The sequence below is a fragment of the Streptomyces niveiscabiei genome (assembly GCF_033794345.1).
GTDB lineage: Bacteria > Actinomycetota > Actinomycetes > Streptomycetales > Streptomycetaceae > Streptomyces > Streptomyces niveiscabiei.
In genome coordinates this window covers 1-50,804 of the sequence record NZ_JARAYJ010000040.1, presented here as the reverse complement: position 1 = coordinate 50,804, position 50,804 = coordinate 1, and the positions used below count along the sequence as shown (strand labels likewise).

At 72.1% G+C, this 50,804-nt stretch carries 45 protein-coding genes; 19 read left to right on the top strand and 26 right to left on the bottom strand.

Annotated elements, in window-relative coordinates; all coding sequences use genetic code 11:
* Positions 1-811: sensor histidine kinase (locus PV682_RS36700; RefSeq protein WP_319736071.1), on the top strand; the 811-nt coding region annotated here is incomplete at its 5' end.
* Positions 812-1,205: 394 nt separating this feature from the next.
* On the opposite strand, the gene PV682_RS36695 is transcribed toward PV682_RS36700, so the two are convergent.
* Complete coding sequence (locus tag PV682_RS36695) at positions 1,206-2,834, bottom strand: MDR family MFS transporter (protein WP_319736070.1); 1,629 nt, start codon at positions 2,832-2,834, stop codon at positions 1,206-1,208.
* Positions 2,835-3,007: 173 nt separating this feature from the next.
* Here PV682_RS36695 and PV682_RS36690 point away from each other — a divergent pair, with 173 nt between their 5' ends.
* Positions 3,008-3,601, top strand: coding sequence for a TetR/AcrR family transcriptional regulator (locus PV682_RS36690; RefSeq protein ID WP_319736069.1), 594 nt, complete (start codon positions 3,008-3,010; stop codon positions 3,599-3,601).
* 39 nt (positions 3,602-3,640) lie between these two features.
* Here PV682_RS36690 and PV682_RS36685 read toward each other — a convergent pair whose 3' ends face one another.
* Positions 3,641-4,186: a M23 family metallopeptidase gene (locus tag PV682_RS36685; protein ID WP_319736068.1), complete on the bottom strand. Its 546-nt coding sequence runs from the start codon at positions 4,184-4,186 to the stop codon at positions 3,641-3,643.
* A gap of 408 nt (positions 4,187-4,594) precedes the next feature.
* On the opposite strand from PV682_RS36685, the gene PV682_RS36680 reads away from it, so the two are divergent.
* Positions 4,595-5,224, top strand: coding sequence for an HAD family acid phosphatase (locus tag PV682_RS36680; protein WP_319736067.1), 630 nt, complete (start codon positions 4,595-4,597; stop codon positions 5,222-5,224).
* Between the two features lie 65 nt (positions 5,225-5,289).
* Here the strand turns inward: PV682_RS36680 and PV682_RS36675 are convergent, their stop codons facing one another.
* Positions 5,290-7,818: an ATP-dependent Clp protease ATP-binding subunit gene (locus PV682_RS36675; RefSeq protein WP_319736066.1), complete on the bottom strand. Its 2,529-nt coding sequence runs from the start codon at positions 7,816-7,818 to the stop codon at positions 5,290-5,292.
* Between the two features lie 460 nt (positions 7,819-8,278).
* Between PV682_RS36675 and PV682_RS36670 the strand changes: the two genes are divergently transcribed.
* Positions 8,279-9,100, top strand: a complete 822-nt coding sequence (locus PV682_RS36670; RefSeq protein WP_407705803.1) for an SCO3374 family protein — start codon at positions 8,279-8,281, stop codon at positions 9,098-9,100.
* Here the strand turns inward: PV682_RS36670 and PV682_RS36665 are convergent.
* The 10 genes from PV682_RS36665 to PV682_RS36620 form a co-directional block, all read right to left on the bottom strand.
* Entirely contained in the window at positions 9,079-9,414 is a 336-nt protein-coding gene (locus tag PV682_RS36665; RefSeq protein WP_010351472.1) for a histone-like nucleoid-structuring protein Lsr2, read from the bottom strand. The genes PV682_RS36670 and PV682_RS36665 overlap by 22 nt on opposite strands.
* Before the next feature lie 201 nt (positions 9,415-9,615).
* Positions 9,616-10,158, bottom strand: coding sequence for an amino-acid N-acetyltransferase (locus PV682_RS36660; protein WP_055723106.1), 543 nt, complete (start codon positions 10,156-10,158; stop codon positions 9,616-9,618).
* Positions 10,159-10,168: 10 nt separating this feature from the next.
* Positions 10,169-10,567 (bottom strand): BlaI/MecI/CopY family transcriptional regulator, encoded by a 399-nt coding sequence (locus PV682_RS36655; RefSeq protein WP_319736092.1) that lies wholly within the window; start codon positions 10,565-10,567, stop codon positions 10,169-10,171.
* A gap of 108 nt (positions 10,568-10,675) precedes the next feature.
* On the bottom strand, positions 10,676-10,858 hold the full coding sequence (locus PV682_RS36650) for a hypothetical protein (RefSeq protein WP_319736064.1): 183 nt from the start codon (positions 10,856-10,858) through the stop codon (positions 10,676-10,678).
* A 1,135-nt stretch (positions 10,859-11,993) separates the two neighbouring features.
* Entirely contained in the window at positions 11,994-12,668 is a 675-nt protein-coding gene (locus tag PV682_RS36645) for a hypothetical protein (RefSeq protein WP_319736091.1), read from the bottom strand.
* 234 nt (positions 12,669-12,902) lie between these two features.
* Positions 12,903-13,700, bottom strand: coding sequence for a type III pantothenate kinase (locus tag PV682_RS36640; RefSeq protein ID WP_187747992.1), 798 nt, complete (start codon positions 13,698-13,700; stop codon positions 12,903-12,905).
* A gap of 4 nt (positions 13,701-13,704) precedes the next feature.
* A complete protein-coding gene (gene nadC / locus PV682_RS36635) occupies positions 13,705-14,721 on the bottom strand; it encodes a carboxylating nicotinate-nucleotide diphosphorylase (protein ID WP_319736063.1) in 1,017 nt (338 codons plus the stop codon).
* Between the two features lie 5 nt (positions 14,722-14,726).
* Positions 14,727-16,469, bottom strand: a complete 1,743-nt coding sequence (locus tag PV682_RS36630; RefSeq protein WP_319736062.1) for an L-aspartate oxidase — start codon at positions 16,467-16,469, stop codon at positions 14,727-14,729.
* Positions 16,466-17,488: a pantoate--beta-alanine ligase gene (gene panC, locus PV682_RS36625; RefSeq protein WP_319736061.1), complete on the bottom strand. Its 1,023-nt coding sequence runs from the start codon at positions 17,486-17,488 to the stop codon at positions 16,466-16,468. The genes PV682_RS36630 and panC overlap by 4 nt, the downstream gene beginning before the upstream one ends.
* Positions 17,485-18,432 (bottom strand): Rossmann-like and DUF2520 domain-containing protein, encoded by a 948-nt coding sequence (locus tag PV682_RS36620; RefSeq protein WP_319736060.1) that lies wholly within the window; start codon positions 18,430-18,432, stop codon positions 17,485-17,487. The genes panC and PV682_RS36620 overlap by 4 nt, the downstream gene beginning before the upstream one ends.
* A 148-nt stretch (positions 18,433-18,580) precedes the next feature.
* Between PV682_RS36620 and PV682_RS36615 the strand changes: the two genes are divergently transcribed.
* Positions 18,581-19,756, top strand: a complete 1,176-nt coding sequence (locus PV682_RS36615; RefSeq protein ID WP_319736059.1) for a threonine aldolase family protein — start codon at positions 18,581-18,583, stop codon at positions 19,754-19,756.
* A 54-nt stretch (positions 19,757-19,810) separates the two neighbouring features.
* Positions 19,811-20,908: a DUF5937 family protein gene (locus PV682_RS36610; protein WP_319736058.1), complete on the top strand. Its 1,098-nt coding sequence runs from the start codon at positions 19,811-19,813 to the stop codon at positions 20,906-20,908.
* Between the two features lie 11 nt (positions 20,909-20,919).
* Here PV682_RS36610 and PV682_RS36605 read toward each other — a convergent pair whose 3' ends face one another.
* Positions 20,920-21,594, bottom strand: coding sequence for a response regulator (locus PV682_RS36605; protein WP_055720992.1), 675 nt, complete (start codon positions 21,592-21,594; stop codon positions 20,920-20,922).
* An 83-nt stretch (positions 21,595-21,677) separates the two neighbouring features.
* The gene (locus PV682_RS36600) at positions 21,678-22,877 is read right to left on the bottom strand and encodes a sensor histidine kinase (protein WP_319736057.1); all 1,200 of its coding nucleotides are present in this window, start codon (positions 22,875-22,877) and stop codon (positions 21,678-21,680) included.
* 139 nt (positions 22,878-23,016) lie between these two features.
* On the opposite strand from PV682_RS36600, the gene PV682_RS36595 reads away from it, so the two are divergent.
* The gene (locus PV682_RS36595; RefSeq protein ID WP_319736056.1) at positions 23,017-24,009 is read left to right on the top strand and encodes an SAM-dependent methyltransferase; all 993 of its coding nucleotides are present in this window, start codon (positions 23,017-23,019) and stop codon (positions 24,007-24,009) included.
* A gap of 16 nt (positions 24,010-24,025) precedes the next feature.
* On the opposite strand, the gene PV682_RS36590 is transcribed toward PV682_RS36595, so the two are convergent.
* A complete protein-coding gene (locus PV682_RS36590) occupies positions 24,026-25,177 on the bottom strand; it encodes an NADH-quinone oxidoreductase subunit D (RefSeq protein ID WP_319736055.1) in 1,152 nt (383 codons plus the stop codon).
* A gap of 31 nt (positions 25,178-25,208) precedes the next feature.
* Here PV682_RS36590 and PV682_RS36585 point away from each other — a divergent pair, with 31 nt between their 5' ends.
* Positions 25,209-25,712, top strand: a complete 504-nt coding sequence (locus PV682_RS36585; RefSeq protein WP_112483971.1) for a PH domain-containing protein — start codon at positions 25,209-25,211, stop codon at positions 25,710-25,712.
* Positions 25,709-27,055: a PH domain-containing protein gene (locus PV682_RS36580; protein ID WP_407705802.1), complete on the top strand. Its 1,347-nt coding sequence runs from the start codon at positions 25,709-25,711 to the stop codon at positions 27,053-27,055. Before PV682_RS36585 ends, PV682_RS36580 begins: the two co-directional genes overlap by 4 nt.
* 95 nt (positions 27,056-27,150) lie before the next feature.
* Here the strand turns inward: PV682_RS36580 and PV682_RS36575 are convergent, their stop codons facing one another.
* Positions 27,151-28,845, bottom strand: a complete 1,695-nt coding sequence (locus PV682_RS36575) for a hypothetical protein (protein WP_319736054.1) — start codon at positions 28,843-28,845, stop codon at positions 27,151-27,153.
* 209 nt (positions 28,846-29,054) lie between these two features.
* Positions 29,055-30,167: an alpha/beta hydrolase gene (locus PV682_RS36570; RefSeq protein WP_319736053.1), complete on the bottom strand. Its 1,113-nt coding sequence runs from the start codon at positions 30,165-30,167 to the stop codon at positions 29,055-29,057.
* A 237-nt stretch (positions 30,168-30,404) separates the two neighbouring features.
* Here PV682_RS36570 and PV682_RS36565 point away from each other — a divergent pair, with 237 nt between their 5' ends.
* The 6 genes from PV682_RS36565 (at position 30,405) to PV682_RS36540 (ending at position 35,634) form a co-directional block, all read left to right on the top strand.
* Positions 30,405-32,213, top strand: coding sequence for a phosphatidylglycerol lysyltransferase domain-containing protein (locus tag PV682_RS36565; RefSeq protein WP_319736052.1), 1,809 nt, complete (start codon positions 30,405-30,407; stop codon positions 32,211-32,213).
* Between the two features lie 166 nt (positions 32,214-32,379).
* Positions 32,380-33,330: a dihydropteroate synthase gene (gene folP, locus PV682_RS36560; RefSeq protein ID WP_319736051.1), complete on the top strand. Its 951-nt coding sequence runs from the start codon at positions 32,380-32,382 to the stop codon at positions 33,328-33,330.
* Positions 33,327-33,836 carry a nuclear transport factor 2 family protein gene (locus tag PV682_RS36555; RefSeq protein WP_055724794.1) on the top strand — a complete coding sequence of 170 codons (510 nt, stop codon included), beginning with the start codon at positions 33,327-33,329 and terminating at the stop codon, positions 33,834-33,836. Before folP ends, PV682_RS36555 begins: the two co-directional genes overlap by 4 nt.
* Positions 33,837-34,117: 281 nt before the next feature.
* Positions 34,118-34,477, top strand: coding sequence for a dihydroneopterin aldolase (gene folB / locus PV682_RS36550; protein WP_010351447.1), 360 nt, complete (start codon positions 34,118-34,120; stop codon positions 34,475-34,477).
* Complete coding sequence (gene folK / locus PV682_RS36545) at positions 34,474-35,070, top strand: 2-amino-4-hydroxy-6-hydroxymethyldihydropteridine diphosphokinase (RefSeq protein WP_319736050.1); 597 nt, start codon at positions 34,474-34,476, stop codon at positions 35,068-35,070. Before folB ends, folK begins: the two co-directional genes overlap by 4 nt.
* Before the next feature lie 72 nt (positions 35,071-35,142).
* Positions 35,143-35,634: a DUF3180 domain-containing protein gene (locus PV682_RS36540; protein ID WP_319736049.1), complete on the top strand. Its 492-nt coding sequence runs from the start codon at positions 35,143-35,145 to the stop codon at positions 35,632-35,634.
* 19 nt (positions 35,635-35,653) lie between these two features.
* Here the strand turns inward: PV682_RS36540 and folE are convergent, their stop codons facing one another.
* The 6 genes from folE to dacB form a co-directional block, all read right to left on the bottom strand.
* Positions 35,654-36,259 (bottom strand): GTP cyclohydrolase I FolE, encoded by a 606-nt coding sequence (folE, locus tag PV682_RS36535; RefSeq protein WP_319736048.1) that lies wholly within the window; start codon positions 36,257-36,259, stop codon positions 35,654-35,656.
* A 136-nt stretch (positions 36,260-36,395) separates the two neighbouring features.
* On the bottom strand, positions 36,396-38,432 hold the full coding sequence (gene ftsH / locus PV682_RS36530; RefSeq protein ID WP_319736089.1) for an ATP-dependent zinc metalloprotease FtsH: 2,037 nt from the start codon (positions 38,430-38,432) through the stop codon (positions 36,396-36,398).
* Positions 38,433-38,651: 219 nt separating this feature from the next.
* Complete coding sequence (hpt, locus tag PV682_RS36525) at positions 38,652-39,212, bottom strand: hypoxanthine phosphoribosyltransferase (protein WP_055724789.1); 561 nt, start codon at positions 39,210-39,212, stop codon at positions 38,652-38,654.
* A gap of 51 nt (positions 39,213-39,263) precedes the next feature.
* Positions 39,264-40,274 carry a tRNA lysidine(34) synthetase TilS gene (gene tilS / locus PV682_RS36520; protein ID WP_319736047.1) on the bottom strand — a complete coding sequence of 337 codons (1,011 nt, stop codon included), beginning with the start codon at positions 40,272-40,274 and terminating at the stop codon, positions 39,264-39,266.
* Positions 40,275-40,438: 164 nt separating this feature from the next.
* Complete coding sequence (locus PV682_RS36515; RefSeq protein ID WP_079056863.1) at positions 40,439-41,566, bottom strand: zinc-dependent metalloprotease; 1,128 nt, start codon at positions 41,564-41,566, stop codon at positions 40,439-40,441.
* 108 nt (positions 41,567-41,674) lie between these two features.
* Positions 41,675-43,252: a D-alanyl-D-alanine carboxypeptidase/D-alanyl-D-alanine endopeptidase gene (dacB, locus tag PV682_RS36510; RefSeq protein WP_319736088.1), complete on the bottom strand. Its 1,578-nt coding sequence runs from the start codon at positions 43,250-43,252 to the stop codon at positions 41,675-41,677.
* Between the two features lie 1,453 nt (positions 43,253-44,705).
* Here dacB and PV682_RS36505 point away from each other — a divergent pair.
* Both PV682_RS36505 and PV682_RS36500 read left to right on the top strand, forming a co-directional pair.
* Positions 44,706-45,197: an inorganic diphosphatase gene (locus tag PV682_RS36505; RefSeq protein ID WP_109363348.1), complete on the top strand. Its 492-nt coding sequence runs from the start codon at positions 44,706-44,708 to the stop codon at positions 45,195-45,197.
* Between the two features lie 118 nt (positions 45,198-45,315).
* Positions 45,316-46,971 (top strand): threonine/serine exporter family protein, encoded by a 1,656-nt coding sequence (locus PV682_RS36500; protein ID WP_319736046.1) that lies wholly within the window; start codon positions 45,316-45,318, stop codon positions 46,969-46,971.
* Positions 46,972-46,981: 10 nt separating this feature from the next.
* Here PV682_RS36500 and PV682_RS36495 read toward each other — a convergent pair whose 3' ends face one another.
* Positions 46,982-47,884, bottom strand: coding sequence for a DedA family protein (locus PV682_RS36495; protein WP_319736045.1), 903 nt, complete (start codon positions 47,882-47,884; stop codon positions 46,982-46,984).
* 148 nt (positions 47,885-48,032) lie between these two features.
* Between PV682_RS36495 and PV682_RS36490 the strand changes: the two genes are divergently transcribed.
* The gene (locus PV682_RS36490; protein WP_112473148.1) at positions 48,033-48,398 is read left to right on the top strand and encodes a YbjQ family protein; all 366 of its coding nucleotides are present in this window, start codon (positions 48,033-48,035) and stop codon (positions 48,396-48,398) included.
* Positions 48,399-48,407: 9 nt separating this feature from the next.
* Here PV682_RS36490 and PV682_RS36485 read toward each other — a convergent pair whose 3' ends face one another.
* Complete coding sequence (locus tag PV682_RS36485) at positions 48,408-49,169, bottom strand: MerR family transcriptional regulator (protein ID WP_319736044.1); 762 nt, start codon at positions 49,167-49,169, stop codon at positions 48,408-48,410.
* A 131-nt stretch (positions 49,170-49,300) separates the two neighbouring features.
* On the opposite strand from PV682_RS36485, the gene PV682_RS36480 reads away from it, so the two are divergent.
* The gene (locus PV682_RS36480; protein ID WP_319736043.1) at positions 49,301-50,710 is read left to right on the top strand and encodes a glutamate decarboxylase; all 1,410 of its coding nucleotides are present in this window, start codon (positions 49,301-49,303) and stop codon (positions 50,708-50,710) included.
* Positions 50,711-50,804: the final 94 nt, after the last annotated feature.

Here is a 50,804-nt window from a genome sequence, read left to right as displayed (position 1 = left end):
GGCCGCCGCCGCCGCGAACCAGGTGGCCAAGGGCGAGTCGGAGGTCCGCGTGCGGGACGCGATCGGCGGAGTCGTCCGGGACGAGACCGACGACCTCGCGAGCGCGGTGGACGCCATGGCGGACGCGCTCCAGCAGCGGCTGGAGGCCGAGCGCCGGGTGACCGCGGACATCGCGCACGAGCTGCGGACGCCGGTGACCGGACTGCTGACGGCGGCCGAGCTCCTGCCGCCCGGGCGGCCCACCGAGCTGGTCCTGGACCGCGCGAAGGCGATGCGGACACTCGTCGAGGACGTGCTGGAGGTGGCCCGGCTCGACGGCGCCTCCGAGCGGGCGGAGCTCCAGGACATCCTGCTGGGCGAGTTCGTCACCCGGCGGGTGGCCGCGAAGGACCCCGCGGTGCGGGTCAGGGTGGTGCACGAGTCGGAGGTCACGACCGACCCCCGGCGCCTGGAGCGCGTCCTGTTCAACCTCCTGGCGAACGCCGCGCGGCACGGCAAGCCGCCCATCGAGGTCACCGTCGAGGGCCGGGTCATCCGCGTCCGCGACCACGGCCCCGGCTTCCCCGAGGCGCTCCTCGCCGACGGCCCGAGCCGCTTCCGCACCGGCAGCACCGACCGCTCCGTCCAGGGCCACGGCCTCGGCCTCACGATCGCCGCGGGCCAGTCCCGCGTCCTGGGCGCCCGCCTCACCTTCCGCAACGTCCGCCCCCCGGCCGCCCCCGACCACATCCCCGCCGAGGGCGCCGTAGCCGTCCTCTGGCTCCCGGAACACGCCCCGACGAACACGGGCAGCTACCCGATGCTGCCGTGACACCACCGCGGGGGCGCCGGCACCGACGCCGCCGTCAGAGCACGGGCGGTACCCCCAGGGCGCGTCGGACGTACCGGCGCCGCACAGACCGGGGACGAGGACGGCCCCCCAGCCCCCGCCCCCGAGCCGGTGCGCGCTCGGACCAACCCCGTCCGCGTCCCCTCGCCCCGCAGCACCCACGTACCTGCCGCACAGACCGCGGGGCCCCACGACCGCCACCACCCGCACCCCCGGTCCCCGCCCACGCGAAAGGCCTCCCGGCGGCGGACACCAACCGGAAGGCCCTCGCTCACCACCACGTCACACCGCGAACGGCGCGGCACCACCCCGCGTCACACCGCGCCCCGCCCCACGCCACCCCGCGCCACCCCGACCGGCGCGAAACGGTCCCGCCTCACACCGCCTCCGCCACCGGCGCCGCAGGCTTCCCCGGCCCGTCCTCCGGAGCCGGCCCCCCGGCCCCCCGCAGCGGAACCTCCTTCACGAAGACCGCGGCGACCAGCGCGATCACGGCGATCACGGCGCCGAGCAGGAACGCGGAGTGGCTGCCGGCGGAGACGGCGTACTGGTACGCCTCCCGGGCCGCGGCCGGCAGCTTCGCGAGGCTCGCCGCGTCCAGCTGCGCGGACGCCTCGGTGACCTTGGACCCCAGCGCACCCGCGCGCTCGGACATGACGTCCTGGACCCGGTTGTTGAACAGCGCGCCCATGATGGCGACGCCGAACGACGAGCCGAGCGTACGGAAGAGGGTCGCGGAGGACGACGCGACGCCCATGTCCTTCATCTCGACGCTGTTCTGCGCGACCAGCATCGTGATCTGCATGAGGCACCCCATGCCGAGCCCGACGACGGCCATGTAGACGCCGGACGTGAACCGCGAGGTCCCGGTGTCCATGGTCGACAGCAGGTAGAGACCGGCGATCATCAGGACGCTGCCCGCGACGGGGAAGACCTTGTAGCGCCCGGTGCTGGTGGTGATCCGCCCGGCGACCATGGAGGTGACGAGCATCGCCCCGAGCATCGGCAGGAGCAGCAGCCCGGAGTTGGTCGCGGACGCGCCCTGCACGGACTGCTGGTACAGCGGCAGGAAGAGCGTCGCGCCGAACATCACGAACCCGGTGACGAACCCGATGACGGACATCAGCGTGAAGTTCAGGCTGCGGAAGATGTGCAGCGGCAGGATCGGCTCGGCCGCCTTCTTCTGCCAGAACACGAACCCGACAAGCGAGGCGACGCCGATCGCGATCAGCTCCATGATCCGCGCGGACGTCCACGCGTACTCCGTACCGCCCCAGGTCGTGACCAGCACGATCGACGTGATGCCGACGGTCAGCAGCGCGGCGCCGAGGTAGTCGATCCGCGCCTGCGCCCGCTTGCGCGGCAGGTGGAGGACGACGCTGATGAGGCCCAGCGCGACGACGCCGAGCGGCAGGTTGATGTAGAAGGCCCAGCGCCAGCCCCAGTGGTCGGTGATCGTGCCGCCGACGAGGGGGCCGCCGATCATCGCGAGCGCCATGACGCCGGCCATCATGCCCTGGTACTTGCCGCGTTCGCGGGGCGGCACGAGGTCGCCGATGATCGCCATCACGCCGACCATGAGACCGCCGGCGCCAAGACCCTGAACGGCCCGGAAGGCGATCAGCTGGCCCATGTCCTGCGCCATGCCGCTGAGCGCGGAGCCGATCAGGAAGATGACGATGGAGGTCATGAAGGTGGCCTTGCGGCCGTACATGTCACCGAGCTTGCCCCAGATCGGGGTGGCCGCGGCGGTCGCGAGGGTGTACGCGGTGACCACCCACGAGAGGTGTTCGAGGCCGCCCAGGTCGCCGACGATCGTCGGCATCGCCGTACCCACGATCATGTTGTCCAGCATCGCGAGCATCATCGTGATCATGAGCGCGAGCAGGACGACCCGTACGCTCCTGGGCTGTTTCCCCTCCGGCGCCGAGGCTCCCGCGGCTGACCCCGCCGCCCGCTGCGCGCCGTCGTCGCTCTCCGGTTTAACGATCTGTGTGTCCGCCATGGTTCCCACTCCCCCCGACCGGCCACTTACTTGCCGCCCGGCTAGTTCGATACACTGGGGAAGGTAGCGCCGTAACTAGCCGGTCGTCAAGTAAGTTTTTTCCCAAGGCAACCATCGGCCGGGGCGGCCGATTTCCCGGGGCGAGTTCCCACGCGAGCGCGAGGAGTTGGACAATGGGCGCCACCATGGACGGCACCAAGCAGCAGCGGCGCGGCAACACGCGCCAGCGCATCCAGGACGTCGCGCTCGAACTCTTCGCCGAGCAGGGGTACGAGAAGACGTCGCTCCGCGAGATCGCCGAGCGCCTCGACGTCACCAAAGCGGCCCTGTACTACCACTTCAAGACGAAGGAAGAGATCATCGTCAGCATCTTCGGCGATCTGACGAAGCCGATCCAGGAGCTGATCGACTGGGGCGCGGAGCAGCCGCACACCCTGGAGACCAAGCAGGAGATCGTCCGGCGCTACAGCCGCCACCTCGCCGACGCCGCCCCCCTCTTCCGCTTCATGCAGGAGAACCAGGCCACCGTCCGGGAGCTCCAGATCGGCGACGCCTTCAAGGACCGCATGCGGGGCCTGCGCGACATCATCATCGACCGGGACGCGCCCCTCACCGACCAGGTCCGCTGCATCAGCGCGATCTTCACCCTGCACGCCGGGATGTTCCTGCTCCAGGACATCGAGGGCGAGCCGGAGGAGAAGCGCGAGGCGGTGCTGGAGGTCGCGGTGGACCTGGTGACCCAGGCGCACGAGAACGCGAAGGGCTGAGGGCGGCCCCACGGACCGCCCTCAGCCTCCTGAACCGCCTCAGACGGTGACGCCCTTGGCGCGCAGGAACGCCACCGGGTCCACCGCCGAGCCGTAGTTCGCCGTCGTACGGATCTCGAAGTGCAGGTGCGGCCCGGTCGAGTTCCCGGTGCTGCCGGACAGTCCGATCCTCTGACCGGTGGAGACCTTCTGCCCGACCTTCACGCCGACCCGCGACAGGTGCGCGTACTGCGAGTACACCCCGCTGGAGTGCCGGATCACGATCGCGTTGCCGTACGCGGACCCGTCCCCGGCGCCGCCGGGCCCCGCCTTGACGACCGTACCGCCGTGCGCGGCGACGACGGCCGTGCCGGTCGGCACCGCGAAGTCCTGCCCGCTGTGCTTGGCGGACCACAGGCTGCCGGACTGCGCGTAGCTCGCGGTGAGGGTGTACGACTTCACCGGGTCGACCCAGGTCGCGGACGCGGCGGACGCCGTCCCCGCCGTCCCCAGCACGGCCGCGGCGCCGACTGCGGTGGCGCCGGCGGCCACGCGGGTGCGGAGCGGGGACGTGCGGAGGGAGCGGAGGAGAGCGCGCGGGGACATCGAGTACCTCGTGAGGTCGGGGACAGAAAAGCCACCCGCCGTACGGACCCGGCCGGGTGGACCCTCCCTTGGTAACCCGCGCCCCCTCGGACCCCCAAACGGGTGACCTACGACAGAAGCTAGTACGTCACCATAAAAAGCCCCGATCCGGACAGAAGCCCCAAGCTCGCCGCGCCACTATTCCGTCTAGTACGTGACGCGCGCCCTATGCGGCACATCACCGGCCTCCGGCCCCAAGGAGCCGTGGACCAGGGCGAGTTGTGACCCTGGTCACGATGCGTGCACGGGTCTGTGACGCGCCTCTCAGCACCATCTACCGTCCAGTAACCCGCTGGTTCCCCTCAAGCCACTCCCACCCACCAGCATGCCCACGACAAGGCAGCGCAAGGACGCGAGAGGACCCCACCCATGACCAGAGGCACCTGGACGCGCCGCATCGGCCTGACGGTCGTCGCGGCGACCGCGGTGACGGCCCTCGCCGTCCCGGCCGGCGCCCAGGCCGCTACGGCCACCAGCACCTCCACCGTCGCCGCGGCAGCAGCGGACGTCGACTACGCGACCTGGCAGACCGACTGCCAGGCCGTGATGGACCAGGCCCTGCCGTACCTGAAGAACCGCATCGCCGCCACCAAGCCCGGCGAGAAGCAGGCGATCGTCCTCGACATCGACAACACCACGCTGGAGACCGACTTCGGCTTCAGCTACCCGCAGCCGGCCAACAAGCCCGTCCTGAACGTCGCGAAGTACGCGCAGGAGCACGGCGTCTCCCTGTTCTTCGTGACCGCCCGCCCGGGGATCATCAAGTCCGTCACGGACTACAACCTCAAGACCGTCGGCTACCAGGTCTCCGGCCTGTACGTCCGCGGCTTCCTCGACCTCTTCAAGGACGTCGCCGCCTACAAGACCGCCCAGCGCGCCGACATCGAGAACAAGGGCTACACGATCATCGCGAACATCGGCAACAGCGCCACCGACCTCTCGGGCGGCCACGCCGAGAAGACCTTCAAACTGCCGGACTACGACGGCCAGCTCTCGTAGCCGGACGCGCCGGACATGAGGAAAGGGCCGGTGCTCTCCAGCACCGGCCCTTTCCTGTACGAGGCTTATGCCTCCTTGCTCAGGTTCGGCCCGCCACCGCCGGCCGCCTGCTCGATCGGCGGGACGTCGGGCAGCGCCGACTTCTCCTCACCGCGGAAGGTGAAGGCAGCGGTCTCGCCCTCGCCCTCCGTGTCGACGACCACGATGTGACCGGGGCGCAGCTCGCCGAAGAGGATCTTCTCCGAGAGCGTGTCCTCGACCTCCCGCTGGATGGTCCGGCGCAGCGGCCGGGCGCCCAGGACGGGGTCGTAGCCCTTCTTGGACAGCAGCTCCTTCGCGGCCTGGGAGAGCTCGATGCCCATGTCCCGGTCCTTGAGGCGCTCGTCCACCTTGCCGATCATCAGGTCGACGATGGCGAGGATGTCCTCCTGCGTGAGCTGCGGGAAGACGACGACGTCGTCGACGCGGTTGAGGAACTCGGGGCGGAAGTGCTGCTTCAGCTCGTCCGACACCTTGTTCTTCATGCGCTCGTAGTTGGTCTTCGTGTCGCCGGAGGCGGCGAAGCCCAGGTTGAAGCCCTTGGAGATGTCCCGGGTGCCGAGGTTGGTCGTCATGATGATGACCGTGTTCTTGAAGTCCACGACCCGGCCCTGGGAGTCGGTCAGGCGACCGTCCTCCAGGATCTGCAACAGCGAGTTGAAGATGTCCGGGTGGGCCTTCTCGACCTCGTCGAAGAGGACGACGGAGAACGGCTTGCGGCGCACCTTCTCGGTGAGCTGGCCGCCCTCCTCGTACCCGACGTAGCCGGGGGGCGAGCCGAAGAGCCGCGAGACCGTGTGCTTCTCGCTGAACTCCGACATGTCGAGGGAGATCAGCGCGTCCTCGTCGCCGAAGAGGAACTCGGCGAGCGCCTTGGACAGCTCGGTCTTACCGACACCGGACGGGCCGGCGAAGATGAACGAACCACCCGGACGCTTCGGGTCCTTCAGACCGGCGCGGGTACGGCGGATCGCCTTGGAGAGCGCCTTGACGGCGTCCTTCTGGCCGATGACCCGCTTGTGGAGCTCGTCCTCCATGCGCAGCAGGCGGGACGACTCCTCCTCGGTGAGCTTGAAGACCGGGATGCCGGTGGCGGTCGCGAGGACCTCGGCGATCAGCTCGCCGTCGACCTCGGCGACGACGTCCATGTCGCCGGCCTTCCACTCCTTCTCCCGCTTGGCCTTCGCGGCGAGGAGCTGCTTCTCCTTGTCGCGCAGGGAGGCGGCCTTCTCGAAGTCCTGCGAGTCGATCGCGGACTCCTTGTCGCGGCGGACGCCGGCGATCTTCTCGTCGAACTCGCGCAGGTCCGGCGGCGCGGTCATCCGGCGGATGCGCATCCGGGAACCGGCCTCGTCGATCAGGTCGATCGCCTTGTCCGGCAGGAAGCGGTCCGAGATGTACCGGTCGGCCAGGGTCGCGGCCTGGACCAGCGCCTCGTCCGTGATGGAGACGCGGTGGTGGGCCTCGTACCGGTCGCGCAGACCCTTGAGGATCTCGATGGTGTGCGGCAGCGAGGGCTCGGCGACCTGGATGGGCTGGAAGCGGCGCTCCAGCGCGGCGTCCTTCTCCAGGTGCTTGCGGTACTCGTCGAGCGTGGTGGCGCCGATGGTCTGGAGCTCGCCGCGCGCCAGCATCGGCTTGAGGATCGAGGCGGCGTCGATCGCGCCCTCGGCGGCACCCGCGCCGACGAGCGTGTGCAGCTCGTCGATGAACAGGATGATGTCGCCGCGGGTGCGGATCTCCTTGAGGACCTTCTTCAGGCGCTCCTCGAAATCACCGCGGTAGCGGGAGCCGGCGACCAGGGCGCCGAGGTCCAGGGTGTAGAGGTGCTTGTCCTTGAGGGTCTCGGGCACCTCGCCCTTGACGATGGCCTGGGCGAGGCCCTCGACGACGGCGGTCTTGCCGACGCCGGGCTCACCGATGAGGACCGGGTTGTTCTTGGTGCGGCGGGACAGCACCTGCATGACCCGCTCGATCTCCTTCTCGCGCCCGATGACCGGGTCGAGCTTGGACTCGCGGGCGGCCTGGGTGAGGTTCCGGCCGAACTGGTCGAGGACGAGCGAGGTCGAGGGCGTGCCCTCGGCGGGGCCGCCGGCGGTGGCGGTCTCCTTGCTCTGCTGGTAGCCGGAGAGCAACTGGATGACCTGCTGCCGGACCCGGTTGAGGTCTGCGCCCAGCTTGACGAGGACCTGGGCGGCGACGCCCTCGCCCTCGCGGATCAGGCCGAGCAGGATGTGCTCCGTGCCGATGTAGTTGTGGCCCAGCTGAAGGGCCTCGCGGAGCGACAGCTCCAGGACCTTCTTGGCACGGGGGGTGAAGGGGATGTGCCCGGACGGGGCCTGCTGGCCCTGGCCGATGATCTCCTCCACCTGCTGACGGACCGCCTCAAGCGAAATGCCGAGGCTCTCCAGGGCCTTTGCGGCGACACCCTCACCCTCGTGGATCAGGCCCAGGAGGATGTGCTCGGTGCCGATGTAGTTGTGGTTGAGCATCCGGGCTTCTTCCTGAGCCAGGACGACAACCCGCCGCGCGCGGTCGGTGAACCTCTCGAACATCGTTAATCGCTCCTCAGAGCGGTCAGGCAATGAGGGGACGCTCCCCTCGCTGTCCTTCCGCAGCTTAGTCCCGCAAGCGGGGACCGCTCATTCCAACTGCCGACACCGTCCGGATCACCTCCGCGGGAGCGGGGACCTGGTGCGGTCTCCCGACCCCTAACGCCGACATATGCTCCAACCTGATGGTGCGAGACGATGTTCCCGCAGGCCAGGCACTTACCCCGGTCGCCAGTACGCCGATGGCGAACGCGGGACGGCCTTTCCTGCGCGTCGCCCCCTCCCACTAGGGATGTCTTACCCGCCGGCACCGACAGTCCATGCCGTACGCACCGGTTCCCTCCGCTACGGGCGAACAACCTTGCGCCCGCCCGCATGGCCCCACACCCCCTTCTCACGCACACTGCGCAGCCGCTGGGCCACCCAGCGTAACTCGCGGCCCTTCCGCGCGGTTGCACTTGTCATGGTTGGCTCGCTCCCCACGCTCACCTCCGTCACCACGGTCCCCTCCCCGCGCCGTCCGCCCGGGCCCCGCTCCGGATTCCGCGGTTGGTACGAGAACGACCTGGGCTGGCCGACAGTGCCCGGATCCCCGGTACGACTAATCACGGGCCGCGCCTTCGACGTCCTGGAGGTCCCGAGGGAAGCGGGGCTGGCGGCGCTGGAACACCTCAGGGCGGGGGCGGAGGCGGGGGCGGCGGAGAGGCACGGGCTGCGCGGGGACCCGACGGGCGGGCGGGCGGCCTGCGAGGGGCGCCCGGCGCGGGAGCGGGCCATCGCCGAGGAGTGTCCGGGGTGTGAGCAGCCCGTCCGCGAGGGGGGCCCGGCGCGGGAGCGGGCCATCGCCGAGCGGTGTCCGGGGTGTGAGCAGCCCGTCCGCGAGGGGGGCCCGGCGCGGGAGCGGTCCGTCTGTGTGGGCCCCGTCCTGGTGTGCGGTGACCGGATGGGGTTCCTGGTCGCCGCCGGCGGGGCCGAGGAGGTGCCGGGGATTCTGCGGTGGCTGGAGTGGGGAGCGCTGCCGCTGGATCTCGTCGCGGTCGGGGCGGGCGGGAGTGTGGTCGCACCGCTGCCGCCGGGGGCGCCGCGCCGGGGTGCTGTACAGGGGGCCGCCGTGTGGCTGCGGCCCCCCGTTCCGGGTCGCGAGGAGTCCTCGCTGCCGACGATGTCGGCGCCGGGGGGCAATGAGGGCGCCCCCGGTCTCGTGCGTCTGGTGGACACGCTGGCGACTCACACGCACCGTGTCCGCCTGCGGAGCGCGAGCGCTCAGCCGTTGGCCTTCTCGTAGGCCTCGCGGATGGTCGCGGGAACACGGCCGCGGTCGTTGACGTCGTAGCCGTTCTCCTTCGCCCAGGCGCGGATCTGCGCGGTGTCCTGGTTGCCGCCGGCCGCGGCACGGGCCTTTCCGCGCCCGCCGGAAGCACGGCCACCGGTACGCCGGCCGCCCTTCACATACGCGTCGAGAAGGCCGCGCAGCTTGTCCGCATTGGCCGTCGTGAGATCGATCTCGTAGGTCTTGCCGTCCAGCGCGAACGTCACGGTCTCGTCCGCCTCGCCGCCGTCGAGGTCGTCGACAAGAAGGACCTGAACCTTCTGTGCCACCGGGTATTCCTTTCATCGATAACGTGAGGGCCGAGGCTCTGCGGCGTCCGCCGTTTCACCGCCCCTAGTTATATGCACTACGCAGTACGTCGGAAAGCAAACCGCTTTTGCTGGGAAAACACAAACCCCTGGGAGAGACCGGCCCCCCGCCCCGACCGGAAACGTGCGCGTTTCGGACATAGGACCCCTGGGCAAGGTCGATCACAGATGCAGAAGCATCCGGCTGTTGCCCAAGGTGTTCGGTTTCACTCGTTCGAGTCCGAGGAACTCGGCGACGCCCTCGTCATAGGAACGGAGCAGCTCCGCGTAGACATCGGTGTCCACCGGCGTCTCGCCGATCTCCACGAAGCCGTGCTTGCCGAAGAAGTCCACTTCGAAGGTCAGACAGAAAACCCGGCGAACACCGAGCCAGCGCGCCGTGTGCAGCAACTTCTCCAGCAACTGATGCCCCACACCGGAGCCCTTCAGGCCGGGCTGGACGGCGAGAGTACGGACTTCCGCGAGGTCTTCCCACATGACGTGCAGCGCCCCGCACCCGACGACCTCGGCGTTGTCGTCCCGTTCCGCGACCCAGAACTCCTGGATGTCCTCGTAAAGCGTCACCGTCGCTTTGTCGAGCAGGATGCGCCCGCGCGCGTAGTCGTCGAGGAGTGCGCGTACGGCGGGGACATCGCCGGTGCGCGCGCGCCGGACGGTGATGGCTTTGGCGGGAGGGTTCTCCGCCGGAGGGTTGTGCGCTGACATGTGCCGGACGCTATCGCCCGGCGTTCCCGGCCGCCGCGCCGGGGCTCCGCGCGGGCGTCTCCGGCCCCTGGACCATCCGTACGGCGTCCCGCAGCGCCTCGCGCTGTTCCTCGCTCATCATCCCGAAGAAGGCGACGAGAGCGGCGGCGGGGTTGTCGCTCTGGCTCCACGCGTCGTTCATGAGGGCGGCGGAGTACGCCGCGCGCGTGGAGACCGCCTCATAGCGATAGGCCCGGCCCTCCGACTCCCGGCGGACCCAGCCCTTCTGATGGAGATTGTCCAAAACGGTCATCACCGTGGTGTAGGCGATGGACCGTTCCTGCTGGAGGTCTTCCAGGACTTCCCGAACGGTCACCGGGCGGTTCCACTTCCACACCCGCGTCATGACCGCGTCTTCGAGTTCTCCCAAGGGGCGAGGCACGCTCAGCACACTAACGGGAGATCCCCGCATTCACCTCCCGAAACGAATCTTCCTGGAGGAAAGAGAACGAATGGGACGTACGGCGACGAGGCACCGTCAGCCCTCGGCGCCGCCGGAACCCGGCTGCCGGGCCGCCTCCGCGCGCGCGAGCGCCGCGTCGACGGCCGCGTCCTCCTTGGCCTTGTTGGCCCCGCCCTGGGTCTTCACGATCACGCGGATCAGACCGATGAAGAGCACGGCCATGACGACAGGGGGCACGAGCGCGGAGACGTAGTCCATGGATCCAGGGTAGCCACGGAGAAAGCGGACATCCGGGCGGGGTCGGGAAGGGCGGGACGCCCTGGTCGGGGCCGTCCGCGCCCGCGCGGGGGTGTTCCGCCGGGCGGATCGGCAGATCCCGGGGCGGTATTCCAGAGCTTTTGAAAACCCCGAGCCCCGCTCAAGGTCCTCCGGGTATCCTCACGGCCCCGTCCGCACGGTCCGGCGTTCCCGGCGATCACGCGCGCGGGGCGGCCGGCCAGGGAATCCGTGACCCCCATGCCCGGGAAATGCAGGCACCAGGGGACCGGAACCGGTAAATCCGAGGCCGGAAAATCCCGGACTCCGACGATTCCGAGCCACGAAGAAGCCGGGCCGGGGAAACGGGAGGGCCCTCAAACGCTGCCCGATCGCGAACACCGCCCACCGAGAGCGCTCCCGCGAGCACGGTCAGGTCAATTTCCCCCGCGAACCCGGTCACCACGATCAGTGAGCGTCCGATGACTACTCCGGCCCGCGCTTCTCCCCTCGAATCCCGGGGAGCCCGGCAAGGCACCGCATTGCCGGACGCCTTCGCCGCCGCCTATAGCCCCGCTCGAACGACGCCCGCGCCCGCCGCGAAACACCCGCATAGCCGCTCCATAGAACGAAACGCGTTCCGCAGGGCGCCTCGCCGTGGCGCCCTATACCGACGGACCGCACGCACACCCGCGCGGGCTCACGGCAGAACGGGGCATTCCCGGGCGGGACCGGGACGCGCCGCACAGAACCCCGCGCCCGCGCGCCTGGGATTGCCGGGACGGGAGTCACCACACGCGAAACCCGCCCGCAGCCGGGCATTCCCGGACCGGGAGTCGCCGTACGGCGAACCCCGCCCGCACGCCGGGCATTCCCGGAGCGGACGGTGCCCCACGGCGAACCCCGCTCTCACGTCGGGCATTCCCTGGCCGGGCGGCGCCGTCCGAGAACCCGCCCGCGCGCCGGCATTCCCGACCCGGGGGGGCACGTAGCTCATTTCGGGCCGGGCGGCGCCGCTCAAGAACCCCCGTCGGGCATTCCCGGGCCGCGCGGCGCCATGCGAGAACCCCGCCCTCGCGCCGGCCGTGAGCGGGCCGGGGTTTCGAGGGCGGGGCGGGGGATCGGGCCCGGCGGGACGTCAGCCCGCCGCGAGGCGCTCCTCCGGGTCGGCCGGGGGCGTGGGCGGGGCCGGCTTGCGGCGGGGGAAGACCTCGCCGGGCGTCGGGATGGGGCGCCGGGCGGGGTCGGGGGCCGCGGGCCTGGCGGGCTCGTCGGCGGGTCCGGGCGCCGGGCGCTTCTGCGGGGCCGGCGGCTCGTCCCCCGAGGCCTCCTCGAAGCCGCCGTCGGGCGACAGGCCGCCCGGGAGGGCCAGGAGGCGGGTACGGGAGGGCGGGACCGCCGGAGTCGGCGTGAGCGGCGCGGGGACGGCATGGCGGGTCGTCCTGCGGGCCAGCCGGCTGCGGACGTCCTGCTCGGCGAGCACCTGGCAGCGGCTCAGGAGGGTCGCCGCGAGCGGGTTGCCCCGCAGGGCCCGCAGGGCGGCGAGGTCGTCCGGCTCGGGCCGGTACCCGGTGCCCAGCACCTCCTCCAGCAACGTCAGGTACCCGGCCGCCGTACCGGGCAGCGCCGCCCGGTACCGGACGAGGTCGGCCACCAGGAACGTCCGCAACCGAGCGGCCTCGCGCAGCGCCTCGTCGAGAGACGTCGCCAGCCGATGACAGTCCTGGATGTCCTCTGCCGAGGCGGGACCGGGATGAAGGGCGAGGGCGAGAGCGCGACGGAGCACACGCAGCTCCTCCGCACCGAACGCCATGCCGCCGCGGGATCCGTATGGCGTGGGCATGCGGCAACGATACGCGCTAATCAGACAAATTCGACATATCCGTCAGGCGTGGCGCGGACCTTTCGCCCACAGGAACCTCACGGGCGGGCGCGCGTGGAGAACGGCGGGGAGGAGGGAGGGGACACGGGACGGACGGACCGGACCCCGCGAGCCCGCCCGCCGGCGGCCTCTCCGCCCACCGGAACACGCCCCCGCGCGTACGGATCACATCCGCGAGACGTTCCGTTCGTACACCAGTCGCAGCCCGATCAGCGTCAGCCACGGCTCGTGCTCGTCGATCACCGACGCCTCGCCGAGGACCATCGGCGCCAGGCCGCCCGTCGCGATGACCGTGACGTCCTCGGGATCGGCGGCGAGTTCGCGGGTCATGCGCTGGACGACCCCGTCGACCTGCCCGGCGAACCCGTAGACGATCCCGGACTGCATGGCCTCGACGGTGTTCTTGCCGATGACACTGCGCGGGCGCGCGACCTCGATCTTGCGCAGCTGGGCCCCTTTGACGCCGAGCGCCTCGACGGAGATCTCGATGCCGGGGGCGATGACGCCGCCGACGTACTCCCCGCGCGCGGACACCGCGTCGAAGGTGGTCGCCGTCCCGAAGTCGACGACGACGGCGGGCCCCCCGTACAGCTCGACGGCGGCGACGGCGTTGATGATGCGGTCGGCGCCGACCTCCTTGGGGTTGTCGGTGAGGATCGGCACACCGGTCTTGACGCCGGGTTCGACGAGGACGGCGGGGACGTCGCCGTAGTACCTGCGGGTGACCTCACGGAGTTCGTGCAGCACCGAGGGGACGGTCGCGCAGATGGCGATCCCGTCGATGCCGTCGCCGAGCTCGTCCCCGAGGAGGGGGTGCATGCCCATCAGCCCCTGGAGGAGGACGGCGAGTTCGTCGGCCGTCCGGCGCGCGTCCGTGGAGATCCGCCAGTGCTCGACGATGTCCTCCCCGTCGAACAGCCCGAGGGTGGTGTGCGTGTTGCCGACGTCGATCGTCAGAAGCATCGCTTCACTCCGCCTCACGCAGATCGAGGCCGATGTCGAGGATCGGCGAGGAGTGGGTGAGCGCGCCGACGGCGAGGAAGTCGACGCCGGTGTCGGCGTACGCGCGCGCGTTGTCGAGCGTGAGCCGCCCGGACGCCTCCAGCAGCGCGCGCCCGCCGACGATCCCGACGGCCTCCGCGCACTCACCGGGCGTGAAGTTGTCGAGCAGGATGAGGTCGGCGCCCGCGTCGACGACCTCACGGAGCTGGTGGAGGGTGTCGACCTCGACCTCGACGGGGACGTCGGGGAACGCCTCGCGGACGGCCTTGAAGGCCTGCGAGACGCCCCCGGCGGCCACGACGTGGTTGTCCTTCACCAGCGCGGCGTCGGAGAGCGACATGCGGTGGTTGACGCCCCCGCCGCAGCGCACGGCGAACTTCTCCAGGGACCGCAGCCCCGGCGTCGTCTTGCGGGTGTCCCGTACGCGCGCGCTCGTGCCCTCCAGCGCGTCGGCCCACGCGCGCGTGGCGGTCGCGATCCCGGACAGCCGGCACAGCAGGTTGAGGGCGCTGCGCTCGGCGGTGAGCAGGTCGCGCGTGCGCGAGGTGATCGACAGCAGCGTCTGCCCGGCCTCGACCCGGTCGCCGTCCTCGACGTGCCGCTCGACCTCGAACTCGTCCGTGCAGACGATGGAGACGACGGCCTCGGCGACCCTCAGGCCCGCGACGACGCCCGCCTCGCGCGCGACGAAGTCGGCGGTGGAGACGGCCTCCTCGGGGATGGTCGCGACGGTCGTCACGTCCACCCCGTGCGCGAGGTCCTCCTGGATCGCCACGTTCGCGACGTCCTCGACCTCGACGGGGTCGAGCCCCGCGTCGGTGAGCAGGCCGGCGAGCGCGGGGTCGAGCCCGCACTCGAGGTACTCGGCGTATTCGGCGTACTCGGCGTCGCCCTCGGCTCCGCACGCGCAGCCGTCGCCGCAGCCGCCGCTCCGGACGCCGCTGTCGACGCCGTTCTCGACGAGGGGAAGGTCGTTGCTCACTTCGGTCACTGCTCCTGGGGGCGCTGGGTCGGGGGGAAGTCGGCGGTCTCCGTGGGGCGCACGGCGAGCGAGCGGTCCGGGTTCAGCCGTACGACGATGTGGCGGCGCCAGGCGTCGTCGTCGCGGTCGGCGTGGTCCTCGCGCCAGTGGCAGCCACGGGTCTCCTCGCGCAGGCGCGCGGCGGCGACCAGGACGCGGGCGACGCACAGGAGGTTGGTGGCCTCCCAGGTGTCGACGCCGGGCTCGGCGGTCTTGCCGTTCTCGTCGAGGGCGCCGCGCGCGTGCGCGTGGAGGGCGTCGAGCCGGTCGGCGGCCTGCTGGAGGGAGGCGGCGGAGCGCAGGACGCCCGCGCCGTCGCTCATGATCCGCTGGATGGCGAATCGCTCCTCGGGGGCGAGGAGGGGGTGCTCGGGGGTCTGCGGGGTGTCGACCGGCGCGGGCACGCGCGCGGGGAGGCCGGTCCCGGCGATGCCCTCGGCGATGTCGGCGGCGATCCGCTCGGCGTAGACCAGCCCTTCCAGGAGCGAGTTGGAGGCGAGCCGGTTGGCGCCGTGGACGCCCGTGCAGGCGACCTCGCCGCACGCGTACAGGCCCGGTACGGTCGTCCGGCCCCGGGCGTCCGTACGCACGCCCCCGGAGGCGTAGTGGGCGGCCGGGGCGACCGGGATGGGCTCCTGGACGGGGTCGATGCCGTGCGCGCGGCAGGCGGCCAGGATCGTCGGGAACCGGTGTTCCCACATGTCCGCGCCGAAGTGCCGGGCGTCGAGGTACATGTGCTCGGCGCCGAGCTCCTGCATGCGCCGCATGATGCCCTTGGCGACGATGTCCCGGGGCGCCAGCTCGCCCAGTTCGTGCCGGCCCACCATGAAGCGCACGCCGTCCGCGTCGACCAGGTGGGCGCCCTCGCCGCGCACCGCCTCGGAGACGAGCGGCTGCTGTCCCTCCGCGTCGGCGCCGAGGAACAGCACGGTCGGGTGGAACTGGACGAACTCCAGGTCGCTGACCTCCGCGCCCGCGCGCAGGGCGAGCGCGACGCCGTCGCCGGTCGACACGGACGGGTTGGTCGTCGCGGCGAACACCTGTCCCATGCCGCCGGTCGCGAGGACCACCGCGGGCGCGTGGACGGCGCCCACGCCGTCGTGCTGGCCCTCGCCCATCACGTGCAGGGTCACGCCCGCCGTGCGGCCGTCGGCGTCGGTCAGGAGGTCCAGGACGAGCGCGTTCTCGACCGTGCGGACGCCCCGCGCGCGGACGGCCTCGACGAGCGCGCGGGAGATCTCCGCGCCGGTCGCGTCCCCGCCCGCGTGCGCGATGCGCCGACGGTGGTGGCCGCCCTCGCGCGTGAGCTCCAGGTCGCCCTCGGCGGACTCGTCGAAGTGCGCGCCGGTCGCGATGAGCCGCCGTACGGCGTCGGGGCCCTCGGTGACCAGGATGCGTACGGCGTTCTCGTCGCACAGGCCCGCGCCCGCGACGAGGGTGTCGTCGAGGTGCTGCTCGGGGGTGTCGCCCTCGCCCAGGGCCGCCGCTATGCCGCCCTGCGCCCAGCGCGTGGAGCCGTCGTCGAGGCGGGCCTTGGTGACGACGACCGTGTTCAGGCCGGCGGCCTCGCAGCGCAGGGCGGCGGTCAGGCCGGCGACGCCGGAGCCGACGACCACGACGTCGGCGGTGACGGCCCAGCCGGGCGCCGGGGCGTGCAGGCGGGGGCGCAGCGCGTCTGCGGCGGGCGGGCGTATGCCTGTGGTGCTCACGAGGCGGCTCCGAAGGTCAGCGGGAGGTTGTCGATCAGCCGGGTCGTCCCCACCCGGGCGGCGACGGCGAGGACGGCCTCGCCGGTGAAGTCGTCCCCGATCTCCGTGAAGTCGGCGGGGTCGACGAGCGCGAGGTAGTCCAGCGCGAGCGGCGGGTCGAGGCGGGCCGCCTCGTCGAGCACCGTGCGCGCGGCGGCGCGGATGCCCGCGGCGCCCGCGGCGGCCTGGGCGACGGCGTGCGTGTCGGCCGCCGCACGGGACTCGCCGATCGCGCTCAGCGCCTGCGCGCGTGCCTGTGTGGCGGGTACTTCTCGCGCGCGGGCGCGCAGGGCCTCCTGCGCGGCGTGCCGGTCGCGGCCCGCGAACAGCGCGCGCGAGAGGGCGAGTCCGGTGCGGCGTTCCTGGGGCGAGAGGTAGCGGTTGCGGCTGGAGAGCGCGAGGCCGTCGTCCTCGCGGACCGTCGGGACGGCGACGATCTCCACGCCGAAGTTCAGGTCGCGCACCATGCGCCGGATCAGGGCGAGCTGCTGGGCGTCCTTCTGGCCGAACAGCGCCACGTCCGGGCGCGTGAGGTGCAGGAGCTTCGCGACGACCGTCAGCATGCCGTCGAAGTGCCCCGGGCGTACGGCGCCTTCGAGGCGCTCGCCCATGGGGCCCGCGCTGATGCGGACCTGGGGTTCGCCGCCCGGGTAGACCTCGTCGGCGGAGGGCGCGAACACGGCGTCCGCGCCGGCCTCCTCGGCGATCTTCAGGTCGGCGTCGAGGGTGCGCGGGTAGCGGTCGAGGTCCTCGCCCTTGCCGAACTGGAGGGGGTTGACGAAGACGGTGACGACGACCTCGCCGTCCGGTCCGGCGATCTCGCGCGCGGCGCGGACGAGGGTGGCGTGACCGTCGTGGAGGGCGCCCATGGTCATGACGACGGCACGCGTGCGGGCGGGGGCATCCGTGCCGGCGCCGGAGCGACCGCCGCGCGCGCGGGCGTCCAGTTCCGCGGCGGTGCGCAGCAGGGCGAGGCTCATCGGGCGTCTCCTTCGATGCCGGGCGTGCCGTTCGGGCCGGAGGCGCCGCCTGCCAGCACCCCGAGCAGGTCCTGCGCGAGCTCCGGCTTGAGCAGGCCGTGCGCGAGCGCGCGGTCGGCGGTGGCGCGGGCCATCGCGAGGTAGCCGGCGACGGTCTGGGGCGCGTGCTTGCGCAGCTCCCCGACGTGCGCGGCGACCGTGCCCGCGTCCCCGCGCGCGACCGGCCCGGTGAGGGCGGCGTCGCCGGAGCGCAGCGCGTTGTCCAGGGCGGCGCCCAGGAGCGGGCCGAGCATGCGGTCGGGGGCCTCGACGCCCGCCTCGCGCAGCAGCTCCATGGACTGGGCGACCAGCGTGACGAGGTGGTTGGCGCCCAGCGCGAGGGCGGCGTGGTACAGCGGGCGGTTCTCCTCGGCGATCCACTCGGGCTCGCCGCCCATCTCGATGACGAGGGCCTCGGCGGCCAGGCGCAGTTCGTCGGGGGCGGTGACGCCGAAGGAGCAGCCGGCGAGGCGCTGGACGTCGACCGGCGTGCCGGTGAACGTCATCGCCGGGTGCAGGGCGAGCGGCAGGGCGCCCGCGCGCAGGGCGGGATCGAGGACCCGCGTCCCGTAGCGGCCCGAGGTGTGCGCGAGGAGCTGGCCGGGGCGGACCGCGCCGGTGTCGGCGAGGCCCTGCACGAGGGCGGGCAGCGCGTCGTCGGGGACGGTCAGCAGGACCAGGTCGGCGCGGCCCAGGACGTCCTCGGGGGTCGTCAGGGGCACGTCGGGCAGCAGGAGGGCGGCGCGCTTGCGGGAGGCGTCGGAGACGCCAGAGACGGCCACCGGGCGGTGGCCGGCGAGTTGGAGGGACGCGGCGAGGGCGGGGCCCACCCGGCCGGCGCCGACGACGCCGACGGTGAGCCGCGCGGGGCGGTCCCTGGGGTCTGGCTGGTGCACTGTAGTCACGCGACGGCGGCCTTCCCGTTCCAGTCCGCATCTGGGTACCGGACGATTTCTCGTCATGTTAACGCGATCTGTTCCGGGGCGGCCGGTTGTCCACAGGCTGTGCATATTGCGGATGCCTCCGCCCGCCGTCGCACGGCATGATCCGGGCATGACCTCAACGCCCGGCCCGCAGGCCGACGAGTCCCCCGCCGAGCAGCTGCGCGAGCGGCGCATGACGGCCCAGCGCGAAGCCGCGCACATCCTGTCCCGCCCCCCGTACCGCGCCTCCCTGCGAGAGCGCATGGCACATCTCGCGGAGGCGGCCGAGGGGTACGACCTCGACGAGCGCGCGGACGTGTACGGCAACGGTGTCGTCGCCGCCCTGGAGGAGCGGGTCGCGGGTCTGCTGGGCATGGAGGCCGCCGCGTTCTTCCCGACCGGCACGATGGCCCAGCAGGTCGCGCTGCGGTGCTGGGCGGGGCGTACCGGCGTGCGCGCGGTGGCCGTGCATCCGCTGGCCCACGTGGAGGTGCACGAGCGGGACGCGCTCAGCCAGGTCGCCGGGCTGCGGCCGGTGCACCTGACGGACGAGCCGCGGCTGCCGACGCCGCAGGAGGTGCGCGAGGCGGAGGAGCCGTTCGGGACGCTCGCGCTGGAGCTGCCGCTGCGGGACGCCGGGTTCGTGCTGCCGTCCTGGGAGGAGCTGACGGCGACGGTGGCCGCCGCGCGCGAGCGCGACGCGGTGGTGCACTTCGACGGCGCGCGCCTGTGGGAGTCGGTCACCCATTTCGGCCGTCCCCTGGAGGAGATCGCCGCTCTCGCGGACAGCGTGTACGTGTCGCTGTACAAGTCCCTCGACGGGCTGAGCGGCGCCGTCCTCGCGGGCCCGCGCACGCTGGTCGCGGAGGCCGCGGCGTGGCGCCACCGCTACGGCGGCACGCTCTTCCACCAGTTCCCCGCCGCCCTCACCGCGCTGGCGGGCCTCGACCGCGAGCTGCCCCGGCTGCCGGAGTACGTCGCCCACGCGCGCGTGGTGGCCGACGCCCTGCGGGAGGGGTTCGCGCAGGCGGGCGTCCCGTGGTTCCGCGTGCACCCGCGGGTGCCGCACACCCACGAGTTCCAGCTCTGGCTGCCGTACGACCCGGACACCCTCTCGGAGGCGGCGGTGCGCCAGTGCGAGGAGACCGGCACGTTCCTGTTCGCGTCGCCCTGGGACGCGAAGGGGCCCGGGGTGTCGTACACGGAGGTCTCCGTGCGGGCGGCGGGCCTCGCGTGGGGCGTCGAGGACGTGAAGCGGGCGGTCGCGGAGTTCGTGGCGCGGCTGCCCGAGGAGGCCGCCGATTGACGGCCCCCGTCAATCGGCGGGGGCGTTGTCGGTGGCGGGGTGCACCATGGGCGCATGAGCGTGAGCATCGACTTCGCCGGGGTCCGGCCCGAGCAGGTGGCCTTCGTCCCGTCGCCGCTGGCCGAGCTCGGGATGGCGCTGCACGCGCTGTCGGAGCCGGGGCACCACCCGGGCATCCAGGGGTGGACGGGCAGCGTCCTCGCGGCGCTCGACCCGCATCTCGCCGACCGGATGTGCGAGGCGGACTTCCTGTGGCGGACGGTGTTCTCGGACCTGTTCCTCGCCTGCGCGGGCGTGCCGGGCGCACTGCCCGGGGAGACGCTCGCGGAGGACCTGGCGCTGCTGGACAAGCTGCCGGACGACCAGTTCGTGGACGCGGCGCTGGAGTTCGCGTGCCCCGCGTGCGACTGCCCGGCGCCGGGCGTCCTCGCGGACCCCGTCCTGCGGGCCCGCGTCCTGGACCTCGCCGCCTCGCGCGGGCCCCGGCAGCTGGCGTTCGCGCGGCGGCTGCTCGACGACCCGCCCGGCGTGCGCGCGTGGCTGCGGCGCTTCCTGGAGGACTGCGACGAGGCGTTCTTCGCGGAGACCTGGGAGCGGCTGAGCCACCAGCTCGCGGCCGACGCCCGGCACAAGACGCAGATCCTGCACCGGCGCGGGCCCGCTGAGGCGTTCGCCGCGGTCTCCCCCGCCGTACGGCTCGACGAGGAGCGCGGGCAGATCGTCGTCGACAAGCTCGTCGAGAGCCGCACGTCCGCGCGGGACGCCGGCCTGCTGCTGATCCCGACGAGCCTGGGCCGCCCGCACCTGAACGTCCTGCACCGCGAGGGCTGGCGCCCCCTGCTGCACTACCCCGCGCACTCCCCGGCCCCCGACCGGGTGCCCTCGGTCGAACTGCTCACCCTGCGGATGAACGCGCTGTCCCACCCCGTGCGCATGCAGCTGTGCCGCAACCTCGCGCGCAGCGCGTACACGACGACGGAACTCGCCCGCATCCACACCATGTCCGCGCCGGAGATCTCCCGCCACCTCGCCGCCCTCAAGAAGGCCGGCCTCATCACGACCCGCCGGCGCGGCAGATACGTCCTGCACCAGCTTGACGTCGCCCTGGTGGCCCGCCTGGGCAGCGACTTCCTGGAGGGCATCCTCCGCTAGCGCGGGCGCCCTCAGGCGTGGCCCCCGCCCGCGCGCACGAGGCCCGTCTCGTAGGCGAGGACGACGACCTGCACGCGGTCGCGCAGGCCCAGCTTGGTGAGGATGCGCCCGACGTGCGTCTTGACGGTCGCCTCGGACAGCACGAGCCGGGCGGCGATCTCCCCGTTGGACAGCCCCTGGGCGACGAGGATCATCACCTCGCGCTCGCGCTCCGTGAGGCGCTCCAGCTCCTTGTGCTCGGGGGCGCGCCCGGAGCTGGGCAGCATCGGCGCGAACCGGTCGAGAAGACGGCGGGTCGTGGAGGGGGCGACGACCGCGTCACCGCTGTGCACGGAGCGGATCGCGGCGAGCAGCTCCCCCGGGGGCACGTCCTTCAGCATGAACCCGGAGGCGCCCGCCTTCAGCCCGGAGAACGCGTACTCGTCGAGGTCGAACGTCGTCAGGATGAGCACCTTCGGCGGGTCGGGCTCCTCGCAGATGCGCCGGGTCGCCTCCACGCCGTCCAGCTTCGGCATCCGTACGTCCATGAGGACGACGTCGACCTCCGTGGACCGCACCACCTGGAGCGCCTCGACCCCGTCGCCCGCCTCCGCGACGACCTCCATGTCCGGCTGGGCGGCGAGCACCATCCGGAACCCGGTGCGCAGCAGCACCTGGTCGTCGACGAGCATCACGCGGATCGTCATCGGGTCCTCTTCCGTTTCCATGTCCATGCGTTCGTGTCGGGGCGTTCGTGCCGGATGTCCGTGACAGGTGTCAGCAGGGCGTGTCAGTGCGCCGGTTTGAGCGGGAGCAGCACGCTGATGCGGAAGCCTCCTCCGGGGCGCGGACCGGCGTCCAGGGTCCCGCCGACCATACCGACGCGCTCGCGCATGCCGATCAGTCCGTGCCCCTGCCCGTCGGCGCCGCCCTCCTCGTACAGCTCGTGCGGGGCGCCCTTGCCGTCGTCCTCGACGAGCAGGCCGAGGCCGTCGTCGAAGTAGACCAGCCGCACGCTGGCGCCCACGTTCGGGCCGCCGTGCTTGCGCGTGTTGGTCAGCGCCTCCTGGACGATGCGGTACGCGGTCAGCTCGACGCCGCTCGGCAGGGCGCGCGCGGTCCCCTCGACCTTGAAGTCGACGGGCAGCCCGGAACCCCGGCACTGCTCGACCAGGTCCTCGATCTGCTCGACGTCCGGCTGCGGGACGTACTCGCCGCCCTCCCGGTGCTCCCCGGTGCGCAGGACGCCCAGCAGGCGGCGCATCTCCGCGAGCGCCTGGCGGCCGGTCGACGAGATGGTCTCCAGCGCCTTCTTCGCCTGGTCCGGTGCGGCGTCCAGGACGTACGCGGCGCCGTCGGCCTGGACGACCATCACGGACACGTTGTGCGCGACCACGTCGTGCAGCTCGCGCGCGATGCGCGCGCGTTCGGCGGCGACGGCGACCTTCGCCTGCGCCTCGCGCTCGCGCTCCAGACGGGCGGCGCGCTCCTCCAGCTGCGCGAGGTACGCGCGCCGGGTGCGCATCGAGTCGCCCAGCACCCACGCGAGGACGAACGGCACGGTCAGGAAGACGACGGTGACGATGTTCGCGCTCTCGCTCGCGTCGTCCGGCCAGCGCAGCTGCGCCGCCGTCGCCGCGCACACGCCCATGGCGAGCGCCACCCGCGACGCCCAGCGGGCGCCGACCGCCGCGACCGTGTAGACGATCATCAGCATCGCGAAGTTCGCCACGTTGACGCCCACGCCCAGCACGAGCTGCGCGCAGCCCGCGACCGCCGCGAGCACCAGCATGGCCTCCGGCATCCGCCTGCGCAGGGTCATCACCAGGCACAGCGCGACGACCGTCGGCAGCACCACCGGCAGGGAGTTCGTGCGCCCGACCTCGTGGTTCGCCGTCTCCGTGACGAAGGCGAAGCCGAAGAGGACCACGGCCCAGAAGCCGTCCACCCCGGTCGGGTGCCTGCGGAAGAAGTCGTAGAGGCGCTGCACGTAACCCAGCGTAGGGATGCGTGATGCCCCTGTGGGTCAACCGGAGGACCGATCCGTATAGCGCGCGCATACTCCGCAAGGTGGAGGGAGTGATCAGCTGTACGCATAGTCTGGGCGGGCGGCCGGGGAGGTGAGAGGCGTGGCGACGGCCTCGTGGCACGGGTGGCGGACGGCCGCCCAGAGGGCCCTGTACGGCCCTGAGGGCTTCTACCGGCGCCCCGAGGGCCCCGCCGGTCACTTCCGGACCTCCGTCCACGCCTCGGCGCTCTACGCCCGCTCCGTGGCCGCGCTGCTCACCCGGGTCGACGAGGCGCTCGGCCGACCGGAGACGCTGGACTTCGTGGACGTCGGCGCCGGCCGAGGCGAACTGGTGACGGGGGTGCTGGCGGCTCTGCCGTACGACGTCGCGGCGCGCACGCGCGCGTGGGCCGTCGAGATCGCCGGGCGGCCCGCCGGGGTGGACGAGCGGATCGCCTGGACCGCCGAGGCGCCGCGCGGCGTCACCGGGCTCCTGTTCGCCAACGAGTGGCTGGACAACGTGCCCGTGGACGTCGTCGAGACGGACGCCGGCGGGGTCCCCCGCGTCGTCCTCGTCGGCCCCGACGGCACCGAACGCCTCGGCCCGCCCGTGTCCGGCGAGGACGCCGAGTGGCTGGCGCGCTGGTGGCCGCTGGGCGCCGAGGAGGGCCTGCGCGCGGAGATCGGCCTCCCGCGCGACCGCGCCTGGGCGTCCGCCGTCGCCCGCGTCGAGCGGGGACTCGCCGTGGCGGTCGACTACGCGCACGCGCGGGATTCCCGGCCGCCCTTCGGGACGCTCACCGGGTTCCGCGCGGGGCGCGAGGTCGTACCCGTGCCGGACGGGACGTGCGACATCACGGCGCATGTGGCACTGGACGCGTGCGCGGACGCCGTGCCGGTACCGGCGGCCCTGCGCACCCAGCGGGCCGCGCTGCGCGCCCTGGGCGTCACCGGCGTACGGCCGCCCCTGGCGCTGGCGTCCACCGACCCCTCCGCGTACGTGCGCGCGCTGGCGGCCGTCGGGGAGGCCGCCGAACTCACCGCGCCGGGCGGGCTGGGCGACTTCGGGTGGCTCGTGCAGCCGGTCGGGATCCCGGACCCGCTCGCCCTGTAGGAGGGCCGGCCGGGGCCTACTTGTCGATGTCCCCCACGACGAAGAACATCGACCCCAGGATCGCCACCATGTCCGCGACCAGCGTCCCCGGCAGCAGCTCCGTCAGCGCCTGGATGTTGTTGTACGACGCGGAACGCAGCTTGAGCCGGTACGGGGTCTTCTCGCCCTTGCTGACGAGGTAGTAGCCGTTGATGCCGAGAGGGTTCTCGGTCCAGGCGTAGGTGTGGCCCTCGGGGGCCTTGAGGACCTTCGGGAGGCGCTGGTTGATCGGGCCCGGCGGGAGGTCCGCGACGCGGTCCAGGCAGGCGTCCGCGAGGGCGAGCGCGTTGTGCGTCTGCTCCAGGAGGGACTCGAAGCGGGCGAGGCAGTCGCCCTCCTGCCGGGTGACGACCTTGAGGACGTCCTGGAGGTCCCCGTACGCGAGATAGGGCTCGTCGCGGCGCAGGTCGAGGTCGACGCCCGACGCGCGCGCGATGGGCCCGCTCACGCCGTACGCGTGCACGGCGTCGGCCGACAGGACGCCCACCCCGCGCGTGCGGCCCCGGAAGATCTCGTTGCCGAGGACCAGGTCGTCGAAGACGTCCATCCGGGAGCGGACGGCGGCGACCGCCGCCCGCGCGCGGGAGGTCCAGCCGGCGGGGAGGTCCTCCTTGAGACCGCCGACCCGGTTGAACATGTAGTGCATGCGCCCGCCGGAGACCTCCTCCATCACGTCCTGGAGGACCTCGCGCTCGCGGAACGCGTAGAACACCGGCGTGATCCCGCCGAGTTCCAGCGGATACGAGCCAAGGAACATCAGGTGGTTGAGGACCCGGTTCAGCTCCGCGAGGAGTGTGCGCGTCCACACCGCGCGCGCGGGGACCTCCATGCCGAGCATGCGCTCCACGGCGAGCACGACACCCAGCTCGTTGGAGAACGCCGACAGCCAGTCGTGCCGGTTCGCCAGCATGATGATCTGACGGTAGTCACGGGCCTCGAAGAGCTTCTCCGCACCCCGGTGCATGTACCCGATGACGGGCTCCGCGTGGACGATCCGCTCGCCGTCCAGCACCAGCCGCAGCCTGAGCACACCGTGCGTGGAGGGGTGCTGCGGGCCGATGTTCAGCACCATGTCGGTGCTCTCCGCCGCCCCGCCGATCCCGACCGTGGTCTCCGTCGTAGGAGTCATGGTTCCAGTCTCCCCTACGTACGCTGGCGGCATGGAGACGGGGAGCGCGCGGGGCGCCGAGAGCGTGGGGGCGGAGCCGGTGTGGACCGGCCTTCCGCCGGGACTGCTGCGGATGCGGCGGCTGTTGCTGGTGGTGTGGCTGGGGGGTGCCTCGATCGCCCTGGGGGTGTGCCTGTGGCTTTTCGTCGCCCCCGCGTGGGCGCTGTGCGCGGTTGCGCCGGTGGCCCTCACCGTCTGGGGGTGGGTGCTGCTCGGCCGCAACTGGCGGTCCTGGCGGTACGCCGAGCGCGCCGACGACCTGCTGATCAGCCGGGGTGTGCTGTGGCGCGAGGAGACCGTCGTGCCGTACGGGCGGATGCAGCTCGTGGAGGTCACCTCCGGGCCCGTCGAGCGGTACTTCGGGCTCTCCAGCGTCCAGTTGCACACGGCCGCCGCCGCGACCGACGCGACCATCCCGGGACTCGACCCGGCCGAGGCGGAACGGCTGCGCGACCGGCTCACCGAGCTGGGCGAGGCCCGATCGGCGGGGCTGTGACGACGCCGGGCGCGCAGGACGGCATACGCCTGGAGGCCGAGCCGCCCGGCGAGGCGCCGCCGGTCGTCGAGCACCGGCTGCATCCCGTGACGCCGTTCCGGCGCGCGTGGGCGCCGGTCGCCGTCCTCGCCGGCTGGGCGGTCCACGATCCCGGCCAGGCGCAGGAGCAGCTCACCCGGCTGACGTCGACGACCCTGCTGATCGCCATCGCCGTCGTCGTCCCCGCGTCCGCGCTGTACGGGTTCCTCAGCTGGTGGTTCACGCACTTCTCGGTGACCGACACCGAACTGCGCATCCGTACGGGGCTGGTGTTCCGGCGTACCGCGCACATCCGGCTGGAACGGGTGCAGGCGATCGACATCTCCCAGCCGCTCCTCGCGCGCGTGGCGGGTGTCGCGAAGCTGCGGCTCGACGTCATAGGGACCGACGACAAGGACGAGCTGGCCTTCCTGGGGGAGCGTCAGGCGCGGGCGCTGCGGGCCGAACTCCTCGCGCGCGCGGCCGGGTTCGCGCCCGAGACCGCGCACGAGGTCGGGGAGGCGCCCACGCGCGAGCTGCTGCGGGTGACGCCGCGCGACCTCGCGATCGCGCGCCTGCTGTCGGGGGGTACGTGGGTCGCGCTGCTCGGTGCGGCCGTGCTGGTGCCGTTCCTGTGGATGGCCACGAACTGGTGGACCGCCCTCGTCGCCGGGCTGCCGATGCTGGGGGCCGCCGGGGCGGGGACCGTGGGGCGGTTCGTCACCGAGTACGACTGGACCGTCGGGGAGTCTCCCGACGGGCTGCGGCTCGACCACGGGCTGCTCGACCGGTCCCACGAGACGGTGCCGCCCGGGCGCGTGCAGACCGTGCGCGTCGTCGAGCCTCTGCTGTGGCGGCGGCTCGGGTGGGTGCGGGTCGAGCTGGACGTCGCCGGGTCCGAGAACTCGCTGCTCGTGCCGGTCGCTCCGCGGGCCGCCGCCGAGGCCGTCATCGCGCGCGTGCTTCCCGGTGTGACCGTCCCCGGTGTCCTGACCCGCCCGCCGAAACGTGCCGGCCGTGTCGCGCCGGGGTGGTGGCGCGGCTACGGCATCGCCGTCACCGACCAGGTCTTCGCCTCCCGCCACGGCCTCCTCCGCCGCCACCTCGCCCTCGTCCCCCACGCCAAGGTCCAGAGCGTGCGGCTCACCCAAGGGCCCTGGGGGCGGCTCTGGCGGCTCGCCAGTGTCCATGTGGACACCGGGGCCGACAAGACCGTTTCCGCCCGCCTGAGGGACGCCCACGAGGCCGCCGCCCTCCTCGCCGACCAGTCGACCCGCTCACGGACGGGCCGCCACGACGCGCCGCCGGACCGGTGGATGGCGTAAGGGCGGGGAGCGGCTGCCGCGGGGTGGAATGCCTCGGGGGCTGTACGGACCGCTCGTCTGCGGTCGTACAGCCCCCGGTGAACCTCGACGTTGCGTCAGTACGCCGCGCTGCGCAGGCCCTGGAGGTCCAGCTGTTCGGTCTCGTCGTGCGGCGTCAGGTCGACGACCTGGCCCACGGCTCGGGACGTCTCGTCGGCGGGCTTGAACTCCGCCTCCGACTCGGCCTTGTGCAGGGCCAGCGCTTCCTGGCCGACCACGTCGGCGAGGTCCTCGTTCTGCACCGCCTCCAGGGCCGCGGGCTCGGCGTCCTGCTTCGTGCCGAAGAAGTCGAAGCCCCCCTCGACCGCGGCGCGGCGGACCGGCTGGGCGGCCGGGACGACGGCTACGGCGGTCGGGACCGCGAAGTGGCCGGCCTGACGCTGCACGGAGCCCGCCGGGCGGGGGACGATCTCACCGGACGTGGACGGCTGCTGCGGGATGCCCGTCGTGTGCGCGGGTTCGAGGGCGTGGGCGGGCTGCTGCGGGATCTCGGCGGCGGCCTCGCGCGCGGGCTCGACGGCGGTGTCGGTCCCCCGTGCGGGCTCCGCGGCGGTGCCGGCCTCGCGCGCGGGCTCCACAGCGCTGTCCGTCGTCCCGCGCGCGGGCACGTCACGTTCCCGGGTGACCTCGTCCCGTGCCGCAGAGGTGCTCTCCTGGGAGGCGCCGTCCCGCTCGGACGGGCGGTCCTCGTCCCGCGCGGGGACGCCGTCCGTCTCGGGCACTCCGTCGCGGAGCGCCTCGTACCGGTCCTCGCTCCCCGTGGACCCGGCGACCGCGTGCCCCTGCGCGTCGGCCGCCCCGGGCTTCCCCTCGCCCTCGTCCTCCGCCACGGGCTCGCCGCCCTCGGGGCCGTCGCCCTTGGGAGAGCCACCGCCCGACGGCCCGTCACCCTTCACGGACGAACCGCCCACCGGCGAACCCCCCTCGGGGGAACCACCCTTGAGGGAACCGTCCTTGGCGGAACCCCCCTCGGCCGCCTCGACCACCCCGGGCCTCTCGAACCGGCCCAGCGCCGCCGCGGCCCGCAGGAACAGCTTCGACCCCTCGGGCGAGAACAACCCCGGAGCCGAAGGCTCGACGGCGGCGCTCTCAACGCCCTCAGCGGCCCCGGAGCCGTCGTTCCCGGCAGCCTCAGCCGTCCCGGCACCCTTGACCCCGGCCCGCTCGGCCCCGGCGGCCTCGGCGACCCCGGCGCCCTTGGCTGCGACCACCTCGGCGGCCCCGGCGCCCTTCGCCCCGGCCCTCTCGGTCCCAGCGCCCTCGGCCCCGCCCTCAGCCCCGGCAGCCCCCGGCGTCAGGGCCTCCAGCTCCAACCGCCGCCGCCCCTCCAGCGCGCTCGCCCGCTCGGTCTCCGCGTTCGCGTACCGCCGCAGCAGCGCGGCATGCTCGTTGCGCAGCCCGGCCAGCTCGGCCCGCTTCGCGCGCAGGCGCTGTTCCAGCTTGCCGCGCAGCTCGCGGGACTCCTCCAGGTCGGTCTCCAGCTCGGCGACCCGCTCCTCGTAGCGCCACTCGTCGCTGACCCGCGCGCGCGAGAGATCGGCGACCGTCTTGCCGGCCTGCGCGTCCCAGCGCCGCAGGACGGCCGCTCCGACGATCGCGACGGCGGCGGCGAACGCGGCTATCACGCGCAGTACGCCCGTATCGGAGAACAACCAGGGCCCGAACGCGCAGACGAGGGAGACGCCTGCGATCGCCGACGGGGGCAGCAGCCTGTGCAAAGGCGGTGAATGGCGGTGACGTCCACGTGGCATGGCCAGAAACTTACCGCGCGTAGGGATGCGTTGGCGCCCCGCCCCGTAAAAACACAGCCATCCCGAAACCTTCGCACGGCAGGAGAAATGAATTCCGGCCAGAGCATGCGGAGGGACGGGCGAAATCCAAGATCATTTCCGGTCGGAGTGCGCGGCGGGGGCCTGAACAGCCGTCCCGCGTGCGCCTGTCGCGCACCCGCGCGCGGGACTCACGGTTGCGTCAACCGTTCGCTGACCCACTGAAGGGTGGCCGGAATCTCCCGCCGCCATGTGTTGAAGTTGTGACCTCCGCTGTCGAGGATGATCGACGAGATGCGCGTACGGTTCGTCGCCTTCACCAGATCGATGAACTTCAGGGTCGCCTTGTAGTTCGACTCGCCCTCTTTGCTGCTGGTGACGAGCAGTGAGGTGTCCGGCGCGGGACGGTGCTTGATGAACCACTTCAGGTCCGCCTCGTTCTTCAGCGTCCCGTTGCCCTGGAACAGATCGCCCGTGGTGGGGTCGATGGGCGCCTTGTAGTACGGCGAGAGGCCCGCGCCCGCGGCGAACACCCCGGGGTGGTGCATCGCGAGCTTCAGGGCGCAGTACCCGCCCGTGGAGTCCCCGATGACCCCCCACTTCTTGGCGACCCGGTAGTGCGAGGCGATCGCGGCGGGCAGGTCCTTCGCGAAGAACGACTCCGTCTGGGGCCCGCGCGGGATGTCGACGCACTCCGTGTCGCGCGGGGGCGCGACGGTGGGCCGCAGCATCACGAGGATCATCGGCTGCATCTTCCCGTCCTTGGCGAGGTCCCGCGCGGTGCGCGGGAAGTCCAGCTTGTCGACGAGCGCCTGCGCCGTGCCCGGGTACCCCGTCAGGACGATCGACGCGGGGAACGCGCGCGTGCGGTACTGCGGCTGGAAGTACTCCGGCGGCAGGTACACGTACGCGGGTGACGCGATGTGCGTCGTCCGGCCGGTTATCGAGACCTTGTGTATCTGCCCGCGCGCCTGCGGGCTTCCGCCGGGCCCCTCCACGCGCTGCTCGTCGAGGACCTTGAGGGCTCTCGCGGGGCCGCCGGAGGCGTGGTCGACGACCACCCCCTGGCCGTTCTCCTTGCCGAAGAGGTCGGCCCAGCTGGCGTAGAAGCCGAACGCCTGGTTGGCCGCGAGGCCCACCGCCGCGAAGAGCGCCACCTGGGTGGCGAGCAGCAGCCCCACGCGCCCGGCGACCGGGGCGACGCCCTGCCGCGCCAGCCGCGGCCACAGCCAGACCGTACCGATGAACAGCAGTGCGGCGCACACGATCGCCAGCACCAGCACCTTGTTGCTCGTAAGACCCATAGGGCGTTCCCTGCCTGCGCTTTCCTCGCCGGGCGCCCACGCTGCCCGCACTTCTTCGCGAGGGCTTGTCCCGGTCTTTCCCTGACCTTTGGAGCCGCTTTGGGGATGTGAGTGAACCTCTCTCCCCGAGACACCGTCCTAGAGGGCGCAATGTCGCCGGTTCGGCCAATCACGGCACCGGGATCAAGGTCACTCGCGGAACTACGGGATGCGATGTCTGTCAGGGAAGATGGGGAAATGTCGGGCGGGGTTCCGATCCGATCAAGTCGCGTACGGCGCGTTCTGCGAGGTCCGCGCCCCGAGTCCGTTCCGGTTCTCGTCGGCAGAGCCTGTGCCGTCGTAGGACTGCTGGACGTCGCGGCGGGAGTGTTCCCGCGGTTCCGCCACAGCCGTATGCACTCGCTCGCGGAAGTGCTGCCCGGGTCGTTCGGCCCGTTCGCGGCGGCTCTCTCGCTCAGCGCGGGCATCCTGCTGCTGCTGCTCGCGCACGGCCTGAAGCGCGGCAAGCGGCGGGCGTGGCGCGCGGCGGTGGCCCTGCTCCCGGCGGGCGCGGCGGCGCAGTTCACGTACCGCCACTCCCCCGTGGGCGTGATCATCTCGGTCGCGCTGCTGGTCGCGCTGATCGTCTACCGCGACCAGTTCGACGCGCTGCCCGATCCGCGCAGCCGCTGGCGGGCACTGGCCAACTTCATCCTCATGGGCGCGGGCTCCCTCGCTCTCGGCATGGTCATCGTCAGCGTCCACTCGGAGCGGATGGTCGGCGACCCGAGCGTGGCCGACCGGCTGACGCACGTGGTGTACGGCCTGTTCGGCTTCGAGGGGCCCGTGGACTACGCGGGCAACACCTCCTGGACGGTCGCGTTCTCCCTGGGCGCGCTGGGCTGGGTGACCGCGCTCACCACGATCTACCTGGCCTTCCGCCCCGAGCACCCGGCCGCGCAGCTCACCGAGGAGGACGAGACGAAGCTGCGCGCGCTGCTGGAGAAGCACGGCCGCCGCGACTCCCTCGGCCAGTTCGCGCTGCGCCGCGACAAGGCCGTCGTCTTCTCGCCCAGCGGCAAGGCCGCCGTCACCTACCGCGTGGTCTCCGGCGTGATGCTCGCCAGCGGCGACCCCATCGGGGACGTCGAGGCGTGGCCGGGCGCGATCGAGCGGTTCATGGACGAGGCCAAGGCGCACTCCTGGACCCCGGCCGTGATGGGCTGCTCCGAGACCGGCGGCGAGGTCTGGACCCGCGAGACGGGCCTGGACGCGCTGGAGCTCGGCGACGAGGCGGTGGTCGACGTCGCGGATTTCTCGCTGGCCGGCCGCGCGATGCGCAACGTCCGGCAGATGGTCAAGCGCATCGAGCGCGCCGGGTACGAAACCCGCGTCCGTCGCATCCGTGACCTCGGCGACACCGAGCTGGAGCGCATCCGCAGGGCCGCCGACGACTGGCGCGGCACCAGCACCGAGCGCGGCTTCTCGATGGCGCTGGGCCGCATCGGCGACCCCGCCGACGGCGACTGCCTGATCGCCACGGCGCACAAGGCCGACGACGTCACCGACGCCTACGGCGACCTGAAGGCGATCCTGCACTTCGTGCCCTGGGGCAACGACGGTGCCTCGCTCGACCTGATGCGCCGCGACCGCTCCGCCGACCCCGGCATGAACGAGCTGCTCATCGTCGCCGCCCTCCAGGCCGCCCCGAAGTTCGGCATCACGCGCGTGTCCCTCAACTTCGCGATGTTCCGCTCCGCGCTCGCGCGCGGGGAGAAGATCGGCGCCGGCCCCGTCCTGCGCGCCTGGCGCGGGCTGCTCGTCTTCCTCTCCCGCTGGTTCCAGATCGAGTCCCTCTACAAGTTCAACGCGAAGTTCCAGCCCCGTTGGGAGCCCCGCTTCGTCGTCTACCGCAACTCCGGAGACCTGCCCCGCATCGGCTTCGCCGCCATGCAGGCGGAGGGCTTCGTCGACCTGGCCATCCCCCTCCCCCGCTTCCTGCGCCGTACCCCCGCGCCCGCGCGCCCCTGCGCGCACGTGACCGAAGGGGATGTGCGCGCCGCGTAGGACAGGACGCAACGGTGCCGACGCAACGGCGGCGTCACGACGATACGGTTTCGTCGCGACGCCGCCGTTGCGCGTCACGACGGTACGGTCCCGTCCCGACGTCCCCGCCCCCGCACCCCCACCCCGACCCGCACTCCCGCCTCCCCCCGGGGCCTACGCTGAACGCATGAGCAAGCAACGCGGGCGCGTCACCGGACTCCCCGAATGGGACCGGTGTGCGGTGATGGGGGTCGTGAACGTCACCCCGGACTCCTTCTCCGACGGCGGTCGCTGGTTCGACACGACGGCCGGCGTGAAGCACGGTCTGGACCTGGTCGCCGAGGGCGCGGACCTGGTCGACGTCGGCGGCGAGTCGACCCGCCCCGGCGCGCGCCGGGTGGACGAGGACGAGGAACTGCGCCGGGTCGTCCCGGTGGTGCGCGGGCTGGCCTCCGAGGGCGTCGTGGTCTCCGTGGACACCATGCGCGCGTCGGTCGCCGAGCAGGCCCTCGCCGCGGGCGCGCGCCTGGTGAACGACGTCAGCGGCGGCCTCGCCGACCCCGCGATGATCCCGGTCCTCGCCGCCTCGGACGCCCCCTTCGTCGTCATGCACTGGCGCGGCTTCCTGGAGGGCGCCACGATCCACGGCGTGTACGAGGACGTCGTGGCCGAAGTCGTGGACGAACTGCGCGCGCGGGTGGACGCCGTTCTCGCGGGCGGCGTCGCGCCGGACCGGATCGTCGTCGACCCCGGGCTCGGCTTCTCGAAGGAGGCCGAGCACGACCTGACCCTCCTCGCCCACCTGGACCGGCTGCACGCCCTCGGCCACCCCCTGCTGGTCGCCGCCTCCCGCAAGCGTTTCCTGGGCCGCGTCCTGGCCGGCCCCGAGGGCGCCCCGCCCCCCGCGCGCGAGCGCGACGCGGCGACTGCGGCGGTCTCCGCGCTCGCCGCACAGGCGGGCGCGTGGGCGGTGCGCGTGCACGAGGTGCGGGCCACCGCGGACGCCGTACGCGTCGCGCGCGCGGTGGAGGGCGCCCGGACCGGACACGCCCCGCAGAGCGGCGCCCCGCGCGCGCAGCACCCCCGCACACCCGCCGTACCCGCCGTACCCCCCGTGTCCGCGGAAGGAGACCGGTGAGCGCGCCTCACACCGACGTCGAGCAGGTCGAGGCCGCCAACACGGCGTTCTACGAGGCGCTGGAGCGCGGCGACTTCGAAGGGGTGTCGGCGCTCTGGCTGACCCCGTCCGACCTGGGGGTCGACGAGGAGTACCACGACCCGGCGGACGCCGGGGTGGTGTCGTGCGTGCACCCGGGGTGGCCGGTGCTGACCGGGCGCGGCGAGGTGCTGCGCTCGTACGCGCTGATCATGGCGAACACGGACTACATCCAGTTCTTCCTCACGGACGTGCACGTGTCGGTGACCGGGGACACCGCCCTGGTGACCTGCTCGGAGAACATCCTCTCCGGCGGCCCCGCACCGGCCGCCGGGGAGGAGCTGGGACCGCTGGTGGGGCAGGTCGTCGTCGCGACGAACGTGTTCCGGCGCACCCCGGACGGCTGGAAGCTGTGGTCCCACCACGCCTCCCCGGTGCTCGCGGAGAACGACGACGCGGCCGAGGAGGACGACGAGCCGGCGCCCTGACCGGGATCCGGCCCTGACCGGGATCCGCCCCCGCACGCCCCCCACAGGGAGCAAGAAGTGGTTGGAATCACGAACCCGTGGGTAGGGGCGGCTACCGACCCGTCAGCGGCCGGGTCCGTCAAGGGAGTCGGTGAAGCGCTCCCGAGGCCCCGGCCCGGCCCCGCGGCCCCCGCGGACCGGCGCTGTCAGTGCTCGCGGGTAGATTCGAAATCCGAGGCCGGTGAGCCGCCCGACCAGGGCGGCAGCCGTCCGCCGACCGACGACTTGCAGGAGTGATTCGCGTGGATCGTGTCGCGCTCAGCGGCCTGAAGGCCCGCGGGCACCACGGGGTGTTCCCCAAGGAACGCGAGGAGGGCCAGACCTTCGTCGTGGACCTCGTGCTGGGCCTGGACACCCGCCCGGCCGCGGCCGACGACGACCTGGCGAAGACCGTGCACTACGGCATCGTGGCCGAGGAGGTCGTGGCCGTCGTCGAGGGCGAGCCGGTCAACCTCATCGAGACGCTCGCCGAGCGCATCGCGCAGACCTGCCTGAAGCACGACGGGGTCGAGGAGGTCGAGGTCCGCGTCCACAAGCCGGACGCCCCGATCACCGTCCCGTTCGACGACGTGACCGTCACGATCACCCGGAGCCGCGCATGAGGCCGCCCGCCGACCCGACCGTCCAGCCGGTGCCCGCGTCCGTCGTCGAGAAGGTCGACGCCGCCGACACGACGCTGCACAACCCCCAGTGGGCCGTCCTGTCCCTCGGCTCCAACCTCGGCAACCGCCTGGAGACCCTCCAGGGCGCCGTGGACGCCCTGGAGGACACCCCGGGCGTCCGGATCAAGGCCGTCTCGCCGGTGTACGAGACGGAGCCCTGGGGCGTCGACCCGGCGAGCCAGCCGTCGTACTTCAACGCGGTGGTCGTCCTGAAGACGACGCTCCCCCCGTCGTCCCTCCTGGAGCGGGCGCACGCGGTGGAGGAGGCCTTCGACCGGGTGCGCGCCGAGCACTGGGGCGCGCGCACGCTGGACGTCGACATCGTGACGTACGCGGAGGTCGTCGACGACGACCCGAAACTCACCCTCCCGCACCCGCGCGCGCACGAGCGGGCGTTCGTGCTGGCCCCCTGGTACGACGTCGATCCGGACGCCAAGCTGCCGGGCCGCGGCGCGGTCGCCGAGCTGCTCGGCGAGGTCGGCCGGGAAGGTGTCGTCCCCCGGGCGGACCTGGAACTCCACCTGCCCGCGTAGTCGTTAAGGTCGGTGACGACACTGCGTCCGCGGGAGGCTCCCGCGGACCCCCGGGGGAGCCGAAGGGACACCGTGAGAGAGCTGCGCATCAGGGTGCTGGCCGGCGTGTTCGCCGTCGCCGCGATCCTGTCCTGGGCGGGCGCCCGCCTCTGGAACTCGCTCGGGACCCTCCCCAGCGTCCCGCTGGCCGCCCCCATCGTGCTGGCCCTGATCGCGGCCGTCCTGCTGGCCACCGCGCTCTCCCTGCGCGCCCGCCTGAGGGCCCAGCGCGAGCGTCGCCCCGGCGCGAAGGGCGTCGACCCCCTGATGGCGGCCCGCGCGGTCGTCTTCGGCCAGGCGAGCGCCCTGGTCGCCGCCCTCGTCGCCGGCGTCTACGGCGGCGTGGGCGTCTTCCTCCTGGAGTCCCTCGACATCCCGGCCCGCCGCGACCAGGCCATCTACGCCGGCTTCTCGGTCCTCGCGGGGATCGCCGTCATAGTCGCCGCGATCTTCCTGGAACGCGTCTGCCGCCTCCCGGAGGACGACGACCACACCAACGGCAACGGCCAGCCGTCGGCGGCCTGAAGCGCCCCGAGAGGCCCGCTCAGCGGGCCATGATCAGGCTCATCGCCTCGTTGCGCGTAGCGGGGTCCCGCAGCTGGCCGCGCACGGCGGACGTGATGGTCTTCGCCCCCGGCTTGCGCACCCCCCGCATCGTCATGCACATGTGCTCGCACTCGACGACGACGATCACCCCGCGCGGCTCCAGGATCTGCATCAGCGAGTCGGCGATCTGCGTGGTGAGCCGCTCCTGCACCTGCGGCCGGCGCGCGAAGACGTCGACGAGCCGGGCGAGCTTCGACAGCCCGGTGATCTTCCCGTCGGCGGACGGGATGTACCCGACGTGCGCGACACCGACGAACGGGACCAGATGGTGCTCACAGCTGGACATCACTTCGATGTCCTTCACGAGCACCATCTCGTCGTGCCCGAGGTCGAACGTCGTGGTCAGCACGTCCTCCGGCTTCTGCCACAGCCCCGCGAATATCTCCCGGTACGCCCGCGCCACCCGCCCCGGTGTCTCCCTCAGGCCCTCGCGGTCGGGGTCCTCGCCGACCGCGATGAGGAGTTCGCGCACGGCGTTCTCGGCGCGCTTCTCGTCGAACTCGCCGATGGTGCCCTCGCCGTCCAGCGTCACGGGGTCGGTCATGTGGCTGCCTCGTTCCTGTGCGGGTCGCGCGTATGGGTCACGCGCCTGAGCTGCGGGCCTCGGGCCCTGCGGCTGGAAAACGCCGCACCCCCCAGGCTAGGTCCTGGGGGGTGCGGCATCCATTTCGGGCCCGGTGTCAGCCGTCCGTGCGGTCCTCGGGTGCCTCGACCGCCGGGGCGGGTTCGGCGACCGACGCCTTGGCGGTGATCGCCGCGGCCGAGGAGCCGTTCGCGCCGTTCGTCAGGGCCAGCTCCTTGGGGGAGAGCACCGGCGGACGGGTCGACGGGGTACGGCGGGAGGAGCCGGTCCACGCGGGCCGCGCGGGCCGCTTGTGGATCGCGGAGAAGATCTCGGCGATCTCCTCCTTGCCGAGCGTCTCCTTCTCCAGCAGCGCGAGGACGAGGTTGTCGAGGACGTCGCGGTTCTCCACCAGGATTTCCCAGGCTTCGTTGTGCGCGTTCTCGATGAGCTTCTTGACCTCTTCGTCCACCAGGGCGGCGACCTCTTCCGAGTAGTCGCGCTGGTGGGACATCTCACGGCCGAGGAAGGGCTCGGTGTTGTCGCCGCCGAACTTGATGGCGCCGAGCCGCTCGGTCATGCCGTACTGGGTGACCATCGCGCGGGCCGTGGCCGTGGCCTTCTCGATGTCGTTCGCGGCGCCCGTGGTCGGGTCGTGGAAGACCAGTTCCTCGGCCGCGCGACCGCCCAGCATGTAGGCGAGCTGGTCGAGCATCTCGTTGCGGGTGGTCGAGTACTTGTCCTCGTCCGGGAGGACCATCGTGTAGCCGAGGGCGCGCCCGCGGGACAGGATGGTGATCTTGTGGACGGGGTCGGAGTTCGGGGAGGCCGCCGCGACCAGGGCGTGTCCGCCCTCGTGGTAGGCGGTGATCTTCTTCTCCTTGTCCGACATGATCCGGGTCCGCTTCTGCGGGCCCGCGACCACACGGTCGATCGCCTCGTCGAGCATGCCGTTGTCGATGAGCTTCTTGTCGCTGCGCGCGGTGAGCAGGGCGGCCTCGTTGAGGACGTTGCTCAGGTCCGCGCCGGTGAAGCCCGGGGTGCGGCGGGCGACCGCCGCGAGGTCGACGTCCGGTGCGACCGGCTTGCCCTTCTGGTGGACCTTGAGGATCTCCAGACGGCCCTGGAGGTCCGGCGGGTCGACCGCGATCTGCCGGTCGAAGCGGCCCGGGCGCAGCAGCGCCGGGTCGAGGATGTCGGGCCGGTTCGTCGCGGCGATGAGGATCACGCCGCCCTTGACGTCGAAGCCGTCCATCTCGACGAGCAGCTGGTTGAGCGTCTGCTCGCGCTCGTCGTGACCGCCGCCGAGGCCGGCGCCGCGGTGGCGGCCGACCGCGTCGATCTCGTCGACGAAGACGATCGCCGGGGCGTTCGCCTTGGCCTGTTCGAAGAGGTCACGGACCCGGGAGGCACCGACGCCGACGAACATCTCGACGAAGTCGGAACCCGAGATCGAGTAGAAGGGGACGCCCGCCTCGCCGGCGACGGCGCGCGCGAGGAGCGTCTTGCCGGTGCCGGGACGGCCGTAGAGGAGCACGCCCTTGGGGATCTTGGCGCCGACGGCCTGGAACTTGGCCGGCTCCTGGAGGAACTCCTTGATCTCGTGCAGTTCCTCGACCGCCTCGTCGCATCCCGCGACGTCCGCGAACGTCGTCTTCGGGGTGTCCTTGGTGATGAGCTTGGCCTTCGACTTGCCGAAGTTCATCACCCGGGAGCCGCCGCCCTGCATCTGATTCATCAGGAACAGGAAGACGACGACGATGAGGACGAAGGGGAGCAGGGAGAGCAGGATGCCGACGAACGCGTTCTGTTTGGTCGGCGAGACGGTGTACCCGTCGGGGATCTGCTTGTCCTGGTATTTGCTCTGTAGCGTGCCGGCGATGGTCACGCCCTGGTCGCCGATGTAGCTCGCCTGGATCTTCGAGCTGCCCTTGATCTTCTCACCGGACTTGAGCGTGACCTTGATGGTCTGCTCGTCACCGGTGGTGATCTTGGCCGACTCGACCTTGTTGTCGTTGATCGCCTGGACGACCTGGCCGGTGTCCACCGTCTTGTAGCCGCCGGACGAGCCGACGACCTGCATCAACACGACCACGGCAAGGACGGCCAGCACGATCCACATGACCGGCCCACGGAAGTATCGCTTCACGTCCATCCACACGGAGCGGTGCCGCCCCGTCCCTCCTGCCATAGTGAGTTTGATAAGACAGTTCTTCCGACGGTACCCCAGCCTGGGCGGCCACAGCCGCACTCAGGACCCGGCAGTGCCGTCTGCATGCTCCAACGGCGCGAATCCCGCCGGGGTTCCCGACCGCGCCGTATTCCCGCCGTACGGGTTTCCCGGCCGGCTTCCCAGCCGCCTCCCAGCCGTCTCTCAGCCGCCGTAGACGTGGGGCGCGAGCGTACCGACGAACGGCAGGTTGCGGTACTTCTCCGCGTAGTCCAGGCCGTATCCGACGACGAACTCGTTCGGGATGTCGAAGCCGACCCACTCGACGTCGATGGCGACCTTGGCCGCGTCGGGCTTGCGCAGCAGCGTGCACACCTTCAGCGACTCGGGCTCGCGCGAGCCGAGGTTGGACAGCAGCCACGACAGGGTCAGGCCGGAGTCGATGATGTCCTCGACGATGAGGACGTGCCGGCCCTTGATGTCGGTGTCGAGGTCCTTGAGGATCCGCACGACGCCGGAGGACTGGGTGCCCGCGCCGTACGAGGACACCGCCATCCAGTCCATCGTGACGGGGGTGGACAGCGCGCGCGCGAGGTCGGCCATGACCATCACCGCGCCCTTGAGGACGCCGACGATGAGCAGGTCCTTGCCCGCGTACTCCGCGTCGATCTTCGCGGCCAGCTCGACGAGCTTGGCGTCGATCTCTTCCTTGCTGATGAGCACCTGTTGGAGGTCGGCACCCATGTCTTTCGCGTCCACCCGCATCACTTTCGTCGCTCGTCCCACCGGCCACCACCCCTGGAGGAGGGGCGGGGATCAGCTCTGCCGGATGACCAGTCTGCCACCCTGCCGCTGGGCGACGACCCGGCCCGGCAGGTTGATGGCCTTCTGGCCGCGCCAGCCGGTGATCAGCCGGTCGATCTCCTCGATGTGCCGGGCGAAGAGGGAACCGGCCGGGGCGCCCGCCTCGATGGCCGCGGTCCGCAGGATGCGGCGGCGTACGGCGGGCGGCAGGGCGTAGAGCTTGGCGCACTCCAGGAGGCCCGCCGCGTCCCGTACGGACGCCTCGGCCTGGCGCGCCCAGGTGTCGAGGGCGTCGGCGTCGTCCCGGGAGAGCTGGGCGGTGCGGGCGAGCGCCTCGACGACGCCCTTGCCGAGGGCCTTCTCCAGGGCGGGCAGGCCCTCGTGGCGCAGGCGCGAGCGCGTGTAGGCGGGGTCGGCGTTGTGCGGGTCGTCCCAGACGGGCAGCGACTGGACCATGCACGCCTTGCGGGCGGTCTGCCGGTCGACCTGGAGGAAGGGGCGCCGGTAACGGCCGCCGGCCCCCGAGACCGCGGCCATGCCGGACAGGGAGCGGATCCCGGAGCCGCGCGCGAGGCCCAGCAGGACGGTCTCGGCCTGGTCGTCGCGGGTGTGCCCGAGGAGGACGGCCGTGGCGCCGTGGCGTACGGCGGCGTCGTCCAGGGCGGCGTAGCGGGCGTCGCGGGCGGCGGCTTCCGGGCCGCCCTCGCGGCCGACCGTGACGGCGGCCGACTCGACGGGGTCCAGGCCGAGTTCGCGCAGTCGCTGGACGACCTCGCGCGCGCGTTCGGCGGAGCCGGTCTGGAGGCCGTGGTCGACGGTGACGCCGCCCGCGCGCAGGCCGAGGCGGGGGGCTTCGAAGGAGAGCGCCGAGGCGAGCGCCATGGAGTCGGCGCCGCCGGAGCAGGCCACCAGGACGAGCGGTGGGGAGGAGGGGGGCGCGGGGTGGTCGTGCTCGGTGAGGATGTCGTGGAGGACGCGGCGGACCGCCAGGCGTATCGCCGCGACCGCAGGATGGGGACCCATGTCCGGTTCCCTTCATGAAGTTTTTCGGGGGGGTGCACCCGAGCTATGTCACTCAGAGTGTGTAGATGGTGACAGAGCCGGGCCGTTCCCCGAGCATTGCACGCCTTCCGGTGGCTCACGGTCCCTCGGACGGGTGATTGCTACGGCGTTTCCCTGCCGTCCGCTCACATATCGGCCTTCCTGTGCACGCGCGCGACCCAGTCCGCCGGTTTCGCGATCTCCGCCTTCGTGGGGAGCGTGTTCGGGGACGTCCACACGCGGTTGAAGCCGTCCATGCCGACCTGGTCGACCACCGCGCGCACGAAGCGCTCGCCGTCGCGGTACTGCTTCATCTTCGCGTCCAGGCCGAGCAGCCTGCGCAGCGCGACGTCCAGCCGGGAGGCGCCCTTCGCCCTGCGCTGCTGGAACTTCTCGCGGATCTCCGCGACGGTCGGGACGACCTCCGGGCCCACGCCGTCCATCACGAAGTCGGCGTGCCCTTCGAGCAGCGACATCACCGCCGTCAGCCGGGCCAGGATCTCCCGCTGCGCGGGCGACTGCACCAGCTCCACCAGCGAGCGCCCGCCGTCGTCTTCCTCGCCCTCCGGGCGGCCCCCCGCGAGCGACTGCGCCGCCTCCCGGATGCGCTCCAGGAACGTCGACGGGTCGACGTCCGTCTCGCCCAGGAACGACTGGATCTCGCCCTCCAGGTGGTCCCTCAGCCACGGGACCGCCGAGAACTGCGTACGGTGCGTCTCCTCGTGCAGGCACACCCAGAGCCTGAAGTCGTGCGGGTCCACGTCGAGTTCGCGTTCCACGTGGACGATGTTCGGGGCGACCAGCAGGAGCCTGCCGCCGCCGTTCGAGCCCGCCGGGAGGTCCCTCGTGGCCGGCGCGAACGTCTCGTACTGGCCCAGCACCCGCGACGACAGGAACGACAGCAGCATGCCCAGTTCCACGCCGGTCACCTTGCCGCCGACCGCGCCCAGGACCGCGCCGCCCGGCGAACTGCCCCTGCGCTCCTGCATCTTGTCGAGCAGGGGGCGCAGCACCTCGCGGAACCCCGCGACGTTCGCCTTCACCCACCCGGGGCGGTCCACCACCAGTACGGGGGTGTCGTGCGTGTCCTCCGTCCCCATCCGGGTGAATCCCCGGACGTGGCCCTCCGACGCCTTCGCGTACCGCCGCAGTTCCGCGACGATCTTCCGCGCTTCGTCCCGGCTGACCTCTGGGCCCGGCCGCACGAGGCGCGTCGCGGTCGCCACCGCGAGATTCCAGTCGACCATCCCGGAAGAAGCACCGATGCTCGTCATGCCGTCAACCGTACGTGAGCGGTCCGACAACGGGCAGGGCGTGGAGGGGTCGGGTGCGGGCCGGGGCGGTGGCGGGGTACGCGGGGGCCGGTGGGGGCCGGTGAGGTGCTAGGCGCAGCCGCAGTCCGCCAGTGCCGACGCCGTTCTGTCCAGGGCCGCCTGGGCCGCGTCCGCGTCCGTCGTGTCCGAGGCGAGGAACGCGAAGGCCAGTTGGCGGCCCTCCCGGTCGACGACGGTGCCCGCCAGCGCGTTGACGCCTGTCAGGGTGCCTGTCTTGGCGCGGACGACGCCTGCTGCCCCGTTCGAGTAGCGGGTGCTCAGGGTTCCCGTGAAGCCCGCGACGGGGAGGCCCGTCAGGACGGGGCGGAGGTTCGGGTGGGCCGGGTCGGCCGACGTCGTCAGGAGGGCGGTCAGGAGGGCGGGCGTCAGGCGATCGTTCCTGTCCAGGCCGCTTCCGTCCCTGATCGAAACTCCGGCCACAGGGAGGCCCAGTTTCGTCAGCCGGGCCGTGATCGCCGCGCCCGCGCCCGCGAAGTCCGGTCGGACGCCGGTCGCCAGGGCCGTCTGGCGGGCCAGTGCCTCGGCGATGTCGTTGTCGCTGTTCGTAAGCATGCGTTCGACCAGGGCCGACAGGGGCGGCGAGCTGACCGTCGCCAGCGTCTGCGCGCGGGACGTCGCTTTCGAGGGGCCCGGGGCCTTCGTCCGGATGCCCTCGGCCTCCAGGAAGCCCGCGAACTTCGCCGTCGCGTCCTGTGCCGGGTCCGGTACGCGTTCCACGGCGCCGCTCGTCGAGTCGTCCGGGCGGCCCTCGTCGGCCGTCAGGGCGACCACGCGCGCGAGGTTGGGGTTCTTGCCGATCGGGTGGCGGTCGGGGCCCGCGTACAGGGTCGTGTCGTAGGACAGGGTGACGTCCGTCAGGCCGCGCTTCTTGAGGGCCGCCGCCGTCGACTTCGCGAGCGTGCGCAGGCTGGCCCAGCCCTGCGCGTCCGCGCGTGCGGTGAGCGTCGGGTCGCCACCGCCGACGAGGACGAGTTCCCGTGTGTCGGGTTCGAGGGCCGCGCGGGTGACGAGGCGGTGGTCGGGGCCCATCGCGGAGAGCGCGGCGACGGCCGTGGCGATCTTCGTGGTGGACGCGGGGGTGAGCGGCGTGGTCGCGCCGGAGCCGTACAGCAGCTTGCCGGTGGACACGTCGACGACCGCCGCGGCGTGCCGGACGAGCGCCGGGTCGGCCAGGAGGGGGCCGAGAACGGCCGTGAGGGCCCCTGTGGCGGGCGCGGGGGCCTTGACGGTCCCCGTGGCGCTCCCGAGGCCCGTGAGGACGGAGAGGGCGCTCGGAGCGGGTTTCGGCACCTGCCCCGCCGTCCCGGAGGAGCCCCGCCCGTGCCCCGCGCCGTCGATCGCGGCGGCCCGCTCCCGCTCGGCCGTCCGCTGCCCGCTGGAGTCCCAGGGCCCCGCAAGGGTCGCCGCCCCCACGGCCAGCACCAGCCCGACCCCGGCAGCCCCGGCCCCGTACCGCAGCGTCCGCCGCGCCGGCACATCGCCGGCCTGCGGCCGAACGGCCCCGCCGAGTCCCACGACGTACGGCACAACCGGCGCCACCGCACGGCGGGCCTTGCCGAGCCCCGGCCGCACAGCCGCAACAGCCCTGCCCAACGAAGGCCGCACAGCCGCAACAGCCCTGCCCAACGAAGGCCGCACGGCCCCGACGGCCTTGTCGACCGGGGAACGCACCGCAGCGGCAGCCGCAACCACCGGAGAACGCGCCGCCCCGTCGACTCCGGCACGCTCCACGCCATCCGCCTCACCGCCAGCCGAACCCGCCGACGACTCACCCGCCTCCCCCCGAGACGCCCTCGCCGCACCGGCAGCCGACCCCGCCACCCCGGCCGACGGCGTCCCCGCCGGCTCGCCCACCTCAGCCGACGGAGAGTTCTCCACCCCGCCCTCCTCGCCGACAGCCGCCCCCGGACCACCCAGAAACGCTCCCCCCGACCCGGCAGCCGACCCCGCCACCCCACGCGCCTCAGCCGACGGCGTCCCCGCCGGCTCGCCCACCTCAGCCGACGGGGAGTTCTCCACCCCGCCCTCCTCGCCGACAGCCGCCCCCGGACCACCCGGAGACGCTCCCGCCGCCCCCACAGCCTCACCGTCGGCCGTCCCCGCCGCGCTGTCCGTCTCAACCGGCGAAGGGGGCTCCCCCTCGTCCCCCTCACCGAAGGCCGAACCCGAACCCACCCGCTCACGCGCCTCGGACGGAGGCAGCCCCAGCGCCTCGTCCATCTCCGCCAGGAGAGATCTCACCTCCTCGCCGATCTCGACCGACACCGGGCGCGCCGCCTCAGCCGCCTCGCCAGGTGACGAACCCGACGCCTCGTCCGCCTCCCCCGACGGGGCACCGACCGTGCCCTCCGCCTCGACCGGCGGCGAATCCACCGGCCCGTCCGCCTCGGCCGACGAAGAACCCCCCGCCTCAGCCTGCGAAGAACCCTCCGCCCTGCCCCCTCCACCAGCAGACGAACCCTCCGCACCACCCACCACAACCCCCGAGGAACGCTCAAGCCCATCTGTCTCGTCGGCTACCGATGCCTCCGGAGCCCGCGCCGCCTCGCCCGCCTCGGTCGCCGCGTCCGCCAGGGACCCCGCCCCCGCGCGCGCGGGGCGCTCCACCCCACCCGACTCTCCGCCAGGCACCCCCACAGCGCCGCCCTCCTCCGCCGCAGGCGAGCCCGCGTCCTCGGCGTCAGTCTGCGGCGCGCGCTCCGGGCCAGCCGGTTTGCCGTCAGGCGTACCCACTCCGTCACCCTCCTCAGCCGGCGGGGAACCCGCCGCTCCGTGCCCCTCGGCGGCGGACGGACCCACCGCGTCGCCCTCCGCGCCTTCGGCCTCGGTCACGCGGGAGCGCGCCGCCCCATCCGCCTCGTCGGAAGCCGAATCCGCCACACCCGTCCCCGCCGGACCCCCCGCCCCGTCAGCCTCGGTCAGCGGGGCGCGTAGCCTCTTTTCCGCCTCGTCGGAGTGGGGGCTCGCGGCCTGTCCCGGTCTCGGCTCCGGCATGGCCACCAGCCCCTTTCGCGATCACACATCGGCGTGAGGGACACTTAACCACCCGAAGTCTGTGCTGATCATGGAGGAGCCACCGGTGGAGTTCGACGTCACGATCGAGATCCCGAAGGGTTCGCGCAACAAGTACGAGGTGGACCACGAGACCGGTCGGATCCGCCTGGACCGTCGACTCTTCACCTCGACCGCGTACCCGACCGACTACGGATTCGTCGAGAACACGCTCGGCGAGGACGGCGACCCGCTGGACGCCCTCGTCATCCTGGACGAGCCGACGTTCCCGGGCTGTCTCATCAAGTGCCGCGCGATCGGCATGTTCCGGATGACGGACGAGGCCGGCGGCGACGACAAGCTGCTGTGCGTCCCGGCGACCGACCCGCGCGTGGAGCACCTGCGTGACATCCACCACGTGTCGGAGTTCGACCGCCTGGAGATCCAGCACTTCTTCGAGGTCTACAAGGACCTGGAGCCCGGCAAGTCCGTCGAGGGCGCCGACTGGGTCGGCCGTACGGAGGCCGAGGCGGAGATCGAGCGGTCGTACAAGCGCTTCCAGGACCAGGGCGGCCACTGAGCATCCCCGGGACCCGTGTTGAAGGGCCGCGCGCGTGCGTACGCGTGCGGCCCTTTCGGCTGTCTGTGCGCATACTGAGGGCCGAGACGGAAGGTGTCGTTCCAGGGAGCGTTTCTCAGTGTCGGAGCCGGTGGACCGCAAGCCGCGGTCGGACGAGGCGCGCAGTGCGTACGACCCGGAGATCACCTCCGAGTTCGCGCTCCCGGTAGGGCTCGACGCTCCCAGAGCGGGCGAGTCGGAGACGACCTCGGAGTTCGCCGTCCCGGAGGGTCTGGACACCCCGAAGCCGCCCGGTGAGCCGGAGGGCTCGGCGTTCAGCACGCCGAGTGCCTACAGCGCGCAGGACGCGCCGCCCGCGTTCACCCCGCCCGCCGGGATCCCCGTCATCAGCCTCACGAAGGACGCGCCCTGGCAGGACCGGATGCGCACGATGCTGCGGATGCCGGTGACCGAGCGGCCCGCGCCGGAGTCGCCGCCGAAGCACACGGACGACGGCGGCCCCGCCGTCCCGCGCGTGCTGGACCTCACGCTGCGTATCGGGGAGCTGCTGCTGGCCGGCGGGGAGGGCGCGGAGGACGTCGAGGCGGCGATGTTCGCGGTCTGCCGGTCGTACGGGCTGGACCGCTGTGAGCCGAACGTCACGTTCACGCTCGTCTCGATCTCCTACCAGCCCTCGCTCGTCGAGGATCCGGTGACCGCGACGCGGATCGTACGGCGCCGAGGGACGGACTACACGCGCCTGGCAGCCGTTTTCCGGCTCGTCGGGGACCTGAGTGACCCCGAGGCCCATCTGAGCCTTGAGGAGGCGTACAGGCGCCTCGCGGAGATACGCCGCAACCGGCACCCGTACCCGACGTGGGTGCTGACGTCCGCGAGCGGGCTGCTGGCCGGGGCGGCGTCCGTGCTCGTCGGGGGTGACGCGCTCGTGTTCGTGGCCGCCGCGCTCGGCGCCGTCCTCGGGGACCGGCTCGCGTGGCTGCTGGCCGGGCGGGGGCTGCCGGAGTTCTACCAGTTCGTCGCCGCCGCGCTGCCGCCCGCGGCGATCGGTGTGGCTCTCACGCTCGCGCGCGTGGACGTCGCCGCGTCCGCCGTCATCACCGGTGGGCTGTTCGCGCTGCTCCCCGGGCGCGCGCTGGTGGCCGGTGTGCAGGACGGGCTCACCGGCTTCTACATCACCGCCGCCGCGCGCCTGCTGGAGGTCCTGTACTTCTTCGTCGGCATCGTCGTCGGCGTGCTCACCGTGCTCTACATCGGCGTCAACCTCGGGGCGCGCCTCAACCCGGACGCCGCGCTCGTCACCGCCGACCGGCCCGGGTGGCAGATCGGCGCGGCGATGATGCTGTCGCTGACCTTCGCGGTGCTGTTGCAGCAGGAGCGGTCGACGGTGCTCGCGGCGACGCTCAACGGGGGTGTGGCGTGGTGCGTGTACGGGGCGATGCATCACGCCGGTGAGGTGTCGGCGGTCGTCTCCACGGCCGCCGCCGCCGGGCTGGTGGGGCTGTTCGGGCAGTTGCTGGCGCGCTACCGGTTCACGTCGGCCCTGCCGTACACGACCGCCGCCATCGGGCCCCTGCTGCCCGGTTCCGCGACCTACTTCGGGCTGCTGTCGATCGCGCAGCACGACGTGGACCGGGGGCTTGTGGGGTTGTCGAAGGCGGCGGCGCTGGCGATGGCGATCGCCATCGGGGTCAACCTGGGGTCGGAGATCTCGCGGCTGTTCCTGCGGGTGTCCGTGGAGAAGCGGAAGTCCGCGAAGCGCACGCGCGGGTTCTGACCGGTCCCGGTCAGTTCTGCGGGTAGCCGTTCTGGGAGTAGCCCTGCTGGTGCGGCTGCTGGGGCTGCTGGCCGTACGGGTACTGCTGCTGGTTGTTGTCGTAGTAGCCGCCGCCGTACTGCTGTTGCTGCGGGGGCTGCTGCTGGCCGCCGTAGTACTGGCCGTTGCCGTTGTTGTACGGCTGCTGCTGGGCGTCGGGCTGCGGGATGCGGCGCAGTTGGGTCGTCGCGTCGTCCATGTGCTGCTGGGGGGCCTGGAACTGGGGCTGCGGGGCGGGCTGCCGGTCCGCCTCGCGCTTCTTCTTCGAGCGCTCGCGCAGGAACTCGATGATGATCGGGACGACCGACAGGAGGACGATCAGGATCAGGATCGACTCGACGTTCGTACGGATGAACTCGATCTGGCCCAGCCAGTAGCCGGCCAGCGTGACGCCCGTGCCCCAGGCGATGCCGCCGATGATGTTGTACGACAGGAACGTGCGGTACTTCATCCGGCCGGCGCCGGCGACGATCGGCGCGAACGTGCGGACGATCGGCACGAAGCGGGCCAGGACGATCGCCTTCGGGCCGTACTTCTCCATGAACTCGTGCGCCTTGTCCAGGTTCTCCTTCTTGAAGAGCTTGGAGTTGGGGCGGTTGAAGAGTTTCGGGCCCAGGAACTTGCCGATCATGTAGCCGACCTGGTCACCGATGATCGCGGCGGCCACGATCAGCGTGCAGACCAGCCACAGGGGCTGGTCGATGTACTTCCCCTGGGCCACGAACAGGCCCGCCGTGAACAGCAGGGAGTCGCCCGGGAGGAAGGCGAACAGGCCCGACTCCGCGAAGACGATCAGCAGAATGCCCGGCAGGGCGAACGTCTCGATCAGATAGTCCGGACTGAGCCACTCGGGGCCGAGAGCGAGCGTGATCACGGGGATGTGGCTCCTGCTGTGAGGGTACGAAGCTGGCGGGGGCGGGCGTGGGACTGCGCTCCCAAACGTATCAACGCAGCCGCACCGGGCCAGGTTCCAGGCGGGTACCCAGGATGCACTGTGCGCGCGCTGGGGCAAAGCTGTGGACATGAGTATCGAGGACTACGGCGGCGGGCAGGGGCCCCAGCCGGACGTACTGGTCGTGACCACGAACGATGTGCCCGGGTATCGGGTGGATCAGGTGATCGGGGAGGTGTTCGGCCTCACGGTCCGCTCCCGGCATCTCGGCAGCCAGATCGGGGCGGGCCTGAAGTCGCTGATCGGCGGCGAGCTGAAGGGGCTGACGAAAACGCTCGTCGAGACCCGCAACGAGGCGATGCAACGCCTGATCGAACAGGCACGCGCGCGCGGGGCGAACGCGGTACTGGCGTTCCGTTTCGACGTGACGGAGGCGGCGGACGTGGGGACGGAGGTGTGCGCGTACGGGACGGCGGTGGTGCTGGCGCGGGAGTAGCGGGCGGGGCTAGGACGCGTGCCGGTTCGCGTTCTCCCTGATCGCGGCCCGCAGGTGCTCCGCCAGGCCCTCCCCCATGCCGTCGTAGTACGCCTTGAAGCGTTCGTCCGAGACGTACATGTCACCGAAGCACGTGTGCAGCTCGTACGGGCAGTCGAAGTACCAGTGGCCGATGTGCCGGCGGTGTTCCTCCGCGAGGGACACCGCCTCGTCGCTGTGCGGGGGTGTGCCGGCCGCGACCAGGGCCGTGTAGCGGGACTCCCAGGCGTCCGTCTCGGCCTTCAGGCGCTGCCAGTCGGCCTTGGTGTAGGTGGCGGTGCGGCGCATGCTCTCCGCGTACGTGTCGGTGCCTCCCCAGCGTTCGGCGGCCTCGTCGGCGTACCGGTCGGGGTCCTTGTCGCCGAAGACCTCGAAGCGTTCTTCGGGGGTGAGGTTGATTCCCATGGTCCGTGCCTCCAGGGCTTGTTGGACTGCGGTGGCCATTTTTTGGAGCCGGTCGATGCGGGCGGCGAGGAGGTCTCGCTGGCGGCGCAGGTGCTGCGCGGGGTCGGTTTCGGGGTCGTCGAGGAGCTGTGCGATCTCCTCCAGCGGGAAGCCGAGTTCTCGGTAGAACAGGAGGCGCTGGAGGCGGTCGAGGTCGGATTCCGTGTAGCGGCGGTGGCCTGTCGGGGTGCGGTCGGTCGGGGGGAGGAGGCCGATCGCGTCGTAGTGGTGGAGGGTGCGGACGGTGATGCCCGCGAACTCGGCCACCTGTCCTACGGAGTACGTCACGTCGGGCTCCTGTCCGTTCTCGGTCGCGTTTCACTGTGGGGCCTCACGTCGCGTGAGGTGCAAGTCTGTTTCCGGGAACCGGGCAATCGTGGCGAACGTTCACAGAGCAGACGAGCTGGTGGGAGGCGGGCATGGCGTTGCACGAGGGGCCGAGGAAGCACGAGGAGCGGGCGTTGTCGGTGAACCCGTTCTTCGGGGAGGCCGACCCGGTGGGCGGGATGAGCGAGGCGCCGCCCAAGCACCGGCTCGCGGAGGGGCCGATGGCGCCGTCGACGGCGTATCAGCTGGTGCACGACGAGTTGATGCTCGACGGGAACTCGCGGCTGAATCTCGCCACGTTCGTGACGACGTGGATGGAGCCTCAGGCCGGTGTGCTGATGGCCGAGTGCCGTGACAAGAACATGATCGACAAGGACGAGTATCCGCGGACCGCCGAGCTGGAGCGGCGGTGTGTGGCGATGCTGGCGGATCTGTGGAACGCGCCGGATCCCTCGGCGGCGGTGGGGTGTTCGACGACCGGGTCCAGTGAGGCGTGCATGCTCGCGGGGATGGCGTTGAAGCGGCGGTGGGCCGCGCGGAACCGTGACCGGTATCCCGGTTCCGCGCGGCCCAACCTCGTCATGGGGGTGAACGTCCAGGTCTGCTGGGAGAAGTTCTGCAATTTCTGGGAGGTGGAGGCCCGGCAGGTGCCCATGGAGGGGGACCGGTTCCATCTCGATCCGCAGGCCGGCGCGGAGTTGTGCGACGAGAACACGATCGGGGTCGTGGGGATTCTGGGGTCCACGTTCGACGGGTCCTACGAGCCGATCGCGGAGTTGTGCGCGGCGCTGGACGTCCTTCAGGAGAGGACCGGGATCGACGTGCCGGTGCATGTCGACGGGGCGTCGGGCGGGATGGTCGCGCCGTTCCTCGACAAGGAGTTGGTGTGGGACTTCCGGCTGCCCCGGGTGGCGTCCATCAACACGTCCGGGCACAAGTACGGGCTGGTGTATCCCGGGGTGGGGTGGGCGGTGTGGCGGGACAAGGAGGCGCTGCCGGAGGAGCTGGTGTTCCGGGTGAACTACCTCGGGGGCGACATGCCGACGTTCGCGCTGAACTTCTCCCGGCCCGGCGCGCAGGTCGTCGCCCAGTACTACTCGTTCCTGCGGCTCGGGCGGGACGGGTACCGGGCGGTTCAGCAGTCCACGCGGGACGTCGCCCAGGGGCTCGCCGGGAAGATCGAGTCCCTGGGCGACTTCCGGCTCCTCACGCGCGGGGACGAACTGCCGGTGTTCGCGTTCACGACGGGTGAGGGGGTGGACGCGTACGACGTCTTCGACGTGTCCCGGCGGCTTCGGGAGAAGGGGTGGCTGGTGCCGGCGTACACGTTCCCGGCCAACCGGGAGGACTTGTCGGTGCTGCGGGTCGTCTGCCGGAACGGGTTCTCCCAGGACCTCGCGGAGTTGTTCTTCGAGGACTTGAGCCGGCTGGTGCCGGAGCTTCGGCGGCAGCCGCATCCGCTGACGCGGGATCGGGGGGCGGCGACCGGGTTCCATCACTAGTGTCCTGAGTCGGGAATTCGCTGCGTAAGTCAGTGCTGGTTCGGCATGATGGCCGGATGGCGAGGACGGGACGGCCGAAGGCCGAGCTGGTGCT

Excerpts from the sequence above, each read along its gene's own strand:
- PV682_RS36695 (WP_319736070.1), bottom strand. The coding sequence starts at position 2,834 with ATGGCGGACACACAGATCGTTAAACCGGAGAGCGACGACGGCGCGCAG.
- PV682_RS36690 (WP_319736069.1), top strand. The coding sequence starts at position 3,008 with ATGGGCGCCACCATGGACGGCACCAAGCAGCAGCGGCGCGGCAACACG.
- PV682_RS36685 (WP_319736068.1), bottom strand. The coding sequence starts at position 4,186 with ATGTCCCCGCGCGCTCTCCTCCGCTCCCTCCGCACGTCCCCGCTCCGC.
- PV682_RS36680 (WP_319736067.1), top strand. The coding sequence starts at position 4,595 with ATGACCAGAGGCACCTGGACGCGCCGCATCGGCCTGACGGTCGTCGCG.
- PV682_RS36675 (WP_319736066.1), bottom strand. The coding sequence starts at position 7,818 with ATGTTCGAGAGGTTCACCGACCGCGCGCGGCGGGTTGTCGTCCTGGCT.
- PV682_RS36670 (WP_407705803.1), top strand. The coding sequence starts at position 8,279 with ATGGTTGGCTCGCTCCCCACGCTCACCTCCGTCACCACGGTCCCCTCC.
- PV682_RS36660 (WP_055723106.1), bottom strand. The coding sequence starts at position 10,158 with ATGTCAGCGCACAACCCTCCGGCGGAGAACCCTCCCGCCAAAGCCATC.
- PV682_RS36650 (WP_319736064.1), bottom strand. The coding sequence starts at position 10,858 with ATGGACTACGTCTCCGCGCTCGTGCCCCCTGTCGTCATGGCCGTGCTC.
- PV682_RS36645 (WP_319736091.1), bottom strand. The coding sequence starts at position 12,668 with ATGGCGTTCGGTGCGGAGGAGCTGCGTGTGCTCCGTCGCGCTCTCGCC.
- PV682_RS36640 (WP_187747992.1), bottom strand. The coding sequence starts at position 13,700 with ATGCTTCTGACGATCGACGTCGGCAACACGCACACCACCCTCGGGCTG.
- panC (WP_319736061.1), bottom strand. The coding sequence starts at position 17,488 with ATGAGCCTCGCCCTGCTGCGCACCGCCGCGGAACTGGACGCCCGCGCG.
- PV682_RS36615 (WP_319736059.1), top strand. The coding sequence starts at position 18,581 with ATGACCTCAACGCCCGGCCCGCAGGCCGACGAGTCCCCCGCCGAGCAG.
- PV682_RS36610 (WP_319736058.1), top strand. The coding sequence starts at position 19,811 with ATGAGCGTGAGCATCGACTTCGCCGGGGTCCGGCCCGAGCAGGTGGCC.
- PV682_RS36605 (WP_055720992.1), bottom strand. The coding sequence starts at position 21,594 with ATGACGATCCGCGTGATGCTCGTCGACGACCAGGTGCTGCTGCGCACC.
- PV682_RS36590 (WP_319736055.1), bottom strand. The coding sequence starts at position 25,177 with ATGACTCCTACGACGGAGACCACGGTCGGGATCGGCGGGGCGGCGGAG.
- PV682_RS36585 (WP_112483971.1), top strand. The coding sequence starts at position 25,209 with ATGGAGACGGGGAGCGCGCGGGGCGCCGAGAGCGTGGGGGCGGAGCCG.
- PV682_RS36575 (WP_319736054.1), bottom strand. The coding sequence starts at position 28,845 with ATGCCACGTGGACGTCACCGCCATTCACCGCCTTTGCACAGGCTGCTG.
- PV682_RS36570 (WP_319736053.1), bottom strand. The coding sequence starts at position 30,167 with ATGGGTCTTACGAGCAACAAGGTGCTGGTGCTGGCGATCGTGTGCGCC.
- PV682_RS36565 (WP_319736052.1), top strand. The coding sequence starts at position 30,405 with ATGTCGGGCGGGGTTCCGATCCGATCAAGTCGCGTACGGCGCGTTCTG.
- folP (WP_319736051.1), top strand. The coding sequence starts at position 32,380 with ATGAGCAAGCAACGCGGGCGCGTCACCGGACTCCCCGAATGGGACCGG.
- folK (WP_319736050.1), top strand. The coding sequence starts at position 34,474 with ATGAGGCCGCCCGCCGACCCGACCGTCCAGCCGGTGCCCGCGTCCGTC.
- folE (WP_319736048.1), bottom strand. The coding sequence starts at position 36,259 with ATGACCGACCCCGTGACGCTGGACGGCGAGGGCACCATCGGCGAGTTC.
- ftsH (WP_319736089.1), bottom strand. The coding sequence starts at position 38,432 with ATGGACGTGAAGCGATACTTCCGTGGGCCGGTCATGTGGATCGTGCTG.
- hpt (WP_055724789.1), bottom strand. The coding sequence starts at position 39,212 with ATGCGGGTGGACGCGAAAGACATGGGTGCCGACCTCCAACAGGTGCTC.
- tilS (WP_319736047.1), bottom strand. The coding sequence starts at position 40,274 with ATGGGTCCCCATCCTGCGGTCGCGGCGATACGCCTGGCGGTCCGCCGC.
- PV682_RS36515 (WP_079056863.1), bottom strand. The coding sequence starts at position 41,566 with ATGACGAGCATCGGTGCTTCTTCCGGGATGGTCGACTGGAATCTCGCG.
- PV682_RS36490 (WP_112473148.1), top strand. The coding sequence starts at position 48,033 with ATGAGTATCGAGGACTACGGCGGCGGGCAGGGGCCCCAGCCGGACGTA.
- PV682_RS36480 (WP_319736043.1), top strand. The coding sequence starts at position 49,301 with ATGGCGTTGCACGAGGGGCCGAGGAAGCACGAGGAGCGGGCGTTGTCG.